The organism is Janthinobacterium sp. GW821-FHT03A03 (assembly GCF_059421435.1).
On sequence record NZ_JBWKUZ010000003.1, the window covers coordinates 286734 to 341420 of the forward strand.

Annotated in this window: 41 protein-coding genes and 1 pseudogene (1 of these 42 cut by a window edge); 17 read left to right on the plus strand and 25 right to left on the minus strand. The window is 62.1% G+C overall.

Features of this window, described 5'->3' with window-relative positions; translation table 11 throughout:
* Both AC07VI_RS10790 and AC07VI_RS10795 read left to right on the plus strand, forming a co-directional pair.
* Positions 1 to 1259, plus strand: partial view of an allantoate amidohydrolase gene (locus AC07VI_RS10790; RefSeq protein ID WP_099374744.1) — the 3' portion only. 505 nt of this gene lie to the left of the window's left edge; only the last 1259 of its 1764 coding nucleotides appear in the window; its start codon lies off the left edge, out of view; it ends in the stop codon at positions 1257 to 1259.
* 5 nt (positions 1260 to 1264) lie between these two features.
* On the plus strand, positions 1265 to 2539 hold the full coding sequence (locus AC07VI_RS10795; RefSeq protein ID WP_492992628.1) for a DUF445 domain-containing protein: 1275 nt from the start codon (positions 1265 to 1267) through the stop codon (positions 2537 to 2539).
* Positions 2540 to 2542: 3 nt separating this feature from the next.
* On the opposite strand, the gene AC07VI_RS10800 is transcribed toward AC07VI_RS10795, so the two are convergent.
* The 7 genes from AC07VI_RS10800 to aptA form a co-directional block, all read right to left on the minus strand.
* On the minus strand, positions 2543 to 3778 hold the full coding sequence (locus tag AC07VI_RS10800) for a Zn-dependent hydrolase (RefSeq protein ID WP_086145125.1): 1236 nt from the start codon (positions 3776 to 3778) through the stop codon (positions 2543 to 2545).
* A 15-nt stretch (positions 3779 to 3793) separates the two neighbouring features.
* Positions 3794 to 5185 carry a dihydropyrimidinase gene (gene hydA, locus AC07VI_RS10805; protein WP_492992626.1) on the minus strand — a complete coding sequence of 464 codons (1392 nt, stop codon included), beginning with the start codon at positions 5183 to 5185 and terminating at the stop codon, positions 3794 to 3796.
* 21 nt (positions 5186 to 5206) lie between these two features.
* On the minus strand, positions 5207 to 6691 hold the full coding sequence (locus AC07VI_RS10810) for an NCS1 family nucleobase:cation symporter-1 (protein ID WP_086145123.1): 1485 nt from the start codon (positions 6689 to 6691) through the stop codon (positions 5207 to 5209).
* Between the two features lie 109 nt (positions 6692 to 6800).
* Positions 6801 to 8081, minus strand: a complete 1281-nt coding sequence (gene preA / locus AC07VI_RS10815) for an NAD-dependent dihydropyrimidine dehydrogenase subunit PreA (RefSeq protein WP_492992624.1) — start codon at positions 8079 to 8081, stop codon at positions 6801 to 6803.
* Entirely contained in the window at positions 8081 to 9448 is a 1368-nt protein-coding gene (locus tag AC07VI_RS10820; protein ID WP_099374746.1) for an NAD(P)-dependent oxidoreductase, read from the minus strand. The genes preA and AC07VI_RS10820 overlap by 1 nt, the downstream gene beginning before the upstream one ends.
* 44 nt (positions 9449 to 9492) lie before the next feature.
* Entirely contained in the window at positions 9493 to 10995 is a 1503-nt protein-coding gene (locus AC07VI_RS10825) for a CoA-acylating methylmalonate-semialdehyde dehydrogenase (protein WP_492992622.1), read from the minus strand.
* A gap of 84 nt (positions 10996 to 11079) precedes the next feature.
* Complete coding sequence (gene aptA / locus AC07VI_RS10830; protein WP_099419607.1) at positions 11080 to 12396, minus strand: omega-aminotransferase AptA; 1317 nt, start codon at positions 12394 to 12396, stop codon at positions 11080 to 11082.
* 199 nt (positions 12397 to 12595) lie between these two features.
* On the opposite strand from aptA, the gene AC07VI_RS10835 reads away from it, so the two are divergent.
* The 6 genes from AC07VI_RS10835 (at position 12596) to AC07VI_RS10860 (ending at position 17541) form a co-directional block, all read left to right on the plus strand.
* Complete coding sequence (locus AC07VI_RS10835) at positions 12596 to 14053, plus strand: aminotransferase-like domain-containing protein (protein WP_086145118.1); 1458 nt, start codon at positions 12596 to 12598, stop codon at positions 14051 to 14053.
* 10 nt (positions 14054 to 14063) lie between these two features.
* Positions 14064 to 14738: a TetR/AcrR family transcriptional regulator gene (locus AC07VI_RS10840; RefSeq protein WP_099374750.1), complete on the plus strand. Its 675-nt coding sequence runs from the start codon at positions 14064 to 14066 to the stop codon at positions 14736 to 14738.
* Positions 14739 to 14856: 118 nt separating this feature from the next.
* Complete coding sequence (locus tag AC07VI_RS10845) at positions 14857 to 15372, plus strand: hypothetical protein (protein WP_492992619.1); 516 nt, start codon at positions 14857 to 14859, stop codon at positions 15370 to 15372.
* Positions 15373 to 15514: 142 nt separating this feature from the next.
* On the plus strand, positions 15515 to 15784 hold the full coding sequence (locus tag AC07VI_RS10850; protein ID WP_086145115.1) for a hypothetical protein: 270 nt from the start codon (positions 15515 to 15517) through the stop codon (positions 15782 to 15784).
* A gap of 159 nt (positions 15785 to 15943) precedes the next feature.
* Positions 15944 to 16366 (plus strand): VOC family protein, encoded by a 423-nt coding sequence (locus AC07VI_RS10855; RefSeq protein ID WP_086145114.1) that lies wholly within the window; start codon positions 15944 to 15946, stop codon positions 16364 to 16366.
* Between the two features lie 11 nt (positions 16367 to 16377).
* Positions 16378 to 17541: a dipeptidase gene (locus tag AC07VI_RS10860; RefSeq protein WP_492992618.1), complete on the plus strand. Its 1164-nt coding sequence runs from the start codon at positions 16378 to 16380 to the stop codon at positions 17539 to 17541.
* Here the strand turns inward: AC07VI_RS10860 and AC07VI_RS10865 are convergent.
* The 7 genes from AC07VI_RS10865 to xapA form a co-directional block, all read right to left on the minus strand.
* Positions 17538 to 18755, minus strand: a complete 1218-nt coding sequence (locus tag AC07VI_RS10865; RefSeq protein WP_492996260.1) for a nucleoside deaminase — start codon at positions 18753 to 18755, stop codon at positions 17538 to 17540. The genes AC07VI_RS10860 and AC07VI_RS10865 overlap by 4 nt on opposite strands.
* A 4-nt stretch (positions 18756 to 18759) precedes the next feature.
* Entirely contained in the window at positions 18760 to 19167 is a 408-nt protein-coding gene (locus tag AC07VI_RS10870) for a cytidine deaminase (RefSeq protein ID WP_034754695.1), read from the minus strand.
* A gap of 121 nt (positions 19168 to 19288) precedes the next feature.
* Complete coding sequence (gene deoA, locus AC07VI_RS10875; RefSeq protein ID WP_492992616.1) at positions 19289 to 20611, minus strand: thymidine phosphorylase; 1323 nt, start codon at positions 20609 to 20611, stop codon at positions 19289 to 19291.
* Positions 20612 to 20727: 116 nt separating this feature from the next.
* The gene (locus AC07VI_RS10880; RefSeq protein WP_492992614.1) at positions 20728 to 23109 is read right to left on the minus strand and encodes an aldehyde dehydrogenase family protein; all 2382 of its coding nucleotides are present in this window, start codon (positions 23107 to 23109) and stop codon (positions 20728 to 20730) included.
* A gap of 12 nt (positions 23110 to 23121) precedes the next feature.
* On the minus strand, positions 23122 to 24081 hold the full coding sequence (gene deoC / locus AC07VI_RS10885; RefSeq protein ID WP_099374755.1) for a deoxyribose-phosphate aldolase: 960 nt from the start codon (positions 24079 to 24081) through the stop codon (positions 23122 to 23124).
* Positions 24078 to 25271 carry a phosphopentomutase gene (locus tag AC07VI_RS10890; RefSeq protein WP_099374756.1) on the minus strand — a complete coding sequence of 398 codons (1194 nt, stop codon included), beginning with the start codon at positions 25269 to 25271 and terminating at the stop codon, positions 24078 to 24080. Before AC07VI_RS10890 ends, deoC begins: the two co-directional genes overlap by 4 nt.
* A gap of 117 nt (positions 25272 to 25388) precedes the next feature.
* Positions 25389 to 26228, minus strand: a complete 840-nt coding sequence (xapA, locus tag AC07VI_RS10895; RefSeq protein ID WP_086145106.1) for a xanthosine phosphorylase — start codon at positions 26226 to 26228, stop codon at positions 25389 to 25391.
* Positions 26229 to 26578: 350 nt separating this feature from the next.
* On the opposite strand from xapA, the gene AC07VI_RS10900 reads away from it, so the two are divergent.
* The 7 genes from AC07VI_RS10900 (at position 26579) to AC07VI_RS10930 (ending at position 34788) form a co-directional block, all read left to right on the plus strand.
* The gene (locus AC07VI_RS10900; protein ID WP_492992611.1) at positions 26579 to 27736 is read left to right on the plus strand and encodes a carbohydrate kinase; all 1158 of its coding nucleotides are present in this window, start codon (positions 26579 to 26581) and stop codon (positions 27734 to 27736) included.
* 3 nt (positions 27737 to 27739) lie between these two features.
* Positions 27740 to 28669 (plus strand): pseudouridine-5'-phosphate glycosidase, encoded by a 930-nt coding sequence (locus AC07VI_RS10905; protein ID WP_413465896.1) that lies wholly within the window; start codon positions 27740 to 27742, stop codon positions 28667 to 28669.
* A gap of 78 nt (positions 28670 to 28747) precedes the next feature.
* Complete coding sequence (locus AC07VI_RS10910) at positions 28748 to 29650, plus strand: LysR family transcriptional regulator (protein WP_086145104.1); 903 nt, start codon at positions 28748 to 28750, stop codon at positions 29648 to 29650.
* Between the two features lie 479 nt (positions 29651 to 30129).
* On the plus strand, positions 30130 to 31125 hold the full coding sequence (locus AC07VI_RS10915; RefSeq protein WP_086145103.1) for a BMP family lipoprotein: 996 nt from the start codon (positions 30130 to 30132) through the stop codon (positions 31123 to 31125).
* A gap of 81 nt (positions 31126 to 31206) precedes the next feature.
* Entirely contained in the window at positions 31207 to 32736 is a 1530-nt protein-coding gene (locus AC07VI_RS10920; RefSeq protein ID WP_099374758.1) for an ABC transporter ATP-binding protein, read from the plus strand.
* The gene (locus AC07VI_RS10925) at positions 32733 to 33812 is read left to right on the plus strand and encodes an ABC transporter permease (protein WP_086145101.1); all 1080 of its coding nucleotides are present in this window, start codon (positions 32733 to 32735) and stop codon (positions 33810 to 33812) included. The genes AC07VI_RS10920 and AC07VI_RS10925 overlap by 4 nt, the downstream gene beginning before the upstream one ends.
* A gap of 4 nt (positions 33813 to 33816) precedes the next feature.
* Positions 33817 to 34788, plus strand: a complete 972-nt coding sequence (locus tag AC07VI_RS10930; RefSeq protein WP_099374760.1) for an ABC transporter permease — start codon at positions 33817 to 33819, stop codon at positions 34786 to 34788.
* Positions 34789 to 35301: 513 nt separating this feature from the next.
* On the opposite strand, the pseudogene AC07VI_RS10935 reads toward AC07VI_RS10930, so the two are convergent.
* A pseudogene (locus AC07VI_RS10935) lies at positions 35302 to 35886 on the minus strand (NUDIX domain-containing protein); the annotation flags it as partial.
* 85 nt (positions 35887 to 35971) lie between these two features.
* Here AC07VI_RS10935 and AC07VI_RS10940 point away from each other — a divergent pair.
* Positions 35972 to 36736 carry a DeoR/GlpR family DNA-binding transcription regulator gene (locus AC07VI_RS10940; RefSeq protein WP_099374762.1) on the plus strand — a complete coding sequence of 255 codons (765 nt, stop codon included), beginning with the start codon at positions 35972 to 35974 and terminating at the stop codon, positions 36734 to 36736.
* Between the two features lie 36 nt (positions 36737 to 36772).
* Here AC07VI_RS10940 and AC07VI_RS10945 read toward each other — a convergent pair whose 3' ends face one another.
* From AC07VI_RS10945 to puuE, 10 genes are all read right to left on the minus strand, one after another.
* Positions 36773 to 37843 carry a S1/P1 nuclease gene (locus AC07VI_RS10945; protein ID WP_086145167.1) on the minus strand — a complete coding sequence of 357 codons (1071 nt, stop codon included), beginning with the start codon at positions 37841 to 37843 and terminating at the stop codon, positions 36773 to 36775.
* Between the two features lie 2 nt (positions 37844 to 37845).
* Positions 37846 to 39075 (minus strand): phospholipase D-like domain-containing protein, encoded by a 1230-nt coding sequence (locus AC07VI_RS10950; protein WP_492992606.1) that lies wholly within the window; start codon positions 39073 to 39075, stop codon positions 37846 to 37848.
* Between the two features lie 16 nt (positions 39076 to 39091).
* Positions 39092 to 40801, minus strand: a complete 1710-nt coding sequence (locus tag AC07VI_RS10955) for a bifunctional metallophosphatase/5'-nucleotidase (RefSeq protein ID WP_492992605.1) — start codon at positions 40799 to 40801, stop codon at positions 39092 to 39094.
* Positions 40802 to 40910: 109 nt separating this feature from the next.
* On the minus strand, positions 40911 to 44354 hold the full coding sequence (locus tag AC07VI_RS10960; RefSeq protein ID WP_086145096.1) for a TonB-dependent receptor: 3444 nt from the start codon (positions 44352 to 44354) through the stop codon (positions 40911 to 40913).
* Positions 44355 to 45147: 793 nt separating this feature from the next.
* Positions 45148 to 46647: an adenosine deaminase family protein gene (locus AC07VI_RS10965; RefSeq protein ID WP_099374765.1), complete on the minus strand. Its 1500-nt coding sequence runs from the start codon at positions 46645 to 46647 to the stop codon at positions 45148 to 45150.
* Between the two features lie 43 nt (positions 46648 to 46690).
* Entirely contained in the window at positions 46691 to 48004 is a 1314-nt protein-coding gene (gene guaD / locus AC07VI_RS10970; RefSeq protein ID WP_492992602.1) for a guanine deaminase, read from the minus strand.
* A gap of 9 nt (positions 48005 to 48013) precedes the next feature.
* The gene (gene xdhC / locus AC07VI_RS10975) at positions 48014 to 49087 is read right to left on the minus strand and encodes a xanthine dehydrogenase accessory protein XdhC (RefSeq protein WP_492992600.1); all 1074 of its coding nucleotides are present in this window, start codon (positions 49085 to 49087) and stop codon (positions 48014 to 48016) included.
* A gap of 9 nt (positions 49088 to 49096) precedes the next feature.
* Positions 49097 to 51442: a xanthine dehydrogenase molybdopterin binding subunit gene (gene xdhB, locus AC07VI_RS10980; protein ID WP_099374767.1), complete on the minus strand. Its 2346-nt coding sequence runs from the start codon at positions 51440 to 51442 to the stop codon at positions 49097 to 49099.
* 10 nt (positions 51443 to 51452) lie between these two features.
* Positions 51453 to 52919, minus strand: coding sequence for a xanthine dehydrogenase small subunit (xdhA, locus tag AC07VI_RS10985; RefSeq protein ID WP_492992598.1), 1467 nt, complete (start codon positions 52917 to 52919; stop codon positions 51453 to 51455).
* A gap of 109 nt (positions 52920 to 53028) precedes the next feature.
* Complete coding sequence (puuE, locus tag AC07VI_RS10990; RefSeq protein ID WP_086145090.1) at positions 53029 to 53982, minus strand: allantoinase PuuE; 954 nt, start codon at positions 53980 to 53982, stop codon at positions 53029 to 53031.
* Positions 53983 to 54102: 120 nt separating this feature from the next.
* Here puuE and uraH point away from each other — a divergent pair, with 120 nt between their 5' ends.
* A complete protein-coding gene (gene uraH, locus AC07VI_RS10995; protein WP_034785620.1) occupies positions 54103 to 54456 on the plus strand; it encodes a hydroxyisourate hydrolase in 354 nt (117 codons plus the stop codon).
* The last annotated feature ends 231 nt before the right edge of the window (positions 54457 to 54687 follow it).

Genomic DNA, 54687 nt, shown 5'->3' on the forward strand with positions numbered 1-54687 from the left:
ACGAGCTGTTCGACGTACGCCTGGAGTTTGGCCCAGCCATCATGCAGCAGGCGGAAACCCTGGCCGGCTGGAGCGACAGCGATTACAACCTGACCTGCGCCTACCTGACGCCGGCGCACCGCAAAACGGCGGCGCAGCTGGCCGACTGGATGCGGGACGCAGGCATGCAGGTGGAGATCGACGCCGTCGGCAATGTCGTCGGCCGCTATCTGTCCGACAATTCCGGCGCCAAAACCCTGATGACGGGATCGCACTACGACACCGTGCGCAACGGCGGCAAGTACGATGGCCGCCTGGGCATCGTGCTGCCGATCGCCGTCGTGCGCCACCTGCACGAACGGGGCGAAAAGCTGCCGTTTCATTTCGAGGTCGTCGGCTTCGCCGAGGAGGAAGGCGTGCGCTTCAAGAGCACCTTCCTCGGCAGCACGGCCGTCACGGGCAAGTTCGACCTGTCGCTGCTGGAACAGCGTGATGCGGACGGCGTGAGCATGCGCGAGGCGCTGGCCGCTGCCGGCCACGAAGCGGCGGCCATCAGCGCCATCGCGCGCGATGCCAGCGACTTGCTTGGCTATGTGGAGGTGCATATCGAACAGGGCCCGGTGCTGCTGGAGCGCGACCTGCCGCTGGGCATCGTCACGGCGATCGCCGGCAGCTCGCGCTACCTGGTCAATCTTGGTGGCGTGGCCAGCCATGCGGGCACCACGCCCATGAGCATGCGCAAGGATGCGGCCAGCGCGGCGGCCGAAATCATCCTTCTGGTGGAGCAGCGTTGCAGCCAGGGCGAGGCACTGGTAGGCACAGTGGGCCAACTGAACGTGCCCAACGGCTCCGTCAACGTGATCGCCGGTGCCTGCACGCTGTCGCTCGACATCCGCGCGGCCAGCGATGCGGTACGCCAGGCTGCCGTCGACGATATTCTCGATGGCATCGCCGCCGTCTGCGCGCGGCGCCAGATCGACTACCAGCTGGAACTGCTGCTGTCGGCGCGCGCGGCGCCATGCGCGCCATGGTTGATGGCGCAGCTGGCGCAAGCCGTGGAATCCGTCGGCATCGCACCGTATGCGCTGCTGTCGGGCGCCGGCCACGACGCCATGGCCATGGCCGCCATCACCGACGTGGCGATGCTGTTTACCCGCTGCGGCAATGGAGGTATCAGCCACAACCCGCTGGAAACCATGACGGCCGACGACGCCGATATCGCGGCGCAGGCGCTGCTGGCGTTCCTGCGCAACTTCCAAGCCAAGCCCGCGCTGGCTTGAGCGCCATGGACAAGGCCGTCGAACTACGGCGCAGCAAGCGCCTGGCACTGTCCTTCCTGCTGGCCGCCAGCGTCCTGTTTGTCGTCACGGCCTGCCTGCCGCGCAGCCTGTTGGTCGATGCATTGAAAGCGGTGTCGGAGGCGGCCATGGTCGGCGCGCTGGCCGACTGGTTCGCCGTCACCGCCCTGTTCCGCAAAATTCCCATCCCCTTCATTTCACGCCATACGAACATCATCCCCAGGGAAAAAGACAGGATTGCCGTCAATCTGGCCACCTTCGTCCGGGACAAGTTCCTCGATACGGCATCGCTGCTGGCCCTGATCGAGAAGCACGATCCGGCCAGAATGATAGGCGAATGGCTGACGGCACCGGCCAATACCAGCCTGCTGGGCAGCTACCTGACAAAGCTGCTGGGTACAGCTCTGGACATGACGGACGACGAGCGCATACGGCCCTTCATGAAAAAGGCGTTCGACGCGGCGCTCGACAAGGTAGACCTGTCGCAATCGGCAGCAGCGTTGCTGGAAGCGCTGACGGCCGACGGACGCCACCAGGCCCTGCTCGACGATATCATCGACAAGCTGGTGACGGTGATGCGCGAACCGCACAGTCGCGAGCTGATTGCCGACAGCATCATCAGCTGGCTCAAAACGGAACATCCACGCAAGGAAAAGGTCCTGCCGACATCATGGCTGGGGGAGCATGGCGCGGAACTGATCGCCGGCGCCCTCGACGCCACCTTGCGCCGCATTGCCCAGGATCCCGCTCACCAGCTCAGACACAAGGTCGACGAGGCCATGCAACAGCTGGTCTTGCGCCTGAAAACCGATCCCGCCTTTCTCGCGCGGGGCGAAGCGATCCGCGCGCAGCTGCAGAATGACACGCTGCTGACGCAGTATCTGTACGGCCTGTGGGAGCAATTGCGCTCCTGGCTGAAACGCGATCTCGAATCCAGCGACTCCGTGCTGCATGGGCGAGTCGCCGGCATGGGCGCCTGGATCGGCAGGGAGCTGGCGCACAACGCGCAGTTGCGCGCCTCGCTCAATGAACGGATGCAGGATGCGGCTCGCTCCATGGCCCCCGATTTTGCGCAGTTCCTCACGCGCCACATCGGCGACACCGTCAAGAACTGGGACCCACAGGATATGTCGCGCCAAATCGAACTACAGATCGGCAAGGATCTGCAATACATCCGCATCAATGGCACTATCGTGGGCGGCGCCATCGGCCTGCTGCTGTTTGGCAGCTCGCAGCTGATCGCGCTGCTACGCGCAATGTAACGCTTAAACGACCACGGCCCGCTCCAGCATCGCATGCAGCAGCACATTGCAGCCCGCTTCCAGGTGCTCGGGCCTGGCATCTTCGATTTCATTGTGGCTGATGCCGTCCTTGCACGGCACGAAGATCATGCCGGCTGGCGCCAGCCTGGCAGCGTAGATGGCGTCGTGGCCGGCGCCGGACACCACGTCCATCACGGAGTAGCCGAGTTTTTCAGTCGCATTGCGCACGGCGCCCACGCAGTCGGGGTGGAACGGGCATGGCGGGTAATAGGACACCCTTTCCAGTGAAATTCCCAAGCCTGTTTTTTCGCGCGTGGCGTCGATGAAAGCCGTGATCTCGCCATGCATGGTATTGAGCAGTTCGTCGTTCACGTTGCGCAGGTCGATGCTGAACTTGACCTCGCCGGGGATCACGTTGCGGCTGTTCGGGAAGACCTGCACCATACCCACCGTGCCGCGCCCGTACGGCGGGTAGCGGTTGGCAATGGCGACGACTTCCTGCATGATGGTGGTGGCCACCTGCAGCGCATCCTTGCGCAAGCCCATGGGCGTGGGACCGGCATGCGCTTCCATGCCCGTCACCACGCAGTCGTACCACGACAGGCCCATCACGGCCGGCACCACGCCGATGATTTTATCGGCGTCTTCCAGCACGGGTCCCTGCTCGATATGCGTTTCAAAATAGGCGCCGATGGGATGGTCGCCCGGCACCTGCTCACCCTTGTATCCGATGCGCGCCAGCTCCTCGCCCACGGTCTTGCCTTCCGTGTCCTTGGCTGCATACGCCGTCTCGAGCGAGAAGGCGCCGCAAAATACGCCCGAGCCCATCATCACCGGCACGAAGCGCGAACCTTCCTCGTTGGTCCAGAAGGCCACCTCGATCGGCGATCGCGTCTTGATCTTCAGATCGTTCAGGGTGCGTACCACTTCCAGGCCCGCCAGCACGCCGTAATTGCCGTCGAACTTGCCGCCCGTGGGCTGCGTATCGATGTGGCTGCCCGTCATCACGGGCGGCAAGGTATTGTCGGTGCCGTCGCGGCGCATAAAGACATTGCCGATCTGGTCGATCGTGATGCTCATGCCCGCCTCCCTGCCCCAGCGCACCACCAGGTCGCGGCCTTCCTTGTCGAGGTCCGTCAGGGCCAGGCGCTTGACGCCGCCCTTCGCCGTCGCGCCGATACGCGCCAGTTCCATCAGGGCCGCCCACAACCGTTCGCCATTAATGCGTAGATCATCCATTATTGTCTCCTGAATTCATGCGGTGGTGGCGGTAAACGCCGGGCGTTCGATATAGCGCCCTGCACCCTCGACGGCCGTCAGTTCGCCCTGGTGGAACACCACCTTGCCGGCGGCAATCGTGGTGCGGGGAATGCCGCGCACGGTGCGCCCTTCGAAGACGTTGAAGCCCCCTTTGGCGAACTGCGTGGCGGCGGAAATGGTGCGCGTGCCTTGCGGGTCCCACAGCACGATGTCGGCATCGCTGCCTGCGGCGATGACGCCCTTGCGTGGATACATATTGAAGATTTGCGCCGCATTGGTCGATGACACCTTGACGAAGTCGGACGGCGTGAGCATGCCGGAATTGACGCCCGCATCCCACACCACGGCCATGCGTTCCTCGACGCCGCCGCAGCCGTTCGGGATGCGCGTAAAGTCGTTCTTGCCGGCCCCCTTCTGCTCGGCGCAAAAGGTGCAGTGGTCGGTGGCCGTCGTGTGCAAGTTGCCGCTTTGCAGGCCGTGCCACAAGGCCGCCTGATGGTGCTTGCCGCGGAACGGCGGGCTCATGACGTGGCCCGCCACATAATCGAAATCGTCGCTCTGATAGACGCTGTCGTCGATCACCAGGTGGCCCGCCAACGCTTCGCCATACACGCGCTGGCCGTTGGCGCGCGCGCGCGTGATGGCGTCGAGCGACTCGGCGCACGAAACGTGCACGATGTACACGGGGGTATTCAAGACATTGGCGATGGCGATGGCGCGGTTGGCCGCCTCGGCTTCCACGGCCGGTGGGCGCGACAGCGGATGCGCCTGCGGCCCGGTAATCCCCTTCTTCAGCAAGGCTTGCTGCAATTGAAAAACCAGCTCGCCATTCTCCGCATGCACAGTGGGCAGCGCTCCCAGTTCCAGCGAGCGGGTAAAGCTCTTCACCAGGGTTTCATCATCGGCCATGATGGCGTTTTTATAGGCCATGAAGTGCTTGAAGCTGTTCACGCCATGCTCACGCACGAGGATGCCCATCTCTTCATGTACCTGTTCGCTCCACCAGGTGATCGCCACGTGGAAGGTGTAGTCGCCGGCCGCCTTGGCCGACCACGCGCGCCACTGGTGATACGCCTCGATCAGCGATTGCTTCGGCGCGGGGATAACGAAGTCCATGATGGTGGTGGTGCCGCCCGCCAGTCCCGCCGCCGTGCCCGTGAAAAAATCGTCGGCCGTCACGGTACCCATGAAAGGGAGGTTCATGTGCGTATGCGTGTCTATCCCGCCCGGCATCACGTACAGGCCGCCCGCGTCGATCACGGTGGCGCCGGCCGGCAGCGCCAGATTCTCGCCGACGGCGGCGATGGTGTCGCCCTCGATCAGCACATCGGCGCGAAACGCGCGGTCGGCGTTGACGACGGTCCCTCCACGTATCAGTATGGTCATCTTGTCTCCTTCTCGAAAAGATCAGGACTGCGGCGCCTGCTGCGCGTGCGCCACCACTTTGCCCTTCATCATGACGCCGTAAACGACCGCGGCGATGGCCACGCCCACGAACCAGGCATAGGTGTAGACGGCTTTGAAGCCTTCGCCCACGCCGGGAAACGCCGTGGGAAAGGCTGCGTTCAAAAAGCCCGGGATATTCGGCAGCACGGCGATGACAAAGGCGATCAACGCCGCCATGTTCCAGCCACTGCCGTACGAGTAGACGCCATCGTCGCGGTACAACTGCCTGACGTCGAGCTGCGTCTTGCGCACAAAGTAATAGTCGACGATGAGGATGCCGGCGATGGGGCCCAGCAGGGCCGAGTAGCCGATCAGCCAGGTAAAGATATAGCCCTGCGTCGATTCAAGCACCTTCCACGGCATCATGACGATGGCGATGAAGGCCGTGATGTAGCCCCCCATCTTGTACGAAATCTGCTTCGGCGCCAGCGAGGAAAAGTCGTAGGCCGGCCCCACCAGGTTGGCCGCCAGGTTGACGCTGACGGTGTCGATCAGGAGGATGATCAGCGCGATCAGCACGGCGGCGCCCGTCATGCGGCTGGCCAGGTCGACGGGGTCCCAGATGGCCTTGCCGTACATGACGACCGAACCGGCGGTAACGATCACGGCCAGCATGGCCAGCAATCCCATGGGCACGGGCAGGCCGACCGACTGGCCCACGATCTGGTCGCGCTGCGTCTTGGCGAAACGCGTGAAGTCGGGAATGTTCAAGGCCAAGGTGGCCCAGAACCCCACCATGGCGGTGAGCGACGGCCAGAAGACGCTCCAGAACTGGCCCGCCTTCTTGCCGCCGGGGATGAATTGCGATGGCTGGTCCAGCAGGCTGGCGACGCCGCCGGCCTTGCTGTGCACCCAGTACAGCAGCACGAAGCAGATGAGGATTTTCAGCGGCGCCGTATAGGTTTCGAGTTTACGAATCGATTCCATGCCGTGCAGGATGTAATAAAACTGGATGGCCCAAAAGGCCAGGAAGCACAGCAACTGGCTGCCGTTGATGCCCAGGCCCGCTATCTTCTCGCCGCCCAGTTCATGCCCCATCAGCACGCCCATCAGGGTGTAGATCATCTGCCCGCCGAACCAGGTCTGGATGCCATACCAGCCGCAGGCGACAATGGCGCGCATCAGCGCGGGCAGGCGCGCGCCCATGGTGCCGAACGAGGCGCGCGCCAGCACCGCATACGGAATGCCGTACTTGGTGCCCGCATGACCGATCAGCAGCATCGGCAAGAGCACAATGGCGTTGGCGAGAAATACCGTGAGCACGGCCTGGTAACCGGACATGCCGCTGTCGATCAGGCTGGCCGACAGGGTGTAGGCGGGAATGCACATCACCATGCCCACCCACAGCGCGGCAAAGTGATACCAGCGCCAGGTGCGCTGCGCCGCCGTGGTGGGCGCCAGGTCTTCATTCCAGAGTTGCGTGTTGCCTGAATAGTCGTGGTTCACAGGGATGCTCCATCGGTTGGGAGGTTGGGCGTTTTAGAAACGGCTGCGGCCTAGCTTACTGCAAAGTTAGGCAACTGTTTATAAAATATGCGTACGCAAGAAGCGTGCCCTATGCCGTCTCCGCCAACGCTCTTGGGTTGCGTGGATCCTGAGTCCAGTTCATGTACGGCTTGCCTGTCGTCTGCGGCACCATCGTGATGCACCCCTGCACCGGACAGGTGATTTCGCACAGGTTGCAGCCTACGCATTCCTCCTTGATCACTTCATATGTGCGCATGCCGGCGGCGTCGATCAGTTGCGCAATCGACTGGTGCGACGTGTCTTCGCAAGCCACATAACACTTGCCGCATTTGATGCAGTCGTCCTGGTTGATCTGTGCGATCACCTGGTAATTCATGTCCAGGTATTTCCAGTCCGTCGTGTTGGCCACAGCCTTGCCGGAAAAATCGCTGATGCGTGCATAGCCCTTCTCGTCCATCCAGCGCGACAGCCCATCCTTCATCTCTTCGACGATGCGGAAACCATGCAGCATGGCGGCCGTGCACACCTGCACGCAGCCGGCGCCCAGGGCGATGAATTCGGCCGCATCACGCCAGTTGCCGATGCCGCCGATGCCGGAAATGGGCAAGCCCCGCGTCTGCGGATCGCGGGCGATTTCCGCCACCATGTTCAGGGCGATGGGTTTCACGGCCGCGCCGCAATAGCCGCCGTGCGTGCTGGCGCCGCCCACGATGGGCAAGGCCACCATGCGGTCCAGGTCCAGCGAGGTGATGGAATTGATGGTGTTGATCAGCGAGACGGCGTCCGCGCCGCCCGCCTTGGCCGCGCGCGCCGGCATGCGCACGTCCGTGATGTTGGGTGTGAGCTTGACGATGACGGGTAACTTGCTGTGTTTCTTGCACCAGGCGGTGACCATCTGCACGTACTCGGGCACCTGGCCCACGGCCGCTCCCATGCCCCGTTCCGGCATGCCGTGCGGGCAGCCGAAATTGAGCTCGATGCCGTCCGCCCCCGTCGCCTCGACCTTCGGCAAAATATCGGCCCAGTAGTGCTCTTCGCAGGGCAGCATCAGGGAGACGATCATGGCGCGGTCGGGCCAATCCTTTTTCACTTGCGTGATTTCGCGCAGGTTGATCTCCAGCGAACGGTCGGTGATCAGCTCGATGTTATTGAAGCCGACCACTTCGCGGTTCTTGCCGTACAGGGCGGAATAGCGCGACGAGACGTTGACGGCGGCAGGGTCTTCACCGAGCGTTTTCCACACGACGCCGCCCCACCCCGCCTCGAAGGCGCGCACCACGTTATACGCCTTGTCGGTCGGTGGCGCGGACGCCAACCAGAAGGGATTCGGCGCCTTGATGCCGCAAAATTCGATGCTGAGATCAGCCATTATGCAGCCTCCACTTTATTCAACAAATCGGAATGAATGGCCAGTGCGGCCAGCTTGCCATGCTGGACGGCCTGCACCGTCAAGTCCTGCCCCGGCGCCACGCAGTCGCCGCCCGCATAGATCCCCGGCAGCACCGTGCGAAAGCCTGCGTCGACGGCGATCTTGTCGCCTTCGCGCTGCAGCAATGACGCCATCGGGTCATCCAGCACCTGCGTATCGAGGCTCTGGCCGATGGCCTTGAAGATGGCGTCGGCCGCCACGTCGAACGTTTCGCCCGTGCCCGCCAGGCGCGTGCCCTCCATCCGCGTTTTCTCGAAACGCATGCCCGCCACCTTGCCCTCGCTATCGAGCAGCACCTGCTGCGGCTGGGCCCACGTCAGCATGCGCACCTGGTTGGCCTTGGCGATCTCCTGTTCATGGTGGGTGGCCGTCATGGCGTCGAAGCCGCGCCGGTACACCAGGGTGACTTCCTCGGCGCCCAGGCGCTGGATCTGCACGGCCATGTCGATGGCCGTATTGCCGGCGCCAATCACGATGGCTCGTTTCGGCACGGGCAGCGCGGCCAGATCGTCCGCCTGGCGCAGCGCGCCGATATAGTCGACGGCGGCCAGCAATCCCGGCGCCTCCTCGCCCGTCAAGCCCAGCTCGCGGCTGGCGCCCAGGCCCAGGCCGAGGAAGACGGCGTCGTACTGCGCATGCAGGTCGCGCAGCTGCAGGTTCTCGCCCAGCACCTGGCGACATCGGATGGTGATGCCGCCTACGCCCAGCAGGAAGTCGATTTCCTTCTGCGCGAAATCGTCCGTCAGCTTGTACTTGGCGATGCCGTATTCATTCAAGCCACCCGCCTTGCCTTCCCTTTCAAAGATCACCACGTCGTGGCCCAGCATGGCCAGGCGGTGCGCGCACGACAGGCCCGCCGGCCCCGCGCCGACGATGGCGACGGTCTTGCCCGTGCTTGCCGCCCGTTTGAACGGGTGGCCGGCAAAGTGCATGTGGTCGACGGCGTAGCGCTGCAAGAGGCCGATCTTGACGGGCTGGCCTTCGGCGTCATGGTTGCGCACGCAGACGTCTTCGCACAGGATTTCCGTCGGGCAGACGCGCGCGCAGCTGCCGCCCAGGATGTTCTGTTTCAGGATGCCGGCGGCGGCGCCGTTGATGTTCTTGTCGTGGATATTGCGGATGAAGCTGGCCACGTCGATTTCCGACGGACAGATGCGGCTGCACGGTGCGTCGTAGCAATACAGGCAGCGGGCGCTTTCGATGGCGGCCTGGCGTGCGCTCAAGGGAGGCGCCAGGTCCGTAAAGTGGCCCGCCAATTCATCACTGGGCAGCGCGGAATGCGGTAAATAGTTCAGGGACTCGATCATCGCGGTTTCCTTTTTTTGTGCGGCCGATGTTGAATGTAAAACCCTTACTTCATCTGGGGAAAAGCAAATTCCACACCAGCGCTTGCCGTGTTCGGCCAGCGCTGCATCACGGCCTTGTGGCGCGTGTAGAAACGCACGCCTTCGGGGCCATACGCGTGGTGGTCGCCGAACATGCTGCGCTTCCAGCCGCCAAAGCTGTTGAAGGCCATCGGCACGGGCAAGGGGACGTTGACGCCCACCATGCCGACCTGGATCTGGCGCACGAATTCGCGCGCCACGCCGCCGTCGCGCGTGTAGATGGCCACGCCGTTGCCATACTCGTTGGCGTTGATCAGCTCCACCGCCTGCACCACGTCAGGACACCGCAGCACGCACAGCACGGGGCCGAAAATCTCTTCCTTGTAGATGCGCATGTCGCGCGTGACGTGGTCAAATAACGTACCGCCGACAAAGAAGCCATTCTCGCGGCCCGCCACCACATGGTTGCGTCCATCGACCACCAAAGTCGCGCGCTGCTCCACGCCGGAGGCGATCAGTTTTTCGATGCGCTGCTTGGCCGCCAGCGACACGACCGGTCCCATTTCCGCACCATCTTCCATGCCGTCGCGCACTTTCAGTGCGGCCGTGCGCGTTGCCAGTGCATCGATCAGTTTGTCGCCCGCGTCGCCCACGGCCACCACGACGGAGATCGCCATGCAGCGTTCGCCCGCCGAACCGTAGGCCGCGCCGATCAGCGCGTCGACCGTCATCTCCATGTCCGCGTCGGGCATCACCACCATGTGGTTCTTCGCGCCGCCCAAGGCTTGCACGCGCTTGCCGCTGGCGCTGCCGCGTGCATAGATGTATTCGGCGATCGGCGTCGAGCCGACAAAGCTGATCGCCTGCACCACGGGGTGGTCAAGCAGGGCATCGACCGTCACTTTATCTCCCTGCACCACGTTGAAGACGCCGTCGGGTAAACCTGCATCCTTGAGCAATTTCGCGTGCAGCAGCGAGGCCGACGGATCGCGCTCGGACGGTTTCAAGACGAAGGTATTGCCGCAGGCAATCGCCACCGGGAACATCCACATCGGCACCATCACGGGAAAATTAAATGGCGTGATGCCGGCCACCACGCCCAGCGCCTGGCGCATGGACCAGGCATCGATGCCGCGCGAAATCTGGTCCGTGAATTCGCCTTTCAGCAGTTGCGGTATGCCGACGGCAAACTCCACCATCTCGATACCGCGCGCCACTTCGCCCTGGGCATCGGCAAAGGTCTTGCCATGCTCGCGCGTGAGCATGGCGGCAAATTCGTCCGTGTGCTGCTGGCACAGCTGCAGGTAGCGGAACAGGACCCTGGCGCGCGTCAGCGGCGGCGTGGCCGACCACGAGGGGAAGGCGGCGGCGGCAGCCTGCACGGCCGCGTCCACGTCTTCCAAGGTGCCCAGCGCCACGCGCGCCACAGGCTGGCCCAGGGCCGGGTTGTACACGTCGCCGTAGCGGCCGCTTTGCGTGTCGACTTTGGCGCCGTTGATGTAGTGGGTGATGGTGTCGAGGTTGTTCATTGGTTTTCCATTTTTAAACCCAGAGGCAAAGACTGGGGTCGGACCCTCAGGGTCCGACCCCGGCTCTTGTTTTGGGTTTGCCGTTCAATCGAGATTTTTGAGTACCGTCGCCAGCTTGCCAAACAGCTCGTCGACATGCTGTTTTTCCAGCACCAGCGGCGGTGACAGGGCGATGATGTCGCCCGTCGTGCGTATCAGCACGCCGTCGGCGAAGGCCTGCTTGAAGGCGTTGAAGGCGCGCGCGCCGGGTTTGCCGGCGATGGGATCGAGTTCGATGCCGGCGATCAGGCCAATGCTGCGCAGGTCGATCACGTGCGGCAAGCCTTTCAGCGAATGCACGGCGTCGCTCCAATACGCCTGCATCGCTTTAGCGTGCCCCAGGATGTCCTGCTCCTCGAACACCTGCAAGGTAGCCAGCGAGGCGGCGCAGGCCAGCGGGTGGCCGGAATACGTATAGCCGTGGAACAGCTCGATGCCCGGTGGCGCATCCATGAAGGCATCGTGGATGTATTTTTTGCTGAATACGGCGCCCATCGGCACCATGCCGTTGGTCAGGCCCTTGGCCGTCGTCATCAGGTCCGGTTCGACGTCGAAATAGTCGGCCGCGAACGGCGTCGTCATGCGGCCGAAACCCGTGATGACTTCATCGAAGATCAGGAGGATGCCGTGCTTGGTGCACAGTTCGCGCAAGCGTTTCAGATAGCCTTTCGGCGGGATCAGCACACCCGTGGAACCGGCCACCGGTTCGACGATGACGGCGGCAATCGTCGAGGCGTCGTGCAGGGCGACGATGCGTTCGAGCTCGTCGGCCAGGTGAGTGCCATATTCGGGCTCGCCCACCGTGTAGGCGTTCCTGTCCAGGTTGTGCGTGTGCGGCAGGTGGTCGACGCCCGGCAGCAAGGGGCCGAAGGTCTTGCGGTTGCCGCCGATGCCGCCCACGGAAATGCCGCCGAAACCCACGCCGTGGTAACCGCGTTCACGGCCGATCAGGCGCGTGCGCGCGCCCTCGCCGCGCGCCCGGTGATAGGCCAGCGCGATCTTCAGGGCCGTGTCGACGGCTTCGGAACCGGAGTTGGTGTAGAAAACGTGGCCGAACTTGTGGCCCGTGTAGTCCATCAGTTTTTCCGCCAGGTCGAAGGCGGCCGGATGGCCCATCTGGAAGGTGGGCGCGAAGTCGAGCTGGCCCACCATCTCGCGGATGGCGCCGACGATCTTCGGCTGCGCATGGCCGCACGGCACGCACCACAGTCCCGCCGTGCCATCGAGGATGGCGTTGCCGTCGACGTCCTTGTAATACATGCCTTCGGCCGACACCAGCAAACGCGGATGGGCCTTGAAATCACGGTTATTCGTAAACGGCATCCAGAATGCCGACATCGATTCCGGCCTTGTTTCGTTCATGACCTTCTCCTTGGGATGGGCTGGCGCTGGGCCAGGATCGTTTTTGACGAAGCGCAAAATAATTTACCAGTTGGCAAAAAGCTGATGTAATAATAGACAGGCCATCCCCAATGGCACAGATACACAAACGGCAAAGTATCCCAACCGTACAGGTCGAAAAACCACTACAGTTTTGTGCAAGGCAGCATATGGAGCCACCGTGAAGCACAGCGACAGCACAGACGAAGCCCCCGAGCAAGCTAGCGGCTGGCCCGTGCTGGACATCGACCGCCAGAAAAAGGGCGGCCTTGTCGAGCAGATCGTCATCGCCATCAGCGTCATGGTGGGCAGCCGCGCCCTGCGCATCGGCACGAAAATGCCGTCCGTGCGCCAGTTTGCCCGCTGCAATGGCGTGTCGACGTTTACCGTCGTCGAATCGTACGATCGCCTGGTCAACCTGGGCCTGCTGTCGTCGCGGCGCGGTTCCGGCTATTTCGTCGCGCGCCACGATATCGCCGCCTCGCCCCAGGCGGTCGTGCATGCGAGTCCCACCGCCATCGATGCGCTCACGCCGGACCTGTACTCGGGCGTGTCCGACGCCCTGCCCGTGGGGGCAGGCTGGCTGCCGCCCGAGATGTATGGCGAAGCGACCGTGCTCGACGCCGTGCGACAGGCCATGCGCATTCCCGCCAGCCGCCTGCGCGGCTATGGCCACCCTCTCGGCTTTCCCTCGCTGCGCCAGCACCTGGCAACATGCCTGTCGGAAGAGCTGTTCCAGGTGCAGCAGGACCAGGTCTTGCTGACGCATGGCGCCACGCATGCTTTTGACTTGATTCTGCGCAGCCTGACCAAGCCAGGCGACACGGTGCTGGTGGAAGACCCCGGCTACAGCAACCTGCAGTCGCTGATACGCCATCATGGCTGCCTCCCCGTGGGCATCGCCCGCGGCGAGGCGGGCCTCGACCTCGATGCGCTGGCCGTTGAAGCCGCGCGCACGCAGCCGAAACTCATGTTCGTCAACACGGTGCTGCAAAATCCGCTTGGTACTTCCTTGAGCCAGGCACAAGCCCACCGCCTGCTGGCGCTGGCCGAGCAATTCGATTTCTGGCTGGTCGAGGACGATATCTACCGCGAACTGGCGGCGCGCGGCGAAGCGTCGCTGGCGGCCATGGATGGTTTGCGCCGCGTGATCCGCGTGGGCAGCTTTTCCAAGACCCTCTCGCCCGTGCTGCGCGTGGGGTCGATTTGTGCTTCGCCCTCGCTGGTGGCAGAACTGGTGCGCGTAAAAATGCTGGCGGGACTGACGACGTCGGAAATCAACGAGCGCGCCGTCTACCACGCCGTTTCCGCGCGGCCGTACAAGCGCATGGTGGAACGGCTGGTGGCGCAGCTCGATGCGGCCCGCGAGCGCAGCATCGACTGCCTGGCGCAGGCCGGCATGGCGCCCGTGGCGCGGCCCCGCGGCGGCATGTTCGTCAGCGCCGGCTGGCCTGATGTGCAGACGCCGGAATGGAACGGCAAGCTCATCGCCGACATGGCCTTGAAGGCCGGCATCCTGCTATCGCCAAACGAATTTTTCATGCTGCGCGCGCCCGAGACGGTGTGGTTCCGCTTCAACGTGGCCTACACCGACACCCCCGTGCTGCAGGCATTCCTGCAATCGATCCGACCTCGCTAGAGAACCCGCCATGGCCAGCGACAAATCCCTTGCCCTTCCCGTGAAAAATGCCGGCGGCCGGCGCCTGCAAAACCGCGACCGCCTGGAAGCGGACATTCTGGAACAGGCCGTGCGCGTCTTCGCGGAAAACGGCTATGAAGGCGCCTCGATCGCCACCATCGCCGAACGGGCAGGCCTGTCGAAGCAAAACCTGATGTATTACTTTCCCTCCAAGCAGCTGCTGTACCAGCGCGTCCTCGACGATGTACTCGACGACTGGCTGGCGCGCATGGAATCGCTGGCCAATGAACACGACGGTCCGCGCGACGTGCTGCGCGCCTACATCGGCGCCAAGCTGCGCTTTTCGCGCGAACAGCCGTGGGCCTCGCGCGTGTATGCGCTGGAAGTGATCAATGGTGCGCCCCTGTACGGCGACCAGATACGAGAAAGAGTCGTGCCCCTGCTGCGCAAGGATATCGCCGTCTTCGAAGCGTGGATCGCCGCCGGCAAGATCGCACCCGTCAACGCCACGCATCTGATGTTCGCCATCTGGGCCATGACGCAGTCGTATGCGGATTTTTCGGCGCAAATGGCCCTGGTGCTGGAACGCAAGCAGCTCACGCGCAAGGATTACGATGACGCCGAATCGCTGATCGTGCACATGGTGCTGGCCGCCATCGCCCTGCCAGTGCCGCCACCTGGCTGAGACAGCATCGCAGCCTGGCCGCACGCACTACATGTGATGAAATTTCCAACAAACAATCTTCCAGTGATAGCATGGCGCGCTGGAGCTTTTGCAATATTTCACGGGATAAGGAACAGGCATGAAACAATGGTTATCGGCGCGCACGGCGTCACTGCTGGGCAAAGGCGTTGCTGCGGCGCTGCTGGCGCTGGCATCGGGAGCGCAGGCACAGACATTTGGCATGATCGAAAACAAACCCTTGAGCGAAACCTGGCTGAATGCGGGGTTTTACTCGTATCATTTTCAACGCGATAAGAATCTGAACGACAGCAACCCGGGCCTGGGTGCCGAATACCGTTTTTCCACCGTGGCCTCGGCCACGGCCGGCCGCTTCTACAATAGCGACCGCGCCTACTCGAGTTATCTGGGCGTGTACTATCAACCCATCCAGATGGGGCCATTTCGCGTCGGCGCCGTCGTCGGCGGCTTCAGCGGTTATCCGAAAATGCGCGACGGCGGCTGGTTTCCCGCCCTGGTGCCCACCATCAGCTATGAATACCAGCGCGTGGGCGTGAATATCGCCATCGTGCCCTCCTACAAGGACCGGCTGTATGGCGCCCTCAGCTTCCAGCTAAAACTCAAGGTATTCGAATAGCCGTCTGTCCGCACCTGTCGCCGTTCGCTCCGCCATTCCTGCCATTCGTCGCACACGCCACGCCCGCCAGCGAGGTTTTGCCTATAGTGGCTTCATCGCCAGCATGCATGCGCAGCGGCACCCACGACGACAGGAGAACAGTATGAAAGACATCAATCCGGCACCGGGCAGCACTTCCTTCAGCGCTTTCTGGAACGAGTTGTGCGCATATGCACGCCAGGGCCTGGCCGCCTTGCGCGCCATGCCCTGGCCCATGCTGCTGGCGTGCTGTCTGGGCCTGGCGTTCGTGATCACCATCTTGCCGCTGGCGATCATGCTGTTTGCCCTCGTCATGCTGCTGAGATGGGCAAGCAACAGCGACGACGCAAGCGCGGACACGAAGACGGCGAACGCTCAGCAACCACCGCAATAAAATTTGCGTTGTGGCAGGAGTGTCATGATTGTTTTATGGCACTATGGATGCGCGCAGCATTGACGAGTGTCAATACCATCCCTATGGATGGTGTGAACACGGAACGCCGCGCATCCCGGATGATCGAAGCTACTCCCCACCTGCCATAGGAGTTTTCAGATGACCAATACTGCAAAAGCGACAACCGCGACCACCATCCCCTGCCTGCGCTACCGCGACGCGCCGGCCGCCATAGAATGGCTGTGCAAGGCGCTGGGTTTTGAAAAACAATTGATCGTGCCCGATGGCGAAGGCGGGGTCGCGCACGCCCAGCTCAGCTTTGGCAATGGCATGGTCATGGTGGCGCCCGCCATCGACAGCGACTATGGCCGCCTGATGAAGCTGCCAAGTGACGTCGGCGGCGCGAATACGCAGAACTGCTACCTGGTCGTCAGCGATGCCGATGCCGTCTACCGCAGCGCCCGCGAAGCGGGGGCGGAAATCGTCCTCGACATCAAGGATGAGGACTACGGCGGACGGGGCTTCACCTGCCGCGACCCGGAAGGCCACATCTGGAGCCTGGGCACCTACGATCCATGGTAAAACGGAGAACAATGATACTTAGCGCCACCACCGCCGCCAGCCTTGCGCTGATCGGCGGTTTCCTGTCCGCTCCCGGACTGGTCGACCAGCATCTCAATCAAGTCTATTCGCAAGCTGCCAAGCCGCCGACGGCCGCTGCCCTGGCCTTGCACCAGCGCCTGTGGATCGCCGATCTGCATGCGGACAGCCTGCTGTGGCAGCGTGACCTGAACCGCTCCGGCAAGCATGGCCACGTGGACTTTCCCCGCCTGCAGCAAGGCAATGTGGCGCTGCAGGCGTTTTCCGTCGTCACCAAGACGCCGCGCAAGATGAATATCGACCGCAACGCCGGCGACACGGACAACATCACGACGCTGGTGGTAGCGCAGGGCTTGCCGCCGGCCACCTGGACCAGCCTGCTGGCGCGCGCGACCTACCAGGCCGACGAACTGCACCGCCTGGCCGACAGCAGCAAAGACAGGATGCGCGTGATTGGCAGCCGCACCCAGCTGCGCAGCTTCATCGCCGCACGCGAAAAGGATCCGGGCCTGCTGGCCGGCTGGCTGACGCTGGAAGGCGCACATGCGCTTGAGGGCAAGCTGGACAACCTCGACACCTTGTACAAGGCCGGCTACCGCATGGCCGCGCCCACGCATTTCTTCGACACGGAACTGTCGGGCTCCCAACATGGCATGAAAAAGGGCGGCCTGACGCCGCTGGGCGAAGAATGGCTGCGCGCCATGGAGCGACGCAAGATGATCGTCGACCTCGCACACGCCTCGCCGGCCACCATCGACGACGTGCTAAGGCTGGCGAAACGCCCCGTGATGGTGTCGCACACGGGCGTGCGCGGCACCTGCGCCAATGGGCGCAACCTGAGCGACGCACAATTGAAACGCATCGCCGCCCAGGGCGGCCTGGTGGGCATCGGTTTCTGGAATACGGCCGTCTGCGGCAAGGACGTGGCATCCATCGCGCGCGCCATCAAGTACACGGTAAAACTGATCGGCGCCGAACACGTGGCCTATGGTTCGGACTTCGACGGTGCCGTCACCACGGCCATCGATGCAGCCGGCCTGCCGCGCCTGACGCAGGCGTTGCTCGACGCGGGCCTGTCGGAAGCGCAGATCCGCCGCGTGGCCGGCGAAAACGTGCGCGATTTCCTGCTCAAAAACCTGCCCGACGACGACGTCTAGGACAAGGCCCTGAGCAGCGCCTGGTCCGCCACCTGGCGCGGCCGGATGCGTATCAGCTTGCGGTACAGCGGCGGCATGGCGTCGCACAGCGCCAGCAGCGCGTCTTGCGCCATGGCCGGGCGCACGTACTGGAATTGCGCGGGATTATTCTCCGGCAGCGCCCCTTCCATGGTGGAGCCGTAGGCGCCCAGGGTCATGAAACTGGCGGCGCCGTCGTCCGGGCCGACGGCCAGCACGAAGGTGCCGTGCTTGGGGTGGCCCAGATAGCTTTTGATTTCCTCCTGCAGCGCCAGCGCCGCATTCGCCATCAGTTCATAGCGCAGCTGCGCGTACTGGCGCGTGCATTCCATGAACGGCGTGCGGATGGCCGATTGCGTCAATTTTCCCGGCATGCACAGCAGCAGGTTGCCGAAGGAATCGAGCAAGGCAGCCGCGTCGCCCTGGCCGCCATCGCGCTGGTCCTGCTCCATGGCCGCCTGCAGGAAGGGCGCCAGGCCCGCATCGGGCGCATGCGGCGCGCAGCGGTAGGTCAGGGCGTCGGGATAGCGGCGGCGCAGGGCGCGCACCACGGCATGCTCGGACGGCAAGGTGGCGGGATCGCGCAAGTGCACGTCGTCGCCGGCGTTCAGCAACTGCATCACCTGCGCCGATGTCGCTTCGAACACGAGCGAGCACAGTGCCTGCGTCGCCTCGTGGACGCTCTTGCCGATAAAAAAAGATTTGGGTGCGGCGCCGGACGGCGCGCGTGCATACTCGGTGGCGCCGCGCACGGCCGGATAGCAAAAGCTGTGGCCCGCCTGGGCGCGCAACGGCGCCGGCAAGGCCGTATAGGTAGCGGCGCCATCGTAATTGATGCCCGCATTGGCATCAGGCGCGGCCACCACCACATTGAAACCGGCGGCCAGAATGGCGCCCGTGCACATGCAGCACGGGTCGAGCGAGGTGACGATGGTCAGTTCACCCGGCGGCGGCAAGGGCGTGCCCTTGGCCCGCTCGGCAAAATACCAGTCCACCAGTTGGCGCTCGCCATGCGCGGTGGGGTCAAACACCAGCCCCTGGCGCACGACGTTGTTGTGCATCGATTGCAGCACGTTGCCGGCGCCATCGAGCAGCACGCCGCCCACGCCAAAAGTACCTTGCGTCTTGGCGGCCAGCGCTTCGGCCGCAGCGATGGCCACGGCGGCCTGGATGTCGATCGTCTTGTTCAAGCGTATCCTGTTACTTCATGTCCAGGTCGGAATTGCCGAAGCCATGCGGCAGCAGCCAGCCCGCCGTCACTTCCATCACATCGTTTTTCAGGTTCGTCAGGATCACGGGCAGGTCGGCGCCGCCCATCTCGAAGATCACCTGGCGGCAGGCGCCGCATGGGGAAATCGGTTCGGCAGTGTCGCCCGTGACGGCAAGTTTGGCGAAGTCGCCCGGTTTGCAGCCATGCGCGATGGCGCTGAAAAACGCCGTGCGCTCGGCGCAGTTACACAGGCCATACGCGGCGTTTTCCACGTTACAGCCACGGAAGACGCGGCCATCCTTGCACAGCAGCGCCGCGCCCACCTTGAAACGCGAGTATGGCGCGTAGGCCAGTTCGCGGCCGGCATTGGCTTCGGCGATCAGTTCTTGGTTGTTCATTTGCTTATCTATCTGTAAAACCCGCGAAAGGCCGGGGTCAGCCCCTCAGGGGGAATGCGTTCCAATGGGACGCATTCCAATCCTGCAAGGACTGACCCCAGATTTTGCTTCCAGGGTTAAGTTATGGACGAATGGTACGATAAATCACCGGATTGCCGGCCAGCGCCACCGTGCCGATGGCATACGCATCCTGGATTTCCTTGACGGCTTGCTGCGCCGCCGCTTCCGTGCGCGCGTGCACCATGGCCAGCGGCTGGCCTACGCACACTTGCTCGCCCAGGCCCACGAGGTCCGTCAGGCCGACGGCGAAATCGATGCTGTCGCTCGGGCGGCGGCGTCCACCGCCCAGGGCGACCACGGCCAGGCCGATGCCGCGGCAATCGCGCACATTGGCAAAACCGGCGGACAGCGCCGGCGCCGGCACGATGAACGGCGCCTTTTCCAGGTGCTTGTCCGGGTTCTCGATCAGATCCGCCGGACCGCCCAGGGCCGCTACCATGCGCGCAAAGCGTTCGGCCGCCGCGCCCGAATCGAGGGAGGCGATCAGTTTCACGCGCGCTTCCTCTTCGGTGGCGGCCAGGCCGCCCAGCACCAGCATCTCGGCGCACAGCGCCAGGGTGACTTCGTGCAGGCGCGCGGGACGCGAACGGCCCGTCAGGTAATCCATGGCGCCGCGCACTTCCAGCGCATTGCCGGCGTATGGCGCCAGCGATTCGTTCATGTCCGTCAGCATGGCCGACGTCTGCATGCCCGCGCCGTTGCCGACGGCGACGATGCTCTCGGCCAGTTCCACCGATTTGTCGTAGGTGGACATGAAGGCGCCCGTGCCCACTTTGACGTCCATCACCAGCGCATCCAGGCCCCCCGACAGTTTCTTCGACAGGATGGAGCCGGTGATCATGGCCACCGATTCCACCGTGGCGGTGACGTCGCGGATGCTGTAGAAGCGCTTGTCGGCCGGCGCCAGCTGGGCCGTCTGGCCGATGATGGCCACGCCGATCTCCTGCACCACCTTGCGGAACAGTTCATTGTCCGGCACCGTGCAATAGCCGGGAATGGCGTCGAACTTGTCCAGCGTGCCGCCCGTGTGGCCCAGGCCGCGGCCCGAGATCATCGGCACGTAGCCGCCGCACGCGGCGACCATGGGCCCCAGCAGCAGGGAGACCACGTCGCCCACGCCACCCGTCGAATGCTTGTCGACGACGGGACCCGGCAGGTTCAGCGAGCGCCAGTCCAGCACCTGGCCGGAATCGCGCATGGCCAGGGTGAACGCCACGCGCTCGTCCATGTTCATGTCGTTGAAATAGACGGCCATGCCGAGCGCCGCGATCTGCCCTTCGCTGACGCTGCCGTCAGTGATGCCGCGCACGAAAAACTGGATTTCCTCGGCGCTCAGGACGCCCTTGTCGCGCTTCTTGCGGATGATTTCCTGGGTCAAAAACATGGAATAACTCCAATAAAAATAGGTTTGGGGTCAGTCCCTGCGGGATCGGGATACGCCCATTGGCGTATCCCCCCGACGGGTCTGACCCCAGCTTTGCGATGCCAATGATCAGGCAGTTAAACGCCGTAAGGAATCCACACGTTTTTCACTTGCGACGCATGCGCCAGCACGGCACGGCCGCCGCTTTGGGCGGCACTGTACCAGTCGCGGCCCTTGGCGCCGCCGACCCAGGTGCGCTTCAGCGTGCCGGCCGACAGGCGCTCGACTTCCGCGCACCCCTCAAGCGAGCCGTCATGGCGCCAGACGGCGTCGATGTCGGCGTGTGTAGCCAGGGTGCGCGCCAGTTCATCGGCGTTGCCGCTGATGATGTTGACGACGCCGCCCGGCAGGTCGGACGTGTCGAACACCTGGTACAGGTCCAGCGCGGACAGCGGATGCGCTTCGGACGGCACCACCACCACGCGGTTGCCCAGCGCGATGGCCGGCGCCACCAGCGAAATGAAGCCCAGCAAAGGCGCTTCATTCGGGCAGACGATGCCGATCACGCCGATCGCTTCGTTCAGCGCCACGGTGATGCCCTTCGTCGGCGGCTGGTGCGCCAGGCCGTCGTATTTGTCGGCCCAGGCGGCGTAGTAGAACAGGCGTTCGATCGATGCCTGCACTTCCTTCTCGGGATTTTTACTGCCGGTCATGGCGGCGATGCGGGCGGCGAATTCGTCGGCGCGCGCAGCCAGGTTTTCGGCGATGTAGTACAGCACTTGCGCGCGGTTGTGCGCCGTGGCGCTGGTCCAGCCGGACGCCTTATGCGCCGCTTCGACGGCGTTGCGGATATCCTTGCGGCTGCCTACGCCCACTTCGGCCAGCAGGGCGCCATTCGCGCCAAATACGGGCGCGCTGTAGGCGCTGTCGGGACGCGCCTGCTTGCCGCCGATGTACATCTTGGCCGTGCGGTCGATGGCGAACGGATCGGCTGCCGCCGGCTTCACGTTGGCCTTGGCCTTCGCTTCCACCACCGGCAAGGCCGGGCGTGCATCTTCGGCCAGGGCCGTCATGTATTCCAGCATGCCTTCGCGGCCGCCTTCGCGGCCGAAGCCCGATTCGCGGTAGCCGCCGAAGCCGCAGGCCGCATCGAACTGGTTGGCGCTGTTAATCCACACCACGCCAGCCTTGATGGCGGGCGCAATATCGAGGGCCAGGCTGATCGACTCGGTCCACACGCTGGCGGCCAGGCCGTACACCGTGTTGTTCGCCAGCTGCACCGCTTCAGGCGGCGTGCGGAAGCTCATGGCCACCAGCACGGGGCCGAAGATTTCAGCCTGTGCCACGGCGGCCGACGTCGACGCGCCCGTGATCAGGGTCGGAGGGAACCACGAGCCGTCAGCCGGCAATTCGCACGCCGGTTGCCACACGTCGCAGCCTTCGGCACGGGCCGAATCGACGAGCGCGGCGATGCGCTGGCGCTGCACGGGGTCGACCAGCGCGCCCACGTCCATCGATTTGTCCAGAGGCGAACCGAGGCGCAGGTTTTCCATCCGGGCGCGCACCTTGTTCAGGAAGCGCTCCTGGACCGATTCCTGCACCAGCAGGCGCGAGCCGGCGCAGCACACTTGTCCCTGGTTGAACCAGATCGAATCGACCAGGCCTTCCACGGCGCCGTCCAGGTCCGCGTCTTCGAAGACGATGAACGGCGACTTGCCGCCCAACTCGAGGGACAGCTTCTTGCCGCTGCCGGCCGTCGCCTCGCGGATCAGACGGCCCACTTCCGTGGAGCCCGTAAATGCGATCTTGTCGACGCCAGGGTGGTTGACGATGGCCGAGCCCACTCTGCCGTCGCCGGTGACGATGTTGACCACGCCGGCCGGCACGCCCGCCTGCACGCACAATTCGGCGAACAGCATGGCGGTCAGCGACGTGAATTCGGCCGGCTTGAAGACGACCGTGTTACCGGCCGCCAGGGCCGGAGCGATTTTCCAGGACAGCATCAGCAGGGGGAAATTCCACGGCACGATCTGGCCCACCACACCCACGGCGCGGTAGTCGGTGAATTCTTCCGACTGCAGCTGCGCCCAGCCGGCGTGATGGTAGAAATGGCGCGCGGCCAGCGGCAGGTCGATATCGCGCGTTTCGCGGATGGTCTTGCCATTGTCCAGGGTTTCCAGCACGGCGAACAGGCGCGAATGCCTTTGCAGCAGACGGGCCAGCGCATACATGACCTTGGCGCGGCCGTGGCCGCCCATGCCTTGCCACACGGGCAGCGCGCGGCGCGCCGCTTCCACGGCGCGTTCCACGTCCGCGTCGCTCGCTTGCGTCAGCTCGGCCAGCTGCGTGCCGTCTGCAGGATTGGTCGAGGCGAACAGTTCGGCCGGCTCGCTCCAGGCGTTGTCGATGAAGAGGCCGAACTTGCGCTGATGGCCGTCGAGCCACGCTTGCGCTTCTTTTTGACTTTCGGGAGCAGGGCCGTAGTCCATAGTAGTGAGAATCTCGTTAATTGTAGGCATGACGAATGTTCTTTAAGGTTGTGCGTGACGATGATTGGCCGAATAGCTGCCGGTGACGTAGTGCTCGAGCTGGCGCTCGATGTCGGTCAGCAGGCTGGAAGCACCGATGCGGAACAAATGCGGCTGCAGCCATTCGTTGCCCAGTTCTTCCTTCATCAGGGTCAGGAACTGCAGCGCGCTCTTGGCCGAGCTGACGCCGCCGGCCGGTTTGAAGCCCACCTTGAAACCCGTCTGTTCATAATATTCGCGCACCGTGCGTACCATCGTCAGGGCCACGGGGATGGTGGCGTTGACGCTTTCCTTGCCGGTCGACGTCTTGATGAAATCGGCGCCCGCCATCATGCAGACCCACGACGCCTTGGCCACGTTTTCCATGGTCAGCAAATCACCCGTGGCAAGAATCGCCTTCACGTGCGCTTCGCCGCACGCCTTGCGGTAGGCCAGCATTTCGTCGTACAGCACTTGCCAGTTGCCGTTCAGGACATGCTGGCGCGTGATGACGATATCGATTTCCGAAGCGCCCGCGGCGACCGACAGTTCGATCTCGCGCAGCTTCGTTTCCATGTTTGTCAGGCCGGCCGGGAAGGCGGTCGACACGGCGGCGATGGGCAGGCGGCCCTGGATGACTTTCACGGCCGGCTGGATCATCTCGTGGTACACGCACACGGCGCCGGTGCTCAGTTCCGTCAGGCCCAGTGCGGCCATCAGGTCGGCGCGCAGCGGGCGCATGGCCTTCATGCACAGGCGTTCCACGCGGCCCGGGGTGTCGTCGCCGCCCAGGGTGGTCAGGTCGATCATCTGGATGGCTTTCACCAGCCAGGCGGCCTGGTATTCCTTTTTCACCGTACGGCGGTTCGCCAGGCTGGCGGCGCGGCGGTCTGTCGCGGCGCGGTTGACGCGGATCTGGTTGATCCAGCCCAGGTCGAGGCCGACCGCCTCGTTACGCTTGAAGTCGGGGTGCATGAGTGTCATAACAAGCTGGTTCCATTAGCAAGTGGTGGTACGCCAAGGTGCTTGGCGAGGGTTTGGCCAATATCGGAGAACGTCTCGGAAATTCCCAGCGCGCGCGGGGCGACGCCGGGGCCGAAGAAGATCATCGGTATATGTTCGCGGGTGTGGTCGGAGCCGTGCCAGGTGGGGTCGCAGCCATGGTCGGCGGTGATCACGACCAGGTCGCCTTCCTTGAGCTTGGCCATGAATTCCGGCAGGCGCGCATCCATTTCGCGCAGCGCGTCGGCATAGCCTTCGACGTTGCGGCGGTGGCCGAACGCCTGGTCGAAATCGACGAAGTTCACGAAAGTGAGCGACTTGTCCTGCACTTCATCGGCCGTCTTCAACAGCGCTTCGAACAGCGCCATGTTGTCGACACCCTTCACGACTCTGGAAATACCCTGGGTGGCGAAAATGTCGCTGATCTTGCCCAGGCCGACGACTTCGCCGCCCGCATCCTTGACGTGGTCGAGCAGGGTCTTGCTTGGCGGCGCCACCGCATAGTCGTGGCGGTTGGAAGTGCGCGTGTAGTTGCCGTTGCTGCCCGTGAACGGGCGGGCGATGACGCGGCCGATGTTGTACGGCTCGACCAGCTTGAAGGCCATTTCGCACACTGCGTACAGGCGCTCGAGGCCGAACGATTCTTCGTGCGCGGCGATCTGCATCACCGAGTCACCCGAGGTATAGATAATCAGCTTGCCGGTGGCGACGTGTTCGTCGCCATGCTTGTTGATGATGTCCGTGCCCGAGGCATGGCAGTCGCCGAGGAAGCCGGGCACGCCGGACAGGGCTTTGAGCTTGTCGGTCAGGTCGGCGGGGAACGATGGCGTGGTGCGGGGAAAATATCCCCAGTCGAATTCGACGGGCACGCCGGCGATTTCCCAGTGGCCGCTCTGCGTGTCCTTGCCGGTGGAGCGCTCGCGGGCCGCGCCGTAGGCGCCGGTAAAACCGTCGCGCTGGTCGAAGCCCGTGGCCCATTCGCCACTGGCCAGGTGCGCGGCGGCGCCCAGGCCCAGGCGTTCCATGTTCGGGAGTTTCAAGGTCTTGCCGCTTTTGGCGACACTGCTGGCAATGTGGCCAAAGGTATTGGCACCTGCGTCGCCATACTTGGCGGCGTCTGGCGTCGCGCCAAGGCCGAAGGAATCAAGCAGGAGGATAAATGCGCGTGACATGATAAGGCTCGCTTTAGGAGTGATGCGAAGATGATGCGAACAGTGCAGGCCGGATTTTCCCGGCCTGCCGCGCGGCAGCGCCGGTGGCCGGCGCGCCGCTACTGCATAAAAAAGTGCTTAGGCTTGCGGTTTTTCAGCGACTTTGGAGAGGAAAGCCAGGATCAGCTTGACCAGGTCTTTCGCGCCGATGGCCGCGTATTTCAGGGTTTGTTCGTGCGACAGGGCGAAAGGCGACATGCCTTCGGCCAGGTTGGTGATGACGGACACGCCCACCACTTTCAGGTCGCAATGACGGGCCGACACCACCTCCGGCACCACGGACATGCCGACCGTGTCGGCGCCCAGGCGGGCCATCATGCGGATTTCGGCGGCCGTCTCGAAGTTCGGGCCCGGGTAGGCGACGAACACGCCTTCGTGCAGGGTGATGCCGTTCGACGCGGCCGTGTCCTTGACCAGTTTGCGCAGGTCCGCATCGTAGGCATTGGCCATGCTGAAGAAGCGCGGGCCGAAGCGGTCGTCGTTCGGACCGACCATCGGCGTGCCTGGCAGCAGGTTGATATGGTCGCTGATGGCCACCAGGCTGCCGGCGTCCACTTCAGGGCGCAGGGAACCGGCGGCGTTGGTGACGAACAGCATTTCGCAGCCCAACAGCTTCAGGGTGCGGATGGCGCTCGTCATCACGCCCATGCCATAGCCTTCATAGAAGTGGCCACGGCCCTTCATGCAGACGACGGCGACGCCCGACAGGGTGCCGACCACCAGTTCGCCCGCATGGCCGTGCACGGTGCTGATCGGGAAACCCGGCAATTCGTCAAAGCTGATGCTGACGGCGTCCGTCATCTGCTCGGCCAATACGCCCAGGCCGGAACCGAGGATCATCGCCACGCGCGGCTTGAAATTTTCAGGAGCGCGGGCACGGATGATTTCGGCGGCGTGGAAAGGGGCGTTGTTCGACATGGTTATCCTCGTAATGACTAATGATGATGGTTGCTGCCTGCGCGGCGGCAACGTGCCGCAGCCCAGGTATCGGGTATGTATGGGTGTTGCTGGACTATCCAGATGCGTATTGCCTCTATTTGCCGCCACTATGCATCAAACGGAATATGTATGGCAAATACCATTTTTCTTGCCCATTTATACAATTCAAATATAAATGGCCGATATTATAGTCGAGGCTAGCCCAGGCCTGCCATGCCCTGGAAATGCATGCATACAAGCTCCATACGAAGGTTTTTCATGCGCGCTTGACACCAGCAAAACAAATGTTTACAGTTTCGGACAAATGTTTATACCTTCAGCGAAAACTTGTGACCGATACCAATAAAAAAGACCAGCTCTATGCGCTGATCCGCAACAACCCCTTCATTTCGCAGCAAGACCTGGCGAGCGAACTGGGCTTGTCGCGCTCGGCCGTCGCCGGCCACATCGCCGGATTGATACGCGAGCGGCGCCTGCTGGGACGCGCCTACGTGCTGCCCGACAGCCGCCCCGTGCTGTGCATAGGCGCCGCCAACCTCGACCGCAAGATGCGCACCCTGGCGGCCCTGCAGATGGGCACCTCGAATCCCGTGCGTTCGGAAGAAGTGTTTGGCGGCGTCGGCCGCAACATCGCGGAAAACCTGGCCCGCTTGTCGATTCCCGTGGCCCTGCTGACGGCGCTGGGCGACGATGCGGCCGGCCACGCGCTGCAGACGCACGCGGAAGACGCGGGCATCGACATGCGCGGCAGCTTGCATTTGAGCAACACCAGCAGCGGCACTTATACCGCCGTGCTCGACGAAAATGGCGAAATGCTGCTGGCGATGGCCAACATGCAACTGTACGAACAGCTGACGCCCGCCTTCTTGCACAGCCGCCAGCCGCAGCGCGCCGCCGCCGCCCTCACCGTCTGCGACCTGAACCTGGGCCACGACAGCGTGCAGGCACTGCTGGCCGACGCGCGCCAGGACGCGGCCCGCGCGACGCCGCTCGTCATCGTCGCCGTCTCGCAGCCGAAGATGGCGCACCTGCCGCAGGACCTGACGGGCTTGCATCTGCTGATCCTCAACCGGGGCGAGCTGGAAACGCGCGTGGCGCGGGCCTTGCCGACGGCGTTCGAGGTGCGCGCCGCCTGCCGCGAAGTACAGCGCCAGGGCGCGCGCCAGGTGATCGTCACCTGCGGCGGCGAAGGCGTGTATTTCACCGATGGCGACAGCCTGGATGCGCCCATCGTGCACCTGGCCGCGCGCGAAGTGGATGCCGTCGACGTGACGGGCGCCGGCGACGCGTTTTCCGCCGCCGTCTGCTGGTCGCTCTACCACGACAGCAGCGATTTGAAACTGGCATGCCGGCGCGGCCTGAAGCTGGCCGCCATGACCCTGGAATCGGCTGCCACCGTCTCGCCCCAGATTTCGGCCGGCGCGCTCGACGACATCGACGACGCCGACTTGGCGCCGCCTCCCCCTACCCTCTTTCAACAGGATTGACACATGACGCAACTGAATAATTTCCTCTCATTCTCGCAAGAAGTCCTCGACGCGCGCGCCGCCGGCAAGGCCATCGTGGCGCTGGAATCGACCATCATTTCACACGGCATGCCGTATCCGCAAAACGTGGAAATGGCGCGCGAAGTGGAACAGATCATCCGTGACGGCGGCGCCGTGCCGGCCACCATCGCCATCATCGACGGCAAGATCTGCGTGGGCTTGTCGCCGGAGCAGCTGGAATTGCTGGGCACCTCGCCCGACGCCATGAAGGTCAGCCGCCGCGACCTGCCGTTCGTCTTGTCGCAGCGCAAACTTGGCGCCACCACCGTGGCCGCCACCATGATCTGCGCGGAAATGGCCGGCATTGCCGTGTTCGTCACGGGCGGCATCGGCGGCGTGCACCGCGGCGCGGAAACGAGCTTCGACATTTCCGCCGACTTGCAGGAACTGGCGCACACGTCGGTGGCCGTCGTCTGCGCGGGCGTCAAATCCATCCTCGACATCGGCCTGACCCTGGAATACCTGGAAACCCACGGCGTGCCCGTCATCAGCGTGGGCCAGGAAGGCTTTCCCGCCTTCTTCACGCGCGAAAGCGGCTTCAAGGCCGATTTCCGCCTCGACACGGCCACGGAGCAGGCTGCCTTCATCGGCACCAAGTGGCAGCTGGGCCTGAAAGGCGGCGTCATCGTCAGCAACCCGGTGCCTGCCGCGCAAGCCATGCCCAAGGAAGAAATCGACGCCATCACCGCGCAAGCGCTGCAGGAAGCGGACGCGGGCGGCGTGAAGGGCAAGCAAGTCACGCCGTTCCTGTTGTCGCGCATCAAGCAACTGACGGACGGCCGCAGCCTGGCGACGAACATCGCCCTCGTCAAGCACAATGCCCAGGTGGGCACGGCCCTGGCCATTGCCATGCAGGCAGTCGTGGCACGATAATAGGACTGCCGTAAAGAAGCGCGCAGCCTTCAGGCTCGCGCGCCGTTCCCGTTTAGCATCAGGTAATGCAAGGAAAGCATGTCCATCGATCTGAAACAGTTAAAGTATTTTCTTGCCGTTGCCGAGGAGAAAAGCTTCAGCCGCGCCGCCGAGCGCCTGCATATCTCGCAGCCGCCCCTGAGCCAGCAGATCATGAAACTGGAAAGCGAGCTGGGCGTGCGTCTGTTTGCGCGCACCACGCGCACCTTCGAACTGACCGTGGCGGGCAAGGCGCTGATGAATGAGGCGGCCGAGCTGCTGGCCAAGATGCGCATGACCATCGACACCATCCGCCAGATCGACCGGGGCGAAGTGGGCCGCTTGCGCGTGGGCATCGTCGGCTCGGCCATGTGGGGCCCCATCCCCAGCCTGCTGGAAGAATTCCAGACCAAATTCCCTCGCGTCACCTGGACACTGCACGAATACGGCCCCACCGTGCAATACGAAGCGCTGCGCGCCAAGCAGATCGACGTGGGCTTCTGGCGCGAACCGAAACTCAATGACGACGACTTGCGCCATGACAATTTACGCCAGGAACTGTGTTTCCGCGAAAACGTCTGCGTGGCCGTCAATGAGCACCATCCGCTGGCGAAAAACACGACGATCGAACTGATCGATATCGCCCATGAACCGATGCTGACCCTGAACCTGGACAAATCGGCGTTTCCCCGCTATTTGGTGCAATGCTGCATCAATGCCGGTTTCGAACCGGTGATTTTCCAGGAAGCAAGCGAACCGCAAACCTTGCTGGCCATGGTGGGCGCGGGGCTGGGCGTGACCCTGGTGCCGGAAACGACCAGCCGCATCGGCTGGCCCGGCGTCGTGTTCCTGCCGATCAAGACCAATCCGCCATCGGCCAATCTGTACATCAGCTACACCACGCTCGACGACGCTCCCGTCGTGCGGGCCTTCCTGAATATTATCAATCCCCCGGCTAATTGAGGCAAAGCCTCAAGCATCACCAGGCAACGCCCCCCAAAAAAAGCCGCAAGACCGGGGTCGCCCCCGGAGGGTCCGACCCCGGCCCTTGGTTTTGGGTTAGCATGTCAATTTATATGGCATTCATATAAATAGTTAAACAAAAACGTATTTGTCATACATATCTGGCATGATGCATAGTGATTCGGACGCCCATCGCGGCGCCGGTCCTGCGCTTGCCCTGCCCGTCTGTTGACGGCGCATCCCAGCCCGCTCCGGCACCCCATTCGATGTTGTAAATATAAAAGAGACGGGGCGCGGCTGTTGCATGAGCATGACACTGAGGACCCAAAAGCATACAAGGCCAGCAATGATCTTGTGCGATACCGTGCAATGTTGATAAGGAATTATCACCTCGTGCATCAAAAACAGGCTAAATCAGCCCCAAATTATATGTTTCACCTATAAAAAATATACAATATCGATCTTCCAGGAGCCAATTCATGAAACTTACACAATTTAGTTTGACGATCGCAGCCGTATTTCTGACTGCTCAAGCGTCCGCGGCTACCCCAAAACTGGGTGTCGTGTATGACGCGGGCGGCAAGTTCGACAAGTCGTTCAACCAATCCGCTTTCGAAGGCGCATCGCGCTTCAAAAAAGACACGGGCATTTCCTTCATCGAAGTCCAGGCATCGAGCGATACGCAAGCCGAGCAAGTCATGCGCGGCCTGGCCCGCAAGAAACTCGACATGATCGCCGCCATCGGCTTTGCGCAAACGCAAGCCGTGCAAAAGGTCGCCAAGGAATTTCCGAACGTGAAATTCGTGCTGATCGACGGCCAGGCCGCCGGCAGCAACGTCAATTCCGTCGTCTTCAAGGAAGAAGAAGGCTCCTATCTGGTGGGCGTGGCTGCCGCCATGGCCAGCAAGAGCAAGAAAGTCGGCTTCATCGGCGGCATCGATATTCCCCTGATCCGCAACTTCGCCTGCGGCTACGCGCAAGGCGTCAAGGCCGTGAATGCAAAAGCGGAAATCACGCAAAACATGGTCGGCACCACGTCCGGCGCCTGGAATGACCCGGCCAAGGGTGGCGAACTGGCCCGCTCGCAATTCGAGCGCGGCGTCGATGTCGTCTTCGCCGTCGCTGGCGGCAGCGGCATGGGCACATTGCAGATGGCCAAGGAAAAAGGCAAGCTGGCCATCGGCGTCGATTCGAACCAGAACCATTTGTATCCAGGCAGCATCCTGACCTCGATGGTCAAGCGCGTCGACAACACGGTCTACGACAGCTTCATGGAAGTCAAGAACGGCACCTGGAAAGGTGGCGTCAGCTATAAAGGCCTGAAAGAAGGCGGCGTGGATTGGGCGCTCGACGCGAACAACCGCAAGCTGATTACGCCGGAAATCGAAAAACGCGTGTTGGGTGCGCGTAAGGACATTATCGATGGCAAGATCAAAGTGATCGATTACCGCGTCGGCAGCAGCTGCCCGGTTTAATTTTTCTCCGTATCTTTTAGCGCGCCGCCGGGGCCTGTCTCCGCGCGGCGCGTTTCCATGAAACTATCCAGTTATGAACCTATGCAGCCAGCAGTAGAATTTCGCAGCATTTCCAAGCAGTTTGGACATGTGAAGGCGAACGCCGACGTCAGCTTCTCCATCGCCAAGGGCAGTATCCACGGCCTGGTGGGAGAGAATGGCGCCGGCAAATCGACCTTGATGAGCATCCTGTACGGGTATTACCGTGCCGACGGCGGAGAAATCTTGCTCGACGGTAAAGTACAGCCTATCCGCAACAGCCAGGAAGCGATCAAGCTCGGCATCGGCATGGTGCACCAGCACTTCATGCTGGTCGAAAACTTCACCGTCCTCGACAATATCATGCTGGGCACGGAAGGCGGTTTTCGCCTGGCCAGCCACCGCACGGAAGCGGAAGCGAAATTGCGCGAGATTTGCGCGCGCTACCGCCTCGACGTGGACCCGCTGGCGAAGATCGAAGACCTGTCCGTCGGCGCGCAGCAGCGCGTGGAAATCCTCAAGCAGATTTACCGCAGCGCCAATATCCTGATCCTCGACGAGCCGACGGCCGTGCTGACGGCCCAGGAAACGGCCTCGTTGTTTGAAATCTTGCGCTTGTTCAAGGAACAGGGCAAGACCATCATCTTGATCACGCACAAGCTGCAAGAGATCCTGGAAATCACCGACAACGTCACCGTCATGCGCGGCGGCACGGTGGTGGGCGCCGTGGCAACGGCCGGCACCTCGAAAGAGGAACTGGCCAACATGATGGTCGGCCGCCCCATCCAGAGCCACTTGCCCCGTGCACCGTACAATCCGGGCGCCACGGTGCTGGAAGTGGCTGATCTGCAACTGGCCGACGCGCAGCAGGTCAAATTGCTGGCCGACATAGGTTTCAATTTGCGCGCCGGCGAAATCGTCGCCATCGCGGGCGTTTCCGGCAATGGCCAGAGCGAGCTGCTGGAAATTCTGTCGGGCATGCGCTTGCCCACTTCGGGCACGCTGCGCTTCCTGAACAAGGACTTGCCGTTTGCCAAGCGCCACGATGCGGACGGCTTGCCGCTGGCCTTCCGCGAACTGGGCATCGCCCACATTCCGGAAGACCGCTTGCGCGATGGCGTGGTGAAGAATTTTTCCGTCATGCAAAACACCATCCTCGGCTACCAGGACCGCCTGAAAAACCGCTGGGGCCTGTTCAACTTCAAGGCCATCGGCGCGCGCTGCGCGGAACTGCTGAAAACTTTCGACGTGCGTCCGGCCAATCCGGACCTGCGCATCGGCTTATTGTCGGGCGGTAACCAGCAAAAGGTGGTGATCGCGCGCGAAGTGCTGGCCAAGCCGAAACTGATGCTGGTGGGCCAGCCCACGCGCGGCGTCGACATCGGCACCATCGAAAGCATCCATACGCAATTGCTGGCCCTGCGCGACGCGGGCGTGGCGATCCTGCTGGTGTCCGTCGAACTGGAAGAAGTGCGGGCGCTGGCCGACCGCATTCTCGTCATGTGCGGCGGACGCATCACCGGCGAACTGAAAATTGAAGAATTCGATACCACCCGCATCGGTCTGCTGATGGGGGGAATGCATAAATCATGAATAACGACTTGCCACGCTGGGCGACAGCCTTTGTCATGCCCATGTTAAACCTGCTGTCGGCCTTGCTGGTCGCGGCCCTGGTAATTTATATGCTGGGCGAAGACCCGGCCGAATCGCTGGGTATTCTCGTCAACAGCGCCGTCCTCAATCCCGAAGGCCTGAGCTACACGCTGTTCTACGCCAGCACCTTCATTTTCACGGGCCTGTCGGTTTCCGTGGCGATGCAGGCCGGCCTGTTCAATATCGGTTCCGAAGGCCAGATGTATATCGGCGGCCTGGGCCTCACCGCCGCCATGCTGGCCTTCGACCAGACCCTGCCCGCCTGGCTCTTGATTCCGGCCGCCATGATCGGCGCGGCCCTGTTCGGCGCCCTGTGGGGCTTCCTGCCCGGCTACCTGCAAGCGAAGCGCGGCAGCCACATCGTGGTCACCACCATCATGTTCAATTTCATCGCCGCCAGCCTGATGAACTTCATTATCGTGAAGTACCTGATTCCGCCGGGCGAGCAGAATACGGCCAGCCGCGTGTTCGCGGAAAGCGGCGAAATGCCGCGCCTGTCCACCTGGTTCCCGTCACTGGGCGACACGCCGCTGAACATCAGCTTTATCCTGGCGATCGCCGCGCTGGTCATCTATGGCGTGATGGTCTGGCGTTCGTCGTGGGGCTTCAAGCTGCGCGCCACGGGCCTCAACAAGCATGCGGCCCACTATGCGGGCGTGTCGATCAGCAAGATGATCATCGTCGTCATGCTGATCTCGGGCGCGCTGGCGGGCCTCGGCTCCGTCAATTCCATCATGGGCTCGACGCATTATCTGTCGCTCAACTTCGTCGGCGGCGCCGGCTTCATCGGCATCGCCATCGCCCTGATGGGGCGCCAGCATCCGGTCGGCATCTTTTTGTCCGCCGTGCTGTTCGGCGCGCTGATCCAGGGCGGCTTCGACCTGTCGCTGGAAAAACCGAATATCCCGACGGAAACTTTCATTTTCATCCAGGGCTTGATCATCCTGTTCTGCGGCGCCATGGAAAACTTCTACGCACCGGCCATTTCCGCCCTGCTCAAGCGCACCAAAGGCTAACACCATGACACTCGACGACTTTCATTTCGCCAGCATCCTGGTATCGACCGTGCGCAATGCGCCCGTCCTGATCTTTGCCGCCATGGCCGGCCTGTTTGCCGAACGCAGCGGCATGATCGACATCGGCCTGGAAGGCAAGATCCTGGCCAGCGCGTTTGCTTCCGCCGCCGTCGCCTACACGACGCAAAACCCGTACTACGGCATGGCTGCGGGCATGCTCGTCTGTGTCACCCTGGCCCTGCTGCAGGCGTACGTCAGCATCACGCAAAAGGGCAACCAGCTGGTGGCCGGCATGGCGATCAACATCGCCATGAGCGGACTGACGTTTGTTCTGGCGCAATTCTTCTTCCAGCAAGGCGGCCGCACGCCCGACCTCGGCTCGGCGCGGCTGTTCGACGTCGTCTTGCCAGGCACGCAGTACGTGGAACACATCCCCTTCATCGGCTGGGTGTATGCCCATCTGATCGGCGGCCATTCCATCCTCGTCTACGTGGCGTTCCTGCTGATTCCGCTCGTGCACTGGCTGCTGTACCACACGCGCTTCGGCCTGCGCCTGCGCGCCTGCGGCGAAAACCCGCACGCGGCCGACTCTGCCGGCGTGAGCGTGGAAGCGACGCGCTACCTGGCCATGCTGGTGGCCGGCATCCTGTGCTCGTTCTCGGGCGCGTATCTGGCCATCGTGCAAAGCGGCTTCTTCCTGCGCGACATGTCAGCCGGCGCCGGCTACCTGGCCCTGACGGCCATGGTGTTCGGCAACTGGCGCCCCGTCTACACCTTCCTCGGCTGCCTGATGTTCGGCTTCTTCGCCGCCATCCAGATCCAGATTGAAGGCGTGGACTTGCCCGTCGTGGGCCGCATCCCGGGCTCGCTGATCCAGATGGTGCCGTATGTCGTCACCGTGATCGTGCTGGCGGGCTTGATGGCGAAATCCATCGCGCCGAAGGCTATCGGCATCCCCTTTGTAAAATCACGTTAAGAGCACCTGAGAAACTACCCATGGCGTCGTTGCCTTGCCTCGTCGTACATTCGTACTGCCTTCGGCAAGACGCCTAGCCCTGGGCATTTTTCAGGCGCTCCCTGAAATGACAAAAAGCGAAGCCCGCTGGCTTCGCTTTTTTTATGCCTGGGCAATCTCGTCCAGCGAGAAAAACACGGCCAGCCCCAGGCTGCGCGCCACTTCCACCATCTGGTCGGCCCCCTGCGAAGCGCCACCGAGGCGCAGCACGGCATCGCAATGGCTTAATAAACGCGTCGCATGCGCGTGGAACAATTCCTCGTAGACGGCGTCGCCCACCCGGCTTGAACCGGCCAGCGCCAGCATGGGCAGGGCCAACCATTCACCGAGCACAGGCATGTGTCCCTTGGCATACAGGGGCAGGCAGACGGCTTCCATGGCCGCCACATTGCGCGCCATCAAGCCCGGATCGTCGCCCGTGCCCGAGCGATAGGGGCCGGCAATGAGGATTTGCAGGCCAAGTTTGCGCGGCATCAAGTGCAGCTGCGCATGCTGCAGCAGCATGATGGTCTTGCCGTCGCAGATGCGTCCGTCCGCCACCATCCGCATGGCTTGCGCCAGGGGCAACTCCAGCACCTCAATATCTTCCCCCTCGTGCGCCAGGCCGCCGCCGTCGCCGATGCGGCTGGCCGGGTCGTATTCGGCGACAAAGAAATGCAGGCGCTCCGTCACCGAACCGGGACTCATGAAGGCCTGGAATATCTTGTGCACCTGCCCCACCCGGTAACCGGTTTCCTCTTCCACCTCCGCGCGGATGCGCTGCTCGGCGCTGGCCTCTTCCAGCAATCCGGCCGCCGATTCGATGAGGAAACCGTCGTGGCCCTCGCGGTAGGTGGGAAAACGGAACTGGCGGATCAAAACCACCGTGCGCTTGACCTTGTTGTACAGCAGGATGGTGGCGCCATCGCCGCGGTCATAGGTTTCCCGCGTCTGCGTCTGCCATTGGCCATCGCGGCGCAGATAGTCGAACGTGGTCTTCTGCAATAGATACCAGTCGTGCGACAGAGTTTGCACCTGCTGGATGCGGACCCGTTCCTGTCTCGAATTGTCTTCGTGCATATCCTCTCCTTGTGCTTGCCTTCGTCGACTTTATCATGCAAACTCGTGCAATATCAAGAAAATACAAGAACACTCAAGAAAAACCATGCTGACACATCAACGCAAACAATACCTGCTGGACTTGCTCCAGCGCGAAGGCCAGATCGTCGCCAAGGCCGTCAGCGACACTCTGGGCTTGTCGGAAGACACGATACGGCGCGACCTGCGCGAGCTGGCAAAAGAAGGGTTATTGGAACGCGTGCACGGCGGCGCCCTGCCCTTGCTGCCCCGTTCGCCCGCGCTGGCGCCGTTTGCGGGGCGCGAACAACTTTCGCCGGAAGCCAAGCCCGCCATCGGCCGCGCGGCGGGCGCGATGATACAAACGGGGCAAGTGGTGTTTCTCGATGGCGGCACGACCGCCGTGCAGCTGGCGCGCCAGTTGCCGCGCGACTTGCGCGCCACCGTCGTCACGCACAGCCCGTCGATTGCCGTCGAGCTGGTCAACCACCCGTCGATCGAGGTACTGATGCTGGGTGGGCGGCTGTACAAGCACTCGATCGTGGGTGTCGGCGCGGCGACCGTGGAAGCGATCGGCCGCATCCGCGCCGACCTGTATTTCATGGGCGTGTCCAGCCTGCATCCGCAAACGGGCATCACCACCGGCGACTATGAAGAAGCGTGCGTGAAACGCGCCCTGAGCGAGGCGTCAAGCCGCACTGTCGTGCTGGCCTCGCCAGAAAAGTTCAACACGGCTTCGCCATTTCAAATCGCGCCCTTGAGCCAGGTCAACGATATCGTCGTGTACCGCGACATGGAAGAGGCCCTGGTCGCGCCCTTCCGCGAGATGGGCATCGCCATCACCCAGGCATGAAAAAAGCGGCCCGTGGGCCGCTTTTCATTCTTCATCCTATTGCGGCCAAACCGCCTGCAGCACGGCAGCGAGGCGATAGCCGGCCTCGGTCAGCTGCTGCTTTGCCAGCGCCGAGCTGGGCACGGGATAATTATCGGGCACCGTCAAGCTCCAGACGTTGTAGACATCGCCCTTGCGGCTGGTCTGCTGCGTGGCCGGGCCAGCGACCACGTCCGCGAAAGCAATCTTGGACGCCGCCAGCGCGGCGTCAGCCCACTGATACGGCCAGGTGGCGGGATCGCCAGTATTGCCGCTCACCGCAGGCGCACTGGCGATCACGGTACGGGCGAACTGCTGCGGCGTGCGCGTGCTCAGGCGGCGCATGGCGTAATCGACCACGGTCGTGTCCCAGTACGAATGCAGGGGCCTGGTGGGCGACTTCGGATAGCTGCTGGCCGGTTTGGCCGTGCCGTCTTCTGTGGGCAGCGGCGCGGGGATCACGGCGTCCGACAGCGCCGTCATCTTCGCATCGTCGAGCAGCAAGTCGTTGCCGCCGCGTGCATTGAAAACGGCGACGTCGTCGATCTGCGCCTGTGTGGCAGGCACGAAGAACTGGCCATCCTTGCCGAGAAACGCATTACCCACATGCAAAGGCTGATGGATATCGCCCACCAGGTGCGTGATCAGGATCAGCGCTTCGCGCTGGCTGAAGCCGTGCGGATTGCTGGCCGCATCAGCCTTGCCTTGCAGCACCAAAATCGCCCGCTTGAGCGTCTGCACGATATCGTCATCGGCCGTGCCGACGCCATGGTCGTGGTAATGCGCATGTTGAAAAGGCACGTTCGTGTAATGGTATTCGCCATGCTTGGGGTTCGCCGCGACATAGGTCAACATTTCCGGCGATTGCGGGCCGCAATACGTGCCCTTCACGCAATCGGGCCAGTTGGCGATCTTTTCCAGGCTTTCGCCGGGCAGCAGCAACTTGGCGAGATGCGCCTGGGCCGCGCTGCCCTTGAGCAATTGATCGGCGATGGCGCCCACGGCGCGGTGGCCGTCACTGCCCCAGGCCAGCACGTTGCCGGAAACGAAAGCGGCGCCCAGCGCCAGCACGCAGAGTAATTTTTTCACGCTCACTCCTTGCCTTGTGGCGCGGCCTTGGCCGGCTTCGGATATTGCTTGTTGATGTCGATCGGCTGCGCATACGCCGAGCTCCACGTCTGCTCATGCAGCGCGGCGATGCGTTGCGCCATCGCATCGTTGCGCAGCACCACTTCCAGGTTGCGCGACAAGTCGAAATAACCGCCCGCCCAGTTGCTCGTGCCGACCCAGGCCAGCTTGCCGTCGATGCTCATGGTCTTGCTGTGGATCACGCGCGCAAATGGAATGAAGCCCGTCGAGGCGGCAGGAATCGTCACGATGCGGATTTCCACGTTTGGCACGAGCGCCAGGCTTTTCAGGTAAGCAATGGCGGGCGCTTCCGTATTCCAGCTCGATACCATCAGCTTGATCTTCACGCCGCGCTGGGCGGCCGCGCGCACGGCATTGTCGATCACGGCGTAGTACGGCCGCGTGCGGTTCGGGCCATACGACAGGGGCGCGTAGTCGAGCAACTGGATGCGCACTTCGCTTTTCGCTTGCGCCAGCAAGGCGGGCAAGCCCGTTTCCGAGTCGCCCACGCCGGCCGGGTTGTACGCATTCGGGCTGGCCAGCAGGAAAGCGTTTTGCGCGTAATTGGCGGGCACGACCTTGCTGTTGAGCACTGTGGCGCGGCTGCCTTGCGACGTCAGCGCCTGGGCTTGCCAATCCTGCTCGAAAATCGCCTGCACCTGGCTGACCATGACAGGCTCGGTGATTCTCAAACCCGTTTCATGGATGTGCTCGAACGAGCGCCAGTCGAAATTCTGGCTGCCGATGTAGGCAACCTGGCCATCGACGGCCAGGTACTTCGCGTGCACGATGCCGTTGCCCGTGATTTTATTGAAGTCGATGAGGCGCAAGTCCAGGTTCGGAATCGCCTTGATGCGGGCGATGGTCGCCGCTTCCGACAGGCCCACGCCCTTCTGGTCCAGCAGGAAGCGGATTTTCACGCCGCGCTGGCCGGCGGCCGTCAGGCTCTCCAGCACCTTTTCAAAGGCCGTGCCCGGCTTGCTGACGGCATAGAACTGGGCGATGACGATCTCTTTTTTTGCACCATCGAACAGCTCGCGCCACACAGCGACAGGCTCGCGCAGATCGGGATTGGTCAAGCTCGTTTCCACGGGCGAGGTGTGCACCAGCTCAAAGCCGGGTATCGTGAAATCGGCGTGGGCCGTGCCCGCGAACAGGGTAGTGACGAGCAGGGAAACAGATAAGCGACGCATGGTTATTCCTTGTAGATTATTTGACGCGCACGATGCGGCCGGCCGCCGTGGCGCTGCCAGCGGGCTTGCCGGCACGCGCGCGGGCGATCAGGTAGTCGCTGAAGGCATCGATGTCGCGCACGCCCGTGTCCAGGCGACGCGTGCCGGCCGCCAGCACGGTAAAGCGATCGCCGCCGCCAGCGAGGAAACTGTTGGCGGCGACTCTGTATTGTTGATTATCGTCAATAGGGCTGCCATTGAGCATGATGCTGCCTGGCAGCACGCGCTGGCCCTGGGGCCGCGTGCTGTCCCAGCGATAAGTAAAACCTTCGGACACTTGCAGCAGATTATTGTCTTCCGCTTCGGCGCCCGGCCATTGCTGCTCGAGCAAGGTGCGGATTTGCGCGCCGGACAGGCTGACGACGATCAGCGTATTGCCGAACGGGACAACTGCCTGGTTCTGGCCCACGTTCGTCATCAGGTCGGCGCCCGCTTCCAGGTCCTTGCGGATGCCGCCATTATTCATCAGGCCGATTTGCGCGCCGGCGGCGCGCGCGCCGAACAGGGTGCTGTCGGCCACCAGGTCGCCCAGCGCGGAAGCGCCGCTGCCCTTGGTGCTGCGGCCCACGTTCGGCACGGCGATGGCGGCCACGGGACGCGACAATTCGGCCGCACTGCGCTGCTTGACCGATTCCAGGTAAGAAGCCACGGCCGGGTCCGGCTCATACATGCCTGGCAGCATGACGACATTTTGCGCGCTGGCATCGATCAGCGCATTCTTGACGGGATCGACCTTGAGCTTGATGCGCGTCAACATATGTCCGCCCATCTGTGCTTGCGTCACGAGCCGGCCATCGACGCGGCACAGATAGCCCTGGTGCGAATGGCCGCTGATGACCAGTTGAATCGCCGGGTCGAGGCGCTTGACCACGTCGACCACTTCGCCTTTCAGGTGGCTGCAATCGGGCTGGTCGACGGCCTCCTTTGTCTCGCCGCCCTGGTGCAGCAGCACGACGAACACGCCCACGCCTTGCGCGCGCAGCTGCGGCAAGGTGGCGTTGATGGCGTCCGCTTCATCGCCGAATTGCAGGCCGGCAATGCCGGCGGCCGTCACCACGGACGGGGTATCTTTCAGCACGGCGCCGATCAGGCCCACCTTGACGCCATGCGCCTCTTCGATGCGGTAAGCGGGCAACAAGGACTTGCCCGTCTGCGTGTCGATCACATTGGCCGCCATATACGTATAGCTGGCGCCCTTGAAGTCGGGCGTGAACTTGCACGCCTTGTCGGCGCGCGACGACGCGCAGCCGCCGCGCTGCTGGCGCAGCAATTCCGCCTTGCCCTGGTCAAATTCGTGGTTGCCGACGGAACTGGCCTTCATGCCCAGCATGTTCATGGCCACGATGCTCGGTTCGTCCGCCCACAGCGCCGACATGGCGGGACTGGCGCCGACCAGGTCGCCATTGCCGACAAAAATCAGCTGCGCATCTTCGCGCCGCCACGCCTTTAATGCGCCCGACAAGGTATCGATGCCGCCCGCCTGCACCGTCTTGCGCTCGGCATCGGCAACGCTCGTGTAGGTAAATTTGCTGCGGTCGAGATTGCCGTGGAAGTCGTTCAGGGCGACCAGGTTCACTTCAATCGGGCCGCTGCGTGCAGCCTGTGGTGCGGCAGCGAAATGGCTGCAGCCGGACAGGGTCAGTATCAGGGCCGCAGTGGCGACCGGAGTGCGTAGGAAGTGAGCCATGGGATCAATATGTAAAAAGAGAAAGGTTAAACGATCTTGCCTATAAAAAAAACGGCTGGTGTCGCCACCAGCCGTTTTTTACTTGCCAAGCTACGAGGCCGCTACGAGATTAGAACTCGTACTTGACCGTGGCCTGGATCGCCCATTGGGACTCGCCTTTGTTTTGACGCACTTCATAGTTTTCCACTTTGTCGCGGACTTGGTAGATGTAACGGCCTTGAGCATCGAGACCTGCGAAGTCAACAAAGCTGCGTGCCTGACCGCCACCGGATTGGAAGCCGATTTCATTGATGCGGCCCCACTTGCGGTTGATCATGTTACCCACGTTGAAGAAGTCCATCGTGAACACGCCTTTGTTGCCTTTGAAGAAACCAGGCACTTCCTGGCTGATGCGCATGTCGAAGCTGTTGGTCCATGGTGCGAAGCTGCCATTACGGGAAACCACGCCACCAGCGGATTTTTTCAAATCCGGATTGCTGTTGACGAAAGCCCAGAAACGGTCTTCGTTCGCATGATTGGTGGCAGTGTCGTTACGGAAGACCACTTCACCCGAACCTGGTTTCGACGGGATGTACATCAAGTCGTTACCCTGCACGCCATCACCGTTCAAGTCATTGTTGACGGTCCAGCTGTACGGCTTGCCCTTGCGACCTTCATAGAACAGACCGAAAGTTGTTTTATAGGTGCCGAAGAAACGTTTTTGCCAGTTGATCATGGCATTGAAACGGTCTTTCACCAGATAGCTCGAGTTCGATGCCACTTCTTCATTCGGATTGAAGATACCGCGGGCATTGAAGTTCGAGTTCGAGACCGACGACGTCAGTGGCGACACTTCCGTTGCGTCCGTGTAGGTGTAGGCAACCGACCAGCCGAGGCCTTTGGTCATTGGCTGGCTCAGCGAGAGAGTAACCAGATTACCCTCGCCCTTGTCCGTTTTCTTGGCAACGAGCACGTTGTTGTAGGACGTATTTTTCAAGGCACGGGACACGGCGCCCGAGCAAACAGGACTGGCCGACGAGCTCAGCGAGCCGGTGGCAGTCCAGCAAGCCGTATTGTAAGCGTTAGCCGAATAGTACAGATTACGTCCATCCGCGCCCTTTGCCGTCGGCGTACCCAGGTTCAGGTGCTCGTAGTAAATCGCATCTTTGTTCTTGGTGCGCAGGTACTCGGCGCCGAAAACCAGACCCATCCATGGCAATTCGTGCTCGAATGCCAGGTTGGCTTTCCAGATCGATGGTTGGCGCAAGTTTGGTGCCAGGAAATCGACGTTGGCGGCAGCATCGCCCAGATTGGTTGGCTGCTTGTCAGGATCGGGAGTGAACAGGCCACCATTGACTGAGCAAGGCTTGAAGCTGCCGCCGCAACCGACGACACGGGTAGCCATGCCCGAGTTTGCAAATGGATTCGACATCCACACGGTCGCCGCCGCACCTTGGAACAGGCCGGCACCGCCACGAATTTGCGTCGGGCGAGCACTGTCAAACGTGTAGTTGAAGCCGACGCGCGGCTGTACCAATGTCTGGCCATCGATGGTCTGGGTATTGTCCAGGCCAAAACCGCCGGTTTGTGCTGTACCGCCCAAGCCAGTGCGGCCACCCGTGGCAATGCCTGCCACCATCGGCGCCGATGCGGCGGCATTAAGGGTAGGACGCTCGCCAATGGCGGCTTTGTCCATGCGCACGCCATACTGGAGAGTCAGGCGCTTGTTGACAGTCCAGACATCTTGCAGGAACAAGCCATAATTTTTCAGGCTGAAATCGGCAGCAGCGCCATCAATGCTAGCGCCCGCTACTGGAATCTGTACCTGATAAGAGCTGGGACGGCCGATACGGAAGTTTTCCAGGATGGCTTGCTGGATGATTTCCGGGGAGGAAGCCGTCGCGCCACCGCAGGTCACACTGCCGAACGAATACTTGTAGGTTGCCGAGCTGTTCGTGCAATTGAAGGTGTAGTTACCATTGATGTTTTGCGCAAACAGGTTATACACGTCGTTCTTGCTGTAATCGCCGCCGAATTTGACTTCATGGTCGCCCAAAGCCCAGTTCGCGCCCAGATAGGCATCCTTGGTCTTGGTCTTCAGCACATTCAGCTGACGGCTCATTTCCGTACCAAAGTTCAGGAAACGGTTATCGGTCGGTACGCCAGCCGGGCTACCGGCAGGATTGGCACCGCTAAATTGCAGACCGATTGCAGGCAGGCGCGAGTTGTTCGATGGCGTGCTGTCATAGTCGCGCGACGAAACCTTGAACTCGGTCGAGAAAGTCGGCGTCCAGTCTGCAAACCATTGGCCAACCACTGTTTCAATCTTTTTATTCTGGGTATACCAGTAGGAATTGAGCGACAGGCCATTCGACGACACGCCCGGGAACATCGGCTCGGATTGGTCTGTTTTCGAATAGCGGACCATGGCACGATGGTTATCGTTGATATTCCAGTCCAGTTTCAACAGGGTATCGTTCACCAGCAGCTGGGTACCCGCTGGTATCGCGTTGGTGCCGATATCGAGACCGTAGTTATTCTTGGCGATCGCCTGAGCAGCGGCAATCGCGGCATCGCTGATACCGACATTGGTCTTTCCACTGCCCAATGGGCCAAACGATGGCGCAGTGCGCGTGCTTTCCAGACGCTCTTTATTAGCGAAGAAGAACAGCTTGTCCTTGATCAGCGGGCCGCCTACGGTAACACCCTTGGTCGTTTCACGGAATGGCTCCGGGGCGCTATAGGTATCCGTGGTATTGTCATAACGGTCACCTGCCATCTTGTCGTTACGGAAAACGAAATAGGCGCTGCCTTTGAATTCGTTGGTACCCGATTTGGTCACGGCATTGATGTTGGCGCCCGTGTAACCTTTTTGCGTCACGTCATAGTTGGCGACGTTCACTTGCACGGACTGGATCGCTTCGATCGAGATCGGCTGCTTGGCAGTCGGGCTGCCGTTCGATTCCAGGCCGAAGGTATCGTTGACGGCTACGCCGTCGATGGTCATCGAGTTGTAGCGCGAGTTCTGACCGGCAACGGACAATTCGCCGCGCTCTTTGTCGGTTTGCGAAACACGCGGGTCGGAACGGGCGTAATCTTGCAGATTGCGCTGGATCGACGCCTGCATGGCCAACTCGCTGGCACCGATGTTGGTGCCCGCACCCATATTGCTGCGGTTAAAGATCTGTGCGCGTGCGCCCGTGCCGGTGACGTTCACGGTTTGCATCTGGGCGCCCAGGGTGGCGTCCACGTTGGCCGTTTCCGCCAGCTGTACGTACACGCCTTCGCGTTTTTCCACTTCACCATTCTTGGTAATGGTAATGGTGTATGGACCGCCGGCGCGCAAGCCGCGCGCGACGTAACGGCCTTCCGCATCGGTCGTCACATTGCTGACGGAACCCGATTCGGTATGCACGATGGTAACGGTGGCACCAGCTGCCGGCTTGCCGTCATTGGCCGAGATACGGCCGCCGATGGAAGACGTAGTGTTCTGTGCGAACGATGGTGCCGCCGCCAGTGCAATAGACAGGCTTAACGCGATTTGCGTTAGCCGAAGTCGCTTGTGATTGATCATCTTTAACCCCAGAAAAGACTATTATTTTTGAAAATCCTGGATTGCCCTGCCGTCCGGCTACGCCGCACAGCAACACAAACACAACATTTCCTCTTTACGATGCTGCAACTGTTACGCCGGCGGGACTGGCTGCGGTCCTGACAAGACCATCACAAAACGCCGCTCCACACATCACAGCTTTTTCTATTCAGACAATAACGGCGGAAAAAACTGCGACCGATCCGTACGACCCAGGGCGCTAGCTCCTGTGTCATTCACCCGACATGCTGCCCCGGCTAACATGGCAAGCCGCGAGTGTAATTGTTAAATATTTCAAGACTGTGACACGGCGGCAAAATGCAGAGGAATGTCGTCATTTAGTTGCGCGACTGCTTGTTTCACTCTGCATCTCACCTTTATTTACTGCAAATACCCATCTTCATACGCTATCAGCCATATGAATTGTGACTTTTTAATATCACATTCATCCCACTATGCATCATCAAAAAATGGATGACAAATACGTTTTTTTTTACATATTTATATGTTTTAAGTATAAATAGCATGGAGTAACTAGCTGGATTGATATCGTGCTGACAGCGTCCGGGCTTATGGCGCGAGATTATAAATGAGCAATATGTACTTGAAATTGATTCATCCATGAAATTGGACAAAGTCGTGCATCTGCCGTTAATTGTGTCGCATGGCCGCCACAAAATTAACAAAATAACAGCATGGGGATTGGGGAGAGGGAATGGAAAACGGCCGGAAGATCCGGCCGTTTTGAGAGTATCAGTCGCGAACGTCGCGCAACTTACGGTTTGATGCGCTTGTTCCCCTGCTCGGCGGCGGCAATCTGCGCTTCAAAACGGGCGAAACGGGCATCGAGTGCTTTCAGCAAACGTTGCTTATCCGCTTCGGCCAAAAACGAATAACGCAGGCTGTTGTACGACAATTTCTTGATTTCCGCATAATCGGTCTTGTACTGGCTGGCAAACAGCACGTATTCGTTCGACAAGGTATTGCGCGACACGCCAGCATCGTCGGTGGAGATCACGAACGGCACGCCATACTTGCGGTACAGGGTAATCGGATGGGCCTGGCCCTTGATACCGAGGATGTAATCATTGCTGGTCAGATTTACTTCCACGGGAATATTACGTTCGCGCATCTTTTGCATGGTCGCCAGCGCATTGTTTTCGTACGCGATATCCATGCCATGGCCAATCCGGTTGGCGCCAGCCACGTCGACGGCTTCGGCGATATGGAAAGCCATGCCTTCGGGCGGCACCATGCCCAGCGCCAGCTCACCGGCGTGCAGGGCGATCTTGACGTTCGGATATTTCGTCTTGAGAAACTTGAACATTTCCATGTGCAGGCTGTAGTCGCGCATCGACACATTCACGCTTTCCTGGCCCACGATATTCACGCCCACCAGCAGCGGATTCAGGCTGGCGGCCTTGAACGCCGCCACCATGGACGAAAACACTTGCGACGGCGACAGGAAGCGCAGCACATAGGCCTGGTAGCGCATGGTGAAGTGCGCATCGTCGATGCCGGCGCTGCTGGCGTTCACGTTATCGTTGTAGGCGGTGATGCTTTTCTGGAAGCTGGCGTCCTGCTCCAGGCTGGCTGTCCACTTGGCCAGCACGGCTTGCAAGGCGGCCGGCGGCAAGCCTGGTGCCAGCACCTGCTGGTCGAACTGCGCGTTCTGCACGAACGGCGACAACTCGAAGATGGTTTCGATGTAGCTGAGGTTTTCCGCGATGGCGCGCTGCTTCAGGGTTTTCAGGCCATCAGCCGTATTCGTCGAGGCGACGGGGCCGAAGTAGCCAAACGTATCAAAGAAAGTACGATCGGGTGGCGTCTGGATGGCGCCGTGGTTGTAGAAATCCTTGGTCGACCAGCGCTGCAGCAATTCCGCGTACAGGCCCGCGTCGGCAAACACTTCCGTGGACGACAGGCAGCTGCGCTGGCCGGCCGGTTTGGCCCGTTCGGCTGCCACGACGTCCTTGCTGCTTTCGATGCGGTAGCTTGTCTTGTTGACGCAATAGTTTTCCTTGTCGACCCAGTCGAGGAATTGCTCGGCGTAAATGGCGCCCGAATAATGGTGATGCAGGTCGCCGCCCTTGGGCATCATGGAAAAGAACAGGCTCAACTCGGCTGTCTTGGGCTGCGCGCCCGACACCAACGCGGCAAAATGGCGCGCGGTGGCCGCTTCGTTGGAAGACGGGCTGGCGGCCTTGGCGGCATGCGCAGTTCCGGTCAGTGTCAGCGCGGCGGCAAGCGCCAGGCCAGTGAGTTTTATTTGCATTCGCATTCTCGCTCAGGAAAATTCGTGTTGAACAACGGGTAGGTCAGCCCTGCCGCACATGCACGCATTGTCCGCCCGAATAGGTGGCGGCCACGGCGCGGTCGTCACCGAGCAGCGCAAAGGCGAACAGCAATTCCTCCAGGCTCTGGCAGGCGGCCGTACGGCGCGCCAGCAGCGGCGTCGATTTTTTATCGAGCACGATGAAGTCCGCTTCCGTGCCCGCCGTGAAATTGCCCAGAATGCCGTCCAGCTGCATGGCGCGCGCGGCGCCCAGGGTCGCCAGGTAAAACATGCGCAAGGCGGGCAGGTAGCTGCCTTTCAAGCGTGCTACTTTATAGGCTTCGTTCATGGTTTGCAACATCGAGAACGAGGTGCCGCCGCCCACGTCCGTCGCCAGCGACAGCAGCACGCGCGCCGCGTCGGCCCGCTCGAAATCGAACAGGCCGCTGCCCAGGAACAGGTTTGATGTAGGACAAACGGCGGCCGCCGACGCCGTCTCGGCCATGCGCGCGCGGTCGCGCTCATCGAGCCAGACGCAATGGCCGAACATGGCGCGCGGACGCAGCATGCCGTACTGGTCATACACGTCGAGGTAGCTGCGCGCCTGCGGGTGCAGTTCGCGCACCCAGCGGCACTCATCCTCGTTTTCCGACACGTGCGTCTGCAAATAGGTATCCGGATAAGCGCGCGCCAGCTCGCCCGCCAGGTGCATCTGCTCGTTCGTCGACGTGGGCACGAAACGGGGCGTGATCGCATACAGCGAGCGGCCATGCTTGTGCCAGCGGCGTATCAGCTCTTCGCTTTCGCGCGCGCCCGACTCGGCCGTGTCGCGCAGGAATGCGGGACAATTGCGGTCCATCATGACCTTGCCCGCCACCATGCGCAGACCGCGCGCCTCGCTGGCGCCGAAGAAGGCATCGACCGATTGCGGATGCACGCTGCCATACACCATGGCCGTCGTGGTGCCGCAACGCAGCAGTTCATCGAGGAAAAACTCGGCGACATCGCGCGCATGCCCGGGATTCTCAAACGCGCGTTCGGTGGGAAACGTGTACGTCTCCAGCCACGGCAGCAAACCGGGCGCGGGCGAGGCGATCATTTCCGTCTGCGGAAAGTGCAAATGCGTGTCGATAAAACCGGGCACGATCAGCTTGCCCCGGTAATCGACGATGTCGCTGCCGGGCGGCAAAGTCGCCAGCAGCTGCGCGTAGTCGCCTGCCGCCACGACCTTGCCGTCGGCCACGATCAGCAAGCCATCGGCATGCCAGGCGTGCGCCTCTTCGGTGAAGGCGGGATCGGCGTGGAAGTGCAGCAAGCTGGCACGGTAAGCTTGCAATGTGGCAGGGACAATCGGCATGACTTCTTTCTATAAAGGATGAATGACCGCGCGCTGCTTGCGTCGCGGTGGCGCGCTGGCCGAGACCAGCCGCAGCGGTGCGGCCAGGGCCGCGCTGGCGGCTTGCTCCCACACCATCAACAATTGGCAGGCAACGGAGGCGGCGATCACGGCCGGCACCTTGCTGCGGATGCCGGGCATGCCGATCGGGCACACCATGGCGGCAATGCGCTCGTCCGGCACGCCGCGCGCCTGCAGGCGGTGCTCGAACTGCTTGCGTTTCGTTTGCGAACCGATCAAGCCGAACCAGCCCGCATCGTCGCGCTCCATGATGGCTTGCGTCAAGCGTTGATCCAGCGCATGGCTATGCGTCATGACGAGAAAACTGCCGCCCGGCGGCGCCATGGCGACAAATTCTTCGGGCATGTCGGTGGCGGCGATGCGCACATTATCTGGCAACCCCGCGGGCAACGCTGCGGAAAACATGTCTTCGCGTTCATCGACCCAGGTGATATTGCAGGGCAAGTGGGCCAGCGCGCGCACGATGGCGGCACCCACGTGGCCGGCGCCGAACAGGGTCAGATGGGCGCGCGGCGCCAGGCAGGGGTCGACCATCCAGCGCCGGCCGCTACCGTCTTGCGCCACATGCGTACCGCGTTCGCGCGAAAACGTGTCGGCCGCCTGCGCCGCCGTCCCGGCAATCAGGCTGCCAGCCGCATCGAACAGCACCGAGACGGGTTCGCCGTCGAGCGCCGTCACCCGCCAGCTGTCTTGCTGGCGCCGTTCGCGCAAGGTGTGCAGCACTGCCGCCAGCCGGGCGTCGACGGGTTCAAAGGCAAGATAGACGACGCCGCCGCAGCATTGTCCCAGGCTGGGACCGAGCGCAAAGCGCTCCAGCCGCGCATGCGTGTCTCCCGTCGCCAGCATGGTCTTGGCGATTTCCACGGCGCGCAATTCCAGGTGGCCGCCGCCGATGGTGTCGGCCTGGCCATCGAGGCTGACGCGCATCTTCGCGCCCGCCTCGCGCGGCCCGGAACCTTCGACCAGGGCGACCGTCACCAGCACGGATGCTTGCGTGTCATTTGCCGTTAGCCAGTCGCTCATCATCTGCTCCTAGGCACCGGCGCAAACCGCTTGCACGGCCATGACCGCCTTGAGGATTTCCTCGCTGGTAGCCGGCGCATTCAGTGGCGGCTGCACGGCATGATTTCCCACGCTGGAAATGGCGTCGCGGATGGCAAAGAACACGGAAAACGGCAACAACAGCGGCGGCTCGCCGACGGCCTTGGATCGGTGGATGCTGTCTTCCACATTGCGGTTCTGGAACAGTTTCACACGGAAATCTTCCGGGCAATCAGAGATGCCGGGAATCTTGTACGTCGATGGCGCATGCGTCATCAGCTTGCCCGCCGCATTCCACCACAGCTGTTCCGTCGTCAGCCAGCCCATGCCCTGGATAAACGCCCCTTCCACTTGACCCAGATCAATGGCGGGATTCAATGACTGGCCTGCGTCGTACAAGGCATCCGCGCGCAGCAACTTCCACTCGCCCGTCAGGGTGTCGACCACCACTTCGGCCACGGCCGCGCCATACGCGTAGTAGGAGAACGGATGGCCCGTCATCGTCTTCGCATCCCACGACAGGCCGGGCGTGGCATAGAAGCCGTCCGACCACAGTTGCACCCTGGCCAGATACGCCTTTTGCACCAGTTCGGCAAACGGCACCATATGGCCATTGACGTGGATATGGTTGTCGACGAAGCGCACACTGACAGCGTCGCCGCTGTACAGTTTGACCGCGTAATCGGCCAGGCGTTCACGGATCTGCCGCGCCGCATCCTGCGCCGCCTTGCCGTTCAGGTCGGCGCCGGTAGACGCTGCCGTGGCCGACGTGTTCGCCACCTTGCCGGTGTCGGTGGCCGTGGCGCGTACCTTGTCCAGGTCCAGGCCCAGCTCGTGCGCCACCACCTGCATGACCTTGGTATTGATGCCCTGCCCCATTTCCGTGCCGCCATGGTTGACCAGCACGGAGCCATCCACGTACACGTGCACGAGAGCGCCGGCCTGGTTCAGATGCGTGACGTTGAAGGCGATGCCAAATTTCAAGGGCGTGAACGCCAGGCCCTTCTTCAAGACAGGACTGGCCTCGTTAAAGACATCGATGGCGCGGCGCCGCGCCCGGTAATCGCTGCTGTCTTCCAGTTCGGCAACGAGTTCATGGATCACGTTGTCGACGATGGTCTGGCCATACGGCGTGACATTGCGCCCCTCGGCATCGTTGCGGCCATAGAAATTGAGCAGGCGGATATCGAGCGCGTCGCGTTGCAAATGGCGGGCGATCTCATCGATGACGTACTCGATGGCGATGGCGCCCTGCGGCCCGCCGAAGCCCCGGAAAGCCGTGTTCGACTGCGTATTCGTCTTGCCGCAGGCGGCGCGGATATCCACGTCGGACAAATAGTAGGTGTTGTCGAAGTGGCAGACGGCGCGCGTGGCGACGGGACCGGACAAGTCGGCCGAATACCCTGCGCGCGTGGTCATGTCAACCCTGGCGGCAAGGATTTTACCGTCGTCGTCGTAGCCCACTTCGTATTCATAGTAAAAACAGTGGCGCTTGCCCGTCACCAGCATATCGTCGTCGCGGTCGGCGCGCAGTTTGACGGGACGCTTGAGTTTAGCCGCCGCAATCGATGCCGCCGCCGCCCACAGGGCCGACTGCGATTCCTTGCCGCCGAAACCGCCGCCCATGCGCCGGCATTCGACGGTAATGTTGTGCGAATGCACGCCCAGCGCATGCGCCACCACGTGCTGCATCTCGCTCGGATGCTGGGTGGAACACAGCACCAGCATGCCTTGCGCTTCCTTCGGGATGGCGTAGGAAATCTGTCCTTCCAGATAAAACTGTTCCTGACCGCCCACATACAGCTGGCCCTTGACCACATGCGGCGCCTTCTCGAATGCGGCCTGGTAGTTGCCGCGCGTCAGCTGCATGGGCGGCAGCACATACGATTGCGCCGCCTTGGCCGCCTGCGGCGTCATGATCGCGGGCAACTCGTCATACGACACTTGCGCCAGGCGGGCGGCGCGGCGCGCATGGTCGTGCGTATCGGCCACAACAATAAAGATGGGCTGACCTACATATTGCACCAGATCAAAAGCCAGGATGGGGTCGTCGTGGATAATGGGACCGCAATCATTGGTGCCGGGAATGTCTTGCGCCGTGTAGACGGCGACGACACCGGCAGCGGCGCGCACGGCCGATAAATCCATGGCCGTGATGCGTGCGTGCGGCTTTTGCGACAAGCCCAGCGCCGCATGCAAGGTGCCTAGCAATTCGGCGATATCGTCCGTGTAGGTGGCCTGCCCCAGCACATGCAGTTGCGCCGATTCATGGGGGCTGGGCTTGCCCACGGCGCTCCAGGCGGCCGCTTGCAGTTCGGGCGTGGCAGGATGGTTCATGCGGCTCCTTTCAGGCGCGGCAAGCGTAGGCGTTAAGGGCCGCAGGGGGCAATGGCGCACCGGGACGGGTTTCCAGCCAGAAGCGGCGCAACAGGTTTTGCGCCGTCGTCATGCGGTAGGTGTTCGACGCGCGCATGTCGGACAGGGGCGCGTAATCGTCGGCCAGCAAGCGCATGGCGATGAGCAGATTGTCTTCCGTCCACGCCTGTCCACGCAGAAACGCTTCCGTCTGCGCGGCCCGCTGCGGCGTGGCCGCCATGCCGCCGAAGGCGATGCGTGCGTCAACAATGCGCTCGCCATCGAGTTCAAAGGCAAACGCGGCGCACACGGCCGAGATATCCTGGTCAAAGCGTTTCGCCAGTTTATACGTACGGAAATGCACCTCGGCACGCGGCAAGGGCACGCGCACGGCTTCGACGAATTCGCCGGGCTGCAAGTCTTTCTTTTGATAGCCAAGATAAAAATTTTCCAGCGGCATGATTCGCTGGCCGGCAGGGCCGCGCAGCACGATATCGCTGCCCAGCGCAATCAGCCACGGCATCGAGTCGCCGATGGGCGAACCGTTGGCGACATTGCCGCCCAGGGTACCCGCGTTGCGGATCGGCAAGGAAGCGAAGCGCTGCCACAGTTCCGACAATTCGTCCGGATAATGCCGGCACAGCGCCGCGTAGGCATCGTTGAGGCTGGCGCCGGCGCCAATGTGCAGCTTGCCGTCAACGATGCCGATGGTTTTCAGCGCGGCCACGTTGCCCAGATAAATGATATCGCCCAGGTCGCGCAGCTGCTTGGTGACCCACAGGCCAATATCGGTGGAGCCGGCCAGCAGGCAGGCCTGTGGCTTTGCTGAGCGCAGCGCCACCAGTTCCTCGATGTTGCGCGGCGCGTGGAAATGCTGGCCGCCATGTTCATACGTGGTGGCGCTGCCGCGCTGCAGCGCCTGCAATTGCTGCGCCAGGGCATCGCGGTCAAACGTGACATGCGGCAATTCGCCCATGCGCCTGGCCGCGTCGATGATGGGCCGGTAACCGGTGCAGCGGCACAGATTGCCCGACAGCGTATCGTCGATTTCGCAGCGCGTGGGCGTGGCGCCGTTTTTCTCCAGATACATGCCCCACAGCGACATGACGAAGCCGGGCGTGCAAAAACCGCACTGGGAACCGTGGCATTCGACCATCGCCTGCTGCACCGGATGCAGGGCGCCATCGGGCTGCTGCAAGTCTTCCACGGAAAACAGGGCCTTGCCATCGAGCGTGGGCGTGAGCTGGATGCAGGCGTTGACGGCCTTCATCTCGACTTGGCCGTCCATCAGGCTGCCGATGACCACCGTGCAGGCGCCGCAGTCGCCCTCGGCGCAACCTTCTTTGGTGCCCGTGCAATGCAAATCCTCGCGCAGGTGCTGCAACACAGTCTGCGTAGGGGCGGCATTGCGTACTTCCTGTACGGCACCACGGTAGTAAAAGCGGATCGGTTCTGACATGCTGGCCTCGGTATAGTCCCAGTATAGGAGATTAACACCGGCATATGGGACAACTATATGCAAAGACTGATTTTACTTATCATCCAATATCAATATCTCTCAGGCACTCTCAGGCAATGCAGGGATGCGTCGCATGCCAGTGTTCGGCAATATCGATGCGGCGCGTGATCCACACTTGCTCATGGCCCTGCACATAGTCGAGGAAGCGCGCCAGTGCCGCCGCCCTGCCCGGGCGCCCCACCAGGCGGCAATGCAGGCCGATGGACAGCATCTTCGGCTGGTTCAAGCCGTTCGGATCGCCTTCCGCGTACAGCACGTCGAAGGCATCCTTCAAGTAATCGAAAAACTGCGTGCCCGAATTAAAGCCCTGCATGGCGGCAAAGCGCATGTCATTCGTATCCAGGGTGTAAGGCACGATCAGCTGCGGCTGCATGGCCGGCATGCCGGCCGCGTCCGTGTACGCCACCTTTTCCCAGAATGGCAGGTCATCTCCGTAATAATCGGCGTCGTAGCGGAAGCCGCCATGCTCGACCACCAGTCTGCGCGTATTCGGCGAATCGCGCCCCGTGTACCAGCCTTGCGGGGCGGAACCCGTCAATTCGCGGATGATCTGCACGGCTACGCGCATGTGTTCGCGCTCCGTCGCTTCGTCCATGTTTTGATAGGAAATCCAGCGCAAGCCATGGCAGGCGATTTCATGCCCCAGTTCCTGGAACGCGGCCACCGCTTCCGGATTGCGCTTCAGGGCCATCGAGACGCCGAATACGGTCAGCGGCAAACGCCGCTCCTCGAACATGCGCAGCAAACGCCATAATCCGGCACGCGAGCCGTATTCGTAGATCGACTCCATGCTCAGGTGGCGCGCGGGAAAAGCGGCCGCACCGATCATTTCCGACAAAAACGTTTCCGAGGCGGCATCGCCATGCAGCACGCTGTTTTCCGCCCCTTCCTCGTAATTGAGGACGAATTGCAGGGCGATGCGGGCCTGGCCCGGCCATTGCGGATGCGGTGGCGTGCGGCCGTAACCGATCAAGTCGCGCGGATAATTTTCATAAGTGCTCATGCGGTGGCTCGCCTATAGGAGACAATGTTGGTTATACGCCCAATCATATAGCCAGCCGCTGACGCAGGTATATGATTTGCACGATAAGCACATTCACTCACCCTATATACAGGATAGCAAATGGGAAAACTCAGCACGCATGTACTCGATATCGCCCACGGCCGGCCGGGAGCCGGCGTCAAGGTGGCCCTGTTTTCGGTCGCGCCGGAAGGAAAAGTGTTGTTGAAGATGGATATGACCAATAGTGATGGGCGCTGCAGCTCTCCCTTGCTGGAAGGCGACAGCATGAAAGCGGGCCAGTATGAGTTGGTGTTCAATGCAGGCGACTATTTTGCCGCCCAAGGCGTGGAACTGCCCTCGCCCCGCTTCATCGATCTGGTGACGCTGTCCTTCGGCATTGCGCATACGGATGAGAACTACCACGTGCCGCTGGTGGTATCGCCGTGGTCGTATTCGACTTATCGCGGGAGTTAAGCGACGTTCAATGACAAAGGCAGCGCGCAGCGCTGCCTTTTTTTCGTCTGCTGAACAGCCGGTCAGACCCGCCATGCCGCAAACTCAGAGGCTGGCGCTGTCGCCCATGGGGGTCTGACCCCAGCCTTCGCTTGGGGCTAACGTTAAAAGCAGCGGACGTAAAAAAACCCCCACCGGATCACCGATGGGGGTTTTTTCGAATAACAAGCCTGACGATAACCTACTTTCACA

Excerpts from the sequence above, each read along its gene's own strand:
- AC07VI_RS10870 (WP_034754695.1), bottom strand. The coding sequence starts at position 19,167 with ATGAACAACCAAGAACTGATCGCCGAAGCCAATGCCGGCCGCGAACTG.
- AC07VI_RS10820 (WP_099374746.1), bottom strand. The coding sequence starts at position 9,448 with ATGATCGAGTCCCTGAACTATTTACCGCATTCCGCGCTGCCCAGTGAT.
- AC07VI_RS10825 (WP_492992622.1), bottom strand. The coding sequence starts at position 10,995 with ATGAACAACCTCGACACCATCACCCACTACATCAACGGCGCCAAAGTC.
- AC07VI_RS10930 (WP_099374760.1), top strand. The coding sequence starts at position 33,817 with ATGACACTCGACGACTTTCATTTCGCCAGCATCCTGGTATCGACCGTG.
- AC07VI_RS10855 (WP_086145114.1), top strand. The coding sequence starts at position 15,944 with ATGACCAATACTGCAAAAGCGACAACCGCGACCACCATCCCCTGCCTG.
- preA (WP_492992624.1), bottom strand. The coding sequence starts at position 8,081 with ATGGCTGATCTCAGCATCGAATTTTGCGGCATCAAGGCGCCGAATCCC.
- AC07VI_RS10850 (WP_086145115.1), top strand. The coding sequence starts at position 15,515 with ATGAAAGACATCAATCCGGCACCGGGCAGCACTTCCTTCAGCGCTTTC.
- AC07VI_RS10890 (WP_099374756.1), bottom strand. The coding sequence starts at position 25,271 with ATGTCACGCGCATTTATCCTCCTGCTTGATTCCTTCGGCCTTGGCGCG.
- xapA (WP_086145106.1), bottom strand. The coding sequence starts at position 26,228 with ATGTCGAACAACGCCCCTTTCCACGCCGCCGAAATCATCCGTGCCCGC.
- AC07VI_RS10960 (WP_086145096.1), bottom strand. The coding sequence starts at position 44,354 with ATGATCAATCACAAGCGACTTCGGCTAACGCAAATCGCGTTAAGCCTG.
- AC07VI_RS10880 (WP_492992614.1), bottom strand. The coding sequence starts at position 23,109 with ATGCCTACAATTAACGAGATTCTCACTACTATGGACTACGGCCCTGCT.
- AC07VI_RS10925 (WP_086145101.1), top strand. The coding sequence starts at position 32,733 with ATGAATAACGACTTGCCACGCTGGGCGACAGCCTTTGTCATGCCCATG.
- guaD (WP_492992602.1), bottom strand. The coding sequence starts at position 48,004 with ATGCCGATTGTCCCTGCCACATTGCAAGCTTACCGTGCCAGCTTGCTG.
- AC07VI_RS10920 (WP_099374758.1), top strand. The coding sequence starts at position 31,207 with ATGCAGCCAGCAGTAGAATTTCGCAGCATTTCCAAGCAGTTTGGACAT.
- AC07VI_RS10845 (WP_492992619.1), top strand. The coding sequence starts at position 14,857 with ATGAAACAATGGTTATCGGCGCGCACGGCGTCACTGCTGGGCAAAGGC.
- uraH (WP_034785620.1), top strand. The coding sequence starts at position 54,103 with ATGGGAAAACTCAGCACGCATGTACTCGATATCGCCCACGGCCGGCCG.
- xdhA (WP_492992598.1), bottom strand. The coding sequence starts at position 52,919 with ATGTCAGAACCGATCCGCTTTTACTACCGTGGTGCCGTACAGGAAGTA.
- AC07VI_RS10955 (WP_492992605.1), bottom strand. The coding sequence starts at position 40,801 with ATGGCTCACTTCCTACGCACTCCGGTCGCCACTGCGGCCCTGATACTG.
- deoA (WP_492992616.1), bottom strand. The coding sequence starts at position 20,611 with ATGTTTTTGACCCAGGAAATCATCCGCAAGAAGCGCGACAAGGGCGTC.
- AC07VI_RS10940 (WP_099374762.1), top strand. The coding sequence starts at position 35,972 with ATGCTGACACATCAACGCAAACAATACCTGCTGGACTTGCTCCAGCGC.
- AC07VI_RS10905 (WP_413465896.1), top strand. The coding sequence starts at position 27,740 with ATGACGCAACTGAATAATTTCCTCTCATTCTCGCAAGAAGTCCTCGAC.
- deoC (WP_099374755.1), bottom strand. The coding sequence starts at position 24,081 with ATGACACTCATGCACCCCGACTTCAAGCGTAACGAGGCGGTCGGCCTC.
- xdhB (WP_099374767.1), bottom strand. The coding sequence starts at position 51,442 with ATGAACCATCCTGCCACGCCCGAACTGCAAGCGGCCGCCTGGAGCGCC.
- AC07VI_RS10910 (WP_086145104.1), top strand. The coding sequence starts at position 28,748 with ATGTCCATCGATCTGAAACAGTTAAAGTATTTTCTTGCCGTTGCCGAG.
- AC07VI_RS10800 (WP_086145125.1), bottom strand. The coding sequence starts at position 3,778 with ATGGATGATCTACGCATTAATGGCGAACGGTTGTGGGCGGCCCTGATG.
- AC07VI_RS10915 (WP_086145103.1), top strand. The coding sequence starts at position 30,130 with ATGAAACTTACACAATTTAGTTTGACGATCGCAGCCGTATTTCTGACT.
- AC07VI_RS10950 (WP_492992606.1), bottom strand. The coding sequence starts at position 39,075 with ATGCGTCGCTTATCTGTTTCCCTGCTCGTCACTACCCTGTTCGCGGGC.
- puuE (WP_086145090.1), bottom strand. The coding sequence starts at position 53,982 with ATGAGCACTTATGAAAATTATCCGCGCGACTTGATCGGTTACGGCCGC.
- AC07VI_RS10860 (WP_492992618.1), top strand. The coding sequence starts at position 16,378 with ATGATACTTAGCGCCACCACCGCCGCCAGCCTTGCGCTGATCGGCGGT.
- hydA (WP_492992626.1), bottom strand. The coding sequence starts at position 5,185 with ATGACCATACTGATACGTGGAGGGACCGTCGTCAACGCCGACCGCGCG.
- xdhC (WP_492992600.1), bottom strand. The coding sequence starts at position 49,087 with ATGAGCGACTGGCTAACGGCAAATGACACGCAAGCATCCGTGCTGGTG.
- AC07VI_RS10795 (WP_492992628.1), top strand. The coding sequence starts at position 1,265 with ATGGACAAGGCCGTCGAACTACGGCGCAGCAAGCGCCTGGCACTGTCC.
- aptA (WP_099419607.1), bottom strand. The coding sequence starts at position 12,396 with ATGAACGAAACAAGGCCGGAATCGATGTCGGCATTCTGGATGCCGTTT.
- AC07VI_RS10965 (WP_099374765.1), bottom strand. The coding sequence starts at position 46,647 with ATGCAAATAAAACTCACTGGCCTGGCGCTTGCCGCCGCGCTGACACTG.
- AC07VI_RS10840 (WP_099374750.1), top strand. The coding sequence starts at position 14,064 with ATGGCCAGCGACAAATCCCTTGCCCTTCCCGTGAAAAATGCCGGCGGC.